Annotated in this window: 56 protein-coding genes (1 of these 56 running past the window's edge); 24 read left to right on the top strand and 32 right to left on the bottom strand. The window is 58.2% G+C overall.

What is annotated here, in order from left to right; translation table 11 throughout:
* Window positions 1-234, bottom strand: partial view of a DsbA family protein gene (locus tag G403_RS0115970; protein WP_027854881.1) — the beginning only. The gene continues 393 nt to the left of window position 1, outside the view; 234 of the gene's 627 nt are visible here — the first part of the coding sequence; it begins with the start codon at window positions 232-234; its stop codon lies off the left edge, out of view.
* 9 nt (window positions 235-243) lie between these two features.
* Window positions 244-834, bottom strand: coding sequence for a malonic semialdehyde reductase (locus G403_RS0115965; RefSeq protein WP_027854880.1), 591 nt, complete (start codon window positions 832-834; stop codon window positions 244-246).
* Between the two features lie 124 nt (window positions 835-958).
* On the opposite strand from G403_RS0115965, the gene G403_RS0115960 reads away from it, so the two are divergent.
* The 7 genes from G403_RS0115960 to G403_RS0115930 all read left to right on the top strand — a co-directional run bounded on the left by G403_RS0115960 (window position 959) and on the right by G403_RS0115930 (window position 8842).
* Complete coding sequence (locus G403_RS0115960) at window positions 959-1894, top strand: LysR family transcriptional regulator (RefSeq protein WP_027854879.1); 936 nt, start codon at window positions 959-961, stop codon at window positions 1892-1894.
* 95 nt (window positions 1895-1989) lie between these two features.
* Entirely contained in the window at window positions 1990-2412 is a 423-nt protein-coding gene (gene hpaR, locus G403_RS0115955; protein ID WP_027854878.1) for a homoprotocatechuate degradation operon regulator HpaR, read from the top strand.
* Between the two features lie 189 nt (window positions 2413-2601).
* A complete protein-coding gene (locus G403_RS0115950) occupies window positions 2602-4020 on the top strand; it encodes an aldehyde dehydrogenase family protein (RefSeq protein ID WP_027854877.1) in 1419 nt (472 codons plus the stop codon).
* 13 nt (window positions 4021-4033) lie between these two features.
* Window positions 4034-5239: a multidrug effflux MFS transporter gene (locus G403_RS0115945; RefSeq protein ID WP_027854876.1), complete on the top strand. Its 1206-nt coding sequence runs from the start codon at window positions 4034-4036 to the stop codon at window positions 5237-5239.
* 45 nt (window positions 5240-5284) lie between these two features.
* Window positions 5285-6211 (top strand): 3,4-dihydroxyphenylacetate 2,3-dioxygenase, encoded by a 927-nt coding sequence (gene hpaD, locus G403_RS0115940; protein ID WP_027854875.1) that lies wholly within the window; start codon window positions 5285-5287, stop codon window positions 6209-6211.
* A 94-nt stretch (window positions 6212-6305) separates the two neighbouring features.
* Complete coding sequence (locus G403_RS0115935) at window positions 6306-7484, top strand: Bcr/CflA family multidrug efflux MFS transporter (protein WP_027854874.1); 1179 nt, start codon at window positions 6306-6308, stop codon at window positions 7482-7484.
* A 32-nt stretch (window positions 7485-7516) separates the two neighbouring features.
* The gene (locus G403_RS0115930; RefSeq protein WP_036234154.1) at window positions 7517-8842 is read left to right on the top strand and encodes a hypothetical protein; all 1326 of its coding nucleotides are present in this window, start codon (window positions 7517-7519) and stop codon (window positions 8840-8842) included.
* A 107-nt stretch (window positions 8843-8949) separates the two neighbouring features.
* On the opposite strand, the gene G403_RS0115925 is transcribed toward G403_RS0115930, so the two are convergent.
* The 7 genes from G403_RS0115925 to G403_RS0115895 form a co-directional block, all read right to left on the bottom strand.
* Window positions 8950-9945, bottom strand: coding sequence for a porin (locus tag G403_RS0115925; RefSeq protein ID WP_027854872.1), 996 nt, complete (start codon window positions 9943-9945; stop codon window positions 8950-8952).
* 228 nt (window positions 9946-10173) lie between these two features.
* Window positions 10174-11919 (bottom strand): SulP family inorganic anion transporter, encoded by a 1746-nt coding sequence (locus G403_RS0115920; protein WP_027854871.1) that lies wholly within the window; start codon window positions 11917-11919, stop codon window positions 10174-10176.
* Window positions 11920-11944: 25 nt separating this feature from the next.
* Window positions 11945-12697: a helix-turn-helix domain-containing protein gene (locus G403_RS0115915; RefSeq protein ID WP_169719913.1), complete on the bottom strand. Its 753-nt coding sequence runs from the start codon at window positions 12695-12697 to the stop codon at window positions 11945-11947.
* Between the two features lie 270 nt (window positions 12698-12967).
* Window positions 12968-13423 (bottom strand): DUF3237 domain-containing protein, encoded by a 456-nt coding sequence (locus G403_RS0115910; protein ID WP_027854869.1) that lies wholly within the window; start codon window positions 13421-13423, stop codon window positions 12968-12970.
* 10 nt (window positions 13424-13433) lie between these two features.
* Window positions 13434-14780, bottom strand: a complete 1347-nt coding sequence (locus G403_RS0115905; RefSeq protein ID WP_245578362.1) for a sulfatase-like hydrolase/transferase — start codon at window positions 14778-14780, stop codon at window positions 13434-13436.
* The gene (locus G403_RS0115900) at window positions 14747-16690 is read right to left on the bottom strand and encodes a TRAP transporter permease (RefSeq protein WP_027854867.1); all 1944 of its coding nucleotides are present in this window, start codon (window positions 16688-16690) and stop codon (window positions 14747-14749) included. The genes G403_RS0115905 and G403_RS0115900 overlap by 34 nt, the downstream gene beginning before the upstream one ends.
* 59 nt (window positions 16691-16749) lie before the next feature.
* Window positions 16750-17742 (bottom strand): TAXI family TRAP transporter solute-binding subunit, encoded by a 993-nt coding sequence (locus G403_RS0115895; protein WP_027854866.1) that lies wholly within the window; start codon window positions 17740-17742, stop codon window positions 16750-16752.
* A gap of 128 nt (window positions 17743-17870) precedes the next feature.
* On the opposite strand from G403_RS0115895, the gene G403_RS0115890 reads away from it, so the two are divergent.
* The gene (locus G403_RS0115890) at window positions 17871-18800 is read left to right on the top strand and encodes a LysR family transcriptional regulator (RefSeq protein ID WP_027854865.1); all 930 of its coding nucleotides are present in this window, start codon (window positions 17871-17873) and stop codon (window positions 18798-18800) included.
* A gap of 91 nt (window positions 18801-18891) precedes the next feature.
* Here the strand turns inward: G403_RS0115890 and G403_RS0115885 are convergent, their stop codons facing one another.
* From G403_RS0115885 to G403_RS0115875, 3 genes are all read right to left on the bottom strand, one after another.
* Window positions 18892-19884, bottom strand: coding sequence for an MBL fold metallo-hydrolase (locus G403_RS0115885; protein WP_027854864.1), 993 nt, complete (start codon window positions 19882-19884; stop codon window positions 18892-18894).
* A gap of 310 nt (window positions 19885-20194) precedes the next feature.
* The gene (locus tag G403_RS0115880; protein WP_027854863.1) at window positions 20195-21214 is read right to left on the bottom strand and encodes a TRAP transporter substrate-binding protein; all 1020 of its coding nucleotides are present in this window, start codon (window positions 21212-21214) and stop codon (window positions 20195-20197) included.
* A 121-nt stretch (window positions 21215-21335) separates the two neighbouring features.
* Window positions 21336-22106: a class II aldolase/adducin family protein gene (locus G403_RS0115875; protein WP_156899725.1), complete on the bottom strand. Its 771-nt coding sequence runs from the start codon at window positions 22104-22106 to the stop codon at window positions 21336-21338.
* A gap of 114 nt (window positions 22107-22220) precedes the next feature.
* Between G403_RS0115875 and G403_RS23615 the strand changes: the two genes are divergently transcribed.
* The 4 genes from G403_RS23615 (at window position 22221) to G403_RS0115855 (ending at window position 26764) form a co-directional block, all read left to right on the top strand.
* On the top strand, window positions 22221-23177 hold the full coding sequence (locus G403_RS23615) for a LysR family transcriptional regulator (protein WP_051299140.1): 957 nt from the start codon (window positions 22221-22223) through the stop codon (window positions 23175-23177).
* A gap of 198 nt (window positions 23178-23375) precedes the next feature.
* Window positions 23376-24302 carry a 3,4-dihydroxyphenylacetate 2,3-dioxygenase gene (gene hpaD, locus G403_RS0115865; protein WP_027854861.1) on the top strand — a complete coding sequence of 309 codons (927 nt, stop codon included), beginning with the start codon at window positions 23376-23378 and terminating at the stop codon, window positions 24300-24302.
* A 239-nt stretch (window positions 24303-24541) separates the two neighbouring features.
* Window positions 24542-25708: a p-hydroxyphenylacetate 3-hydroxylase oxygenase component gene (locus G403_RS0115860; RefSeq protein WP_027854860.1), complete on the top strand. Its 1167-nt coding sequence runs from the start codon at window positions 24542-24544 to the stop codon at window positions 25706-25708.
* A gap of 126 nt (window positions 25709-25834) precedes the next feature.
* Window positions 25835-26764: a p-hydroxyphenylacetate 3-hydroxylase reductase component gene (locus G403_RS0115855; RefSeq protein WP_027854859.1), complete on the top strand. Its 930-nt coding sequence runs from the start codon at window positions 25835-25837 to the stop codon at window positions 26762-26764.
* Window positions 26765-26892: 128 nt separating this feature from the next.
* Here G403_RS0115855 and G403_RS0115850 read toward each other — a convergent pair whose 3' ends face one another.
* Complete coding sequence (locus tag G403_RS0115850) at window positions 26893-27153, bottom strand: hypothetical protein (RefSeq protein WP_036234149.1); 261 nt, start codon at window positions 27151-27153, stop codon at window positions 26893-26895.
* Between the two features lie 143 nt (window positions 27154-27296).
* Between G403_RS0115850 and G403_RS23610 the strand changes: the two genes are divergently transcribed.
* The 7 genes from G403_RS23610 to G403_RS23600 are packed head-to-tail and all read left to right on the top strand — an operon-like array spanning window position 27297 to window position 33554.
* A complete protein-coding gene (locus G403_RS23610; RefSeq protein ID WP_051299138.1) occupies window positions 27297-27971 on the top strand; it encodes a thermostable hemolysin in 675 nt (224 codons plus the stop codon).
* Complete coding sequence (locus G403_RS23605; protein WP_051299136.1) at window positions 27949-29412, top strand: AMP-binding protein; 1464 nt, start codon at window positions 27949-27951, stop codon at window positions 29410-29412. Before G403_RS23610 ends, G403_RS23605 begins: the two co-directional genes overlap by 23 nt.
* Window positions 29409-30059 carry an iron-containing redox enzyme family protein gene (locus tag G403_RS0115835; RefSeq protein WP_027854857.1) on the top strand — a complete coding sequence of 217 codons (651 nt, stop codon included), beginning with the start codon at window positions 29409-29411 and terminating at the stop codon, window positions 30057-30059. The genes G403_RS23605 and G403_RS0115835 overlap by 4 nt, the downstream gene beginning before the upstream one ends.
* A gap of 9 nt (window positions 30060-30068) precedes the next feature.
* Entirely contained in the window at window positions 30069-30896 is an 828-nt protein-coding gene (locus G403_RS0115830; RefSeq protein ID WP_027854856.1) for an SDR family oxidoreductase, read from the top strand.
* Window positions 30893-31531, top strand: coding sequence for a tetratricopeptide repeat protein (locus tag G403_RS0115825; protein WP_027854855.1), 639 nt, complete (start codon window positions 30893-30895; stop codon window positions 31529-31531). Before G403_RS0115830 ends, G403_RS0115825 begins: the two co-directional genes overlap by 4 nt.
* A gap of 8 nt (window positions 31532-31539) precedes the next feature.
* Window positions 31540-32205: a response regulator gene (locus tag G403_RS0115820; protein WP_027854854.1), complete on the top strand. Its 666-nt coding sequence runs from the start codon at window positions 31540-31542 to the stop codon at window positions 32203-32205.
* Window positions 32202-33554, top strand: coding sequence for an ATP-binding protein (locus tag G403_RS23600; protein WP_051299135.1), 1353 nt, complete (start codon window positions 32202-32204; stop codon window positions 33552-33554). The genes G403_RS0115820 and G403_RS23600 overlap by 4 nt, the downstream gene beginning before the upstream one ends.
* Here the strand turns inward: G403_RS23600 and G403_RS0115810 are convergent.
* From G403_RS0115810 to G403_RS0115725, 18 genes are all read right to left on the bottom strand, one after another.
* Entirely contained in the window at window positions 33551-34405 is an 855-nt protein-coding gene (locus G403_RS0115810; RefSeq protein ID WP_211232701.1) for an EamA family transporter, read from the bottom strand. The genes G403_RS23600 and G403_RS0115810 overlap by 4 nt on opposite strands.
* Entirely contained in the window at window positions 34395-35165 is a 771-nt protein-coding gene (phnP, locus tag G403_RS0115805; RefSeq protein ID WP_027854852.1) for a phosphonate metabolism protein PhnP, read from the bottom strand. Before phnP ends, G403_RS0115810 begins: the two co-directional genes overlap by 11 nt.
* Window positions 35158-35742 (bottom strand): ribose 1,5-bisphosphokinase, encoded by a 585-nt coding sequence (gene phnN, locus G403_RS0115800; protein WP_036234146.1) that lies wholly within the window; start codon window positions 35740-35742, stop codon window positions 35158-35160. The genes phnP and phnN overlap by 8 nt, the downstream gene beginning before the upstream one ends.
* Before the next feature lie 7 nt (window positions 35743-35749).
* Window positions 35750-36886, bottom strand: coding sequence for an alpha-D-ribose 1-methylphosphonate 5-triphosphate diphosphatase (gene phnM, locus G403_RS0115795; RefSeq protein ID WP_027854850.1), 1137 nt, complete (start codon window positions 36884-36886; stop codon window positions 35750-35752).
* Window positions 36883-37596: a phosphonate C-P lyase system protein PhnL gene (phnL, locus tag G403_RS0115790; protein WP_027854849.1), complete on the bottom strand. Its 714-nt coding sequence runs from the start codon at window positions 37594-37596 to the stop codon at window positions 36883-36885. Before phnL ends, phnM begins: the two co-directional genes overlap by 4 nt.
* 16 nt (window positions 37597-37612) lie before the next feature.
* Window positions 37613-38389 (bottom strand): phosphonate C-P lyase system protein PhnK, encoded by a 777-nt coding sequence (gene phnK, locus G403_RS0115785; protein ID WP_027854848.1) that lies wholly within the window; start codon window positions 38387-38389, stop codon window positions 37613-37615.
* A complete protein-coding gene (locus G403_RS0115780) occupies window positions 38386-39246 on the bottom strand; it encodes an alpha-D-ribose 1-methylphosphonate 5-phosphate C-P-lyase PhnJ (RefSeq protein ID WP_027854847.1) in 861 nt (286 codons plus the stop codon). The genes phnK and G403_RS0115780 overlap by 4 nt, the downstream gene beginning before the upstream one ends.
* Window positions 39243-40334 (bottom strand): carbon-phosphorus lyase complex subunit, encoded by a 1092-nt coding sequence (locus G403_RS0115775; protein ID WP_027854846.1) that lies wholly within the window; start codon window positions 40332-40334, stop codon window positions 39243-39245. The genes G403_RS0115780 and G403_RS0115775 overlap by 4 nt, the downstream gene beginning before the upstream one ends.
* Window positions 40334-40942 (bottom strand): phosphonate C-P lyase system protein PhnH, encoded by a 609-nt coding sequence (phnH, locus tag G403_RS0115770; protein ID WP_027854845.1) that lies wholly within the window; start codon window positions 40940-40942, stop codon window positions 40334-40336. Before phnH ends, G403_RS0115775 begins: the two co-directional genes overlap by 1 nt.
* Window position 40943: 1 nt before the next feature.
* Window positions 40944-41393 (bottom strand): phosphonate C-P lyase system protein PhnG, encoded by a 450-nt coding sequence (phnG, locus tag G403_RS0115765; protein ID WP_027854844.1) that lies wholly within the window; start codon window positions 41391-41393, stop codon window positions 40944-40946.
* Window positions 41390-42088, bottom strand: coding sequence for a phosphonate metabolism transcriptional regulator PhnF (phnF, locus tag G403_RS0115760; RefSeq protein ID WP_036234143.1), 699 nt, complete (start codon window positions 42086-42088; stop codon window positions 41390-41392). The genes phnG and phnF overlap by 4 nt, the downstream gene beginning before the upstream one ends.
* Before the next feature lie 35 nt (window positions 42089-42123).
* Window positions 42124-42918 carry a phosphonate ABC transporter, permease protein PhnE gene (gene phnE, locus G403_RS0115755; protein WP_027854842.1) on the bottom strand — a complete coding sequence of 265 codons (795 nt, stop codon included), beginning with the start codon at window positions 42916-42918 and terminating at the stop codon, window positions 42124-42126.
* 68 nt (window positions 42919-42986) lie between these two features.
* Window positions 42987-44003: a phosphonate ABC transporter substrate-binding protein gene (gene phnD, locus G403_RS0115750; RefSeq protein ID WP_036234140.1), complete on the bottom strand. Its 1017-nt coding sequence runs from the start codon at window positions 44001-44003 to the stop codon at window positions 42987-42989.
* Between the two features lie 22 nt (window positions 44004-44025).
* Window positions 44026-44853 (bottom strand): phosphonate ABC transporter ATP-binding protein, encoded by an 828-nt coding sequence (phnC, locus tag G403_RS0115745; protein WP_084404068.1) that lies wholly within the window; start codon window positions 44851-44853, stop codon window positions 44026-44028.
* Window positions 44854-44969: 116 nt separating this feature from the next.
* Window positions 44970-45581, bottom strand: coding sequence for a DapH/DapD/GlmU-related protein (locus G403_RS0115740; RefSeq protein WP_036234137.1), 612 nt, complete (start codon window positions 45579-45581; stop codon window positions 44970-44972).
* A gap of 94 nt (window positions 45582-45675) precedes the next feature.
* The gene (locus G403_RS0115735) at window positions 45676-50730 is read right to left on the bottom strand and encodes a diguanylate cyclase (RefSeq protein ID WP_027854838.1); all 5055 of its coding nucleotides are present in this window, start codon (window positions 50728-50730) and stop codon (window positions 45676-45678) included.
* A gap of 21 nt (window positions 50731-50751) precedes the next feature.
* Window positions 50752-51468 (bottom strand): hypothetical protein, encoded by a 717-nt coding sequence (locus G403_RS0115730; RefSeq protein ID WP_027854837.1) that lies wholly within the window; start codon window positions 51466-51468, stop codon window positions 50752-50754.
* 12 nt (window positions 51469-51480) lie between these two features.
* A complete protein-coding gene (locus G403_RS0115725) occupies window positions 51481-52275 on the bottom strand; it encodes a gamma-glutamylcyclotransferase family protein (RefSeq protein WP_027854836.1) in 795 nt (264 codons plus the stop codon).
* A 118-nt stretch (window positions 52276-52393) separates the two neighbouring features.
* Between G403_RS0115725 and G403_RS0115720 the strand changes: the two genes are divergently transcribed.
* The gene (locus tag G403_RS0115720; RefSeq protein ID WP_084404067.1) at window positions 52394-53095 is read left to right on the top strand and encodes a TraX family protein; all 702 of its coding nucleotides are present in this window, start codon (window positions 52394-52396) and stop codon (window positions 53093-53095) included.
* A 445-nt stretch (window positions 53096-53540) separates the two neighbouring features.
* Here the strand turns inward: G403_RS0115720 and G403_RS0115715 are convergent, their stop codons facing one another.
* Window positions 53541-54458, bottom strand: coding sequence for a LysR substrate-binding domain-containing protein (locus G403_RS0115715; RefSeq protein WP_027854834.1), 918 nt, complete (start codon window positions 54456-54458; stop codon window positions 53541-53543).
* Window positions 54459-54570: 112 nt separating this feature from the next.
* Here G403_RS0115715 and maiA point away from each other — a divergent pair, with 112 nt between their 5' ends.
* The 4 genes from maiA to G403_RS0115695 all read left to right on the top strand — a co-directional run.
* Window positions 54571-55212, top strand: a complete 642-nt coding sequence (maiA, locus tag G403_RS0115710; protein ID WP_027854833.1) for a maleylacetoacetate isomerase — start codon at window positions 54571-54573, stop codon at window positions 55210-55212.
* Window positions 55213-55285: 73 nt separating this feature from the next.
* Entirely contained in the window at window positions 55286-56317 is a 1032-nt protein-coding gene (locus G403_RS0115705) for a cupin domain-containing protein (RefSeq protein WP_027854832.1), read from the top strand.
* Between the two features lie 104 nt (window positions 56318-56421).
* The gene (locus G403_RS0115700; RefSeq protein WP_027854831.1) at window positions 56422-57120 is read left to right on the top strand and encodes a fumarylacetoacetate hydrolase family protein; all 699 of its coding nucleotides are present in this window, start codon (window positions 56422-56424) and stop codon (window positions 57118-57120) included.
* 284 nt (window positions 57121-57404) lie between these two features.
* Window positions 57405-57671: helix-turn-helix domain-containing protein (locus G403_RS0115695; RefSeq protein WP_027854830.1), on the top strand; the 267-nt coding region annotated here is incomplete at its 3' end.

The following is a 57671-nucleotide window of genomic DNA, read 5'->3' as shown; positions in this document are numbered from 1 at the left end:
ACCATTCAGATATCCCTCACCGAATGGCTGCCCTGTCAGTTGCTCGATACGGCGGTCGGCGCTGGCAATATGAGCACGCATGGCAGGCGCGATTCTCTGCCCGCGCATGAGCCAGCCACCGTGGAGAACCAGCTCGAAGGCCGAGTTGGCCTGAGCCACCGCCAGTAAAGGCTCCGCGGCATAGCACCAGCCGCATAGCGGATCGAATATGTAGTGCAGCTTAAATGGCTTCATGAACCTGCCTCAAAGTACCCGGGCGACCTGATCAAAGGCCAGCCGCTCACCCCGCGGGTGATGCCCACCGTCAACGCCGTAACCCAGGTTCACAATAAAATTAACCTTCCACCGCCCCTCAGGGAAAAATGTCGCATTCACTTTTTCCGGATCAAATCCACTCATGGCGCCACAGTCCAGACCCAGCGCCCGTGCTGCGATCATCAGGTAAGCCCCCTGCAACGATCCATTGCGGAAGGCCGTCGCCTTTGCAAGCTCTTTATTCTCGCGAAACATGGGCGCGGCATCGTAGGCCTTGAACTGCGTTGGCAGGTGCTCGTAAAACTCGCTGTCACTGGCGACGATAACCGTTAAGGGCGCATGCCGCGTTTTCTCCACATTGCTTGCCAGCATCGCAGGCAGCAGACGCTCTTTGGCCTCTGTGCTTTGTATGAACAGATACCGTGCAGGCTGCGTATTCATTGAGGTCGGACCCCATTTCAGGAGCTCGTACAACTGAACGATCTGCTCGTCACTGACCGGCTGGTCGGTGAACTGATTAAAACTGTGCGCCTGGTAAAAAAGCTGGTCCAGCGCATCCTGGCTGATAAGGGATTTCATGATTGACCTCCAAGAGCGTGTCGTGAGGGCTCGCCTCCAATGTAAGATTCGAGCACTCTACCCTCTTGATTAGATCGAAAAAATACCAGTAAATGTTACTTTTTGTTTCATAGACCGAACAAATATGGATCGACTCACAGCCATGCGGGTATTTGCTGAAGTGGCTAAGCGGGGGGGCTTTACGGCCGCTGCGGACCACCTCGATATTACCCGCGTCAAAGCAACCCGGTATGTCAGGGAACTGGAAACCTGGTTGGGTACACGGTTATTGCAGCGCTCCACACGCCGGGTCTCTTTGACGGCGGCCGGGGAAGCCTGTCTGCGCCAGTGTGAACAGGTACTGGCGATGACACAGGATCTGAAATCCACAGTGGGCGAGCGTGATACAGCCCCCCGCGGCCAACTCCGTATGACGACCAGCATCTCCTTTGGGCAGGCCCACCTGGCCGGGGCGGTGGCTGAATACCTGCGCCGCTACCCGGATGTGGCGGTTGACCTTATGGTCGCTGACCGTGCCGTCAATCTGATTGAAGAGCGGGTCGACCTGGCCATTCGGATTACCGGCGAACTCGATCCCAACCTGGTCGCTCGCCGGATCGCCCCCTGCCGCTCGGTGATTTGCGCATCACCGGCTTACCTGCAACACCACACCGCGCCGGCGGATCCATTGTCACTCAAGGCGCACAACTGCCTGACCTATACCAACTTTGGCAAGAGCGAATGGCGCTTCAACAACCAACAGGGAGAGGAGGTGACTGTGGCTGTCAGCGGCAACCTGACCGCTAATGAAGCCTCTATTTTGATGGAGTCGGCGCTTGCCGGCACCGGCATCGTTCAACTGCCGACCTATCTCGCCAACCCGAAAATAGATGACGGCAGTTTGATAGAGTTACTTCCTGAATGGAGCCCGCCTGAACTGGTTATTTGGGGTGTCTATCTGTCCAGACAGCACCTGCCGGCTTCGGTGCGCACCATGCTCGATTTTCTGGTGGAATGGTTTAGCGATGGACAGCCGTGGGAGCAGGACCAATACCGGCATGAAACGAAAGGACTTCAATAACGCTGGACATTAGTTAATACATTAATAAAATATAGGATTGCAGATTTGCAACGGATATCGCGTCCACTCACACACGCAGCAAGTAGTCCAAATATATGCGCAAGTTCGAAGACTCCATTCCCCTCAAGCTCCTGAAAGCACGTGAAGTCACCATGGGTTTTTTCCGGCCTATTCTTCAGGAAATCCCGATGACTGAGCAGCAATGGCGCGTAATTCGCGCGCTGAACGAGTATGAGGAGCTAGAGTCAAAGCAGCTGGCGGATCTGTGCTGTATTCTCAGCCCAAGCCTGACCGGCATCATCAGCCGCCTGGAGCAGAATGGTTACATCAAGCGCCGCAAGTCACCAGAAGACCAGCGACGCATACTGATCAGCCTGACGGATAAAGCCAAGGCGATGTTCTCCGAACTGAGCCCACGCCTGGAGCAGCGCTACCGTGACCTGACCGATAAGCTCTCCCCGGAAGACATGGATATGCTGCACGCGCTGCTGACCAAGGTCTGCAACATCAGACTGTAAGCGGCCTTCCTCGACTACACTGAACATTACGCATTGACTTTAGTTAACATGTTATCTAAAGTTATTAATTAATATATTAAGTAATTGTCGATTCCGGATGCCCACAGCGGTTGCTGGCTGTCTTTGCTGAAAAGGTCGCCCACGTTTATCGCCCTGCGGACCTCCCGAAGCGATTTGCCGGAGAGCCCTATGCTTAAGCAAACCTACCCCTATTTCCTGGCCAACGAGGCCCTGACTCCCAATCAGGATCTGGCGGTCCACGACAAGTACTCTGGTGAAGTAGCAACCCGCGTAGCCCTGGCCGATGCCGACGCCATCGACAAGGCGATTGCCGCCGCCAAGGACGCGGATGAGCCGATGCGCAAACTGCCCGCTCACAAGCGCCAGTCGATCCTGAACCACTGTGTTAAGCGCTTCGAAGAGTTGGCGGAGGCCTTGTGTATCGAAGCCGGTAAGCCGATCAAGGACGCCCGCGGCGAAGTCACCCGTCTGATTGATACCTTCCGCATTGCTGCTGAAGAAGCCGTGCGCATCGGCGGCGAAGTGATTCCGATGGACATCAGCCCTCGCGCCGAAGGTTATACCGGCATGTGGAAGCGGGTGCCGATCGGCCCCTGCTCGTTCATCTCGCCTTTCAACTTCCCGCTGAACCTGGCCGCACACAAAGTGGCGCCGGCAATTGCCGCCGGCTGCCCGTTCGTGCTGAAACCGGCGAGCCTGACCCCGATCGGTGCGCTGATCATCGGTGAGGTGCTGGCCGAAACCGACCTGCCCAAGGGCGCTTTCTCAATCCTGCCGTGCCGTCGCGACGGTGCTGACCTGTTCACCACCGATGATCGTCTGAAGCTGCTGAGCTTCACCGGCTCGCCGGAAGTGGGCTGGGACCTGAAGGCCCGCGCCGGCAAGAAACCGGTGGTACTGGAGTTAGGTGGTAATGCGGCCTGTATCGTTGACGAGGGCACCGATATCGAGGATGCAGTCCAGCGCATCGTCTTTGGCGCCTACTACCAGTCCGGTCAGAGCTGCATCAGCGTGCAGCGCATCATGGTTCATGAAAGCCTGTACGACACCGTGCGCGACAAACTGACGGCGGCGGTCAAAGCGCTCAAAAGCGGCGACCCGAAAGATGAAGAGACCTTTATCGGCCCGATGATCTCCGAGAAGGAAGCCACTCGCCTGCATAACTGGGTGCTGGAAGCCAAAGGCGCCGGTGCCACCGTACTGGCCGGCGGCGAGCGCGATGGTGCGATGCTGCAGGCCACCCTGCTTGAGAATGTGCCGGGCGATACTAACGTGAACTGCCAGGAGGCGTTCGGCCCGGTGGCGATCCTGTCGAAGTTCAGCGACTTCGATGCCGCGCTGAAAGAGGTCAACAACTCCGACTTCGGTCTGCAGGCCGGTATCTTTACCCGTGATATCTACAGGATTCAGAAAGCCTGGGATGAGCTTGAAGTGGGCGGCGTCGTTATCGGCGATGTGCCCTCCTGGCGTGTGGACCACATGCCGTACGGCGGCGTAAAGGACAGTGGTCTGGGCCGGGAAGGTGTACGTTACGCCATTGAAGATATGACCGAGTTGCGTCTGCTGGTTATTCGCGACCCGAACTAAGGTAAGGCCGCCGATGACTCCGATACCGCCAAGCAAAGCTCCATCCGTCGCGTTGATGACATTGATCGCCATGGCCAGCCCGCTGGCGCTCAACCTGTTTGTCCCGGCCATGCCGGATGCTGCACGGGAGCTGCAAACGGATGTCGGAGTCATCCAGCTTAGCTTTACCGCTTACCTGTTCACGCTGGCGTTTGGGCAGTTATTGTCCGGTCCCCTGGCCGATCATCTGGGTCGTCGTCCGATCCTGTTGGCCGGCCTTGCGCTGCACACGCTGGGCAGCCTGCTCGCCGCCCTGGCACCGGATGTGGTGATGCTGATCGCCGGGCGTGTACTCCAGGCGCTGGGGGGCAGCGCGGCGATGGTTCTGGCCCGTACCATTATCATCGACATCTACGGCCGCGAAGGTGCCGCCGGGCGCATGGGCTATATCGTGATGGCGATCGCCATCGCCCAGTCTATCGCACCAACGGTGGGAGGCTATCTGAACCTGTGGGCAGGCTGGAACGCCATCTTCTACGTCTCGCTCTGTATGGGAGCCGTGGCACTGTTGGTGGCCGCCTTGCAGCTGCCTGAAACCTGCCACGAGCGCTCCGAGAGTCTGCGGATCAAACCGGTGATTGAACGTTACGCGCAGGTCTTTCAGTCCGCCGGCTATCTGGGCTACGCCTTGTCCACCACATTTATCGCTGCGGCGTTTTACATGTTTGTGGGCTCCGCGCCCTACATTGTCGATCGTCTCGGAGGCAATTCGGCCCAGTTCGGCACCTGGTTCCTGGCGGTTTCCCTGGCATTCATGGCGGGCAGTTTTCTGTCCACTCGGCTGGCACGCCGGGCAAGCATCGATCAGGTCGTACTGGCAGGCAACCTGACATCGCTCACCGGCGCAGTGTGTCTGTTGCTGTTCGCGCTGGGCGGCGCTCTCAATTTCATGACGCTGTTTCTGCCGATGGCACTGGTCACCTTCGGCCGGGGGCTCAGCCAGCCCAATGCACAATCAGCGGCCATTAGTTGTTCAACCACGTCGGCAGCAACCGCTTCCGGCCTGATGGGCTTTATTCAACTGCTTACCGGGGCACTGATCGCTCAGCTCATGCCCCTGTTGTTAGGTGAAGGTGTGCTGCCGATCGCGGTCTGCATCTGCCTGGCGCCCTTGGCAGCTCTGGGATCTCATGCGTTCGCGGTTAATCGTCAGCGACAACAGCTGGCCGAGACCCGCTAAGCGATCTCAGTCTCACACACATTTTAAGAATCAGAGGAAATTGACATGGGTAAACTGGCACTGGTTGCAAAAATCACACACGTTCCGTCCATGTACCTGTCGGAGCTGGACGGCCCGCAGAAAGGGTTCCGTCAAGCGGCTATTGACGGCCACAAAGAGATCGGACGCCGCTGCCGTGAGATGGGTGTCGATACCATCGTCGTATTCGATACCCACTGGCTGGTCAACGCCAACTACCACATTAACTGTGCGCCGCACTACAAGGGTAATTACACCAGCAACGAGCTGCCGCACTTCATCTCCAATATGGAGTTCGAACTGGACGGCAACCCGGAACTGGGCCGTATTCTGGCCGAAGAGTGCAACAAGCAGGGCGTTGAAACGCTGGCCCATGATAACACCACCCTGGACCCCGAATACGGCACCCTGGTCCCCATGCGCTATATGAATGAAGACCGCCACTTCAAGGTGGTCTCGGTCTCGGCCATGTGCACGGTGCACTACCTCAATGACTCCGCTCGTCTGGGCTGGGCCATGCGTAAGGCGGTCGAGGAGCATTACGACGGCACGGTCGCTTTCTTTGCCAGCGGTTCCCTGTCTCACCGCTTCGCTCAGAACGGCCAGGCCCCGGACTTCTCGACCCGGGTCTGGAGCCCGTTCCTCGAGACACTGGATAACGAAGTGGTCGAGATGTGGAAGCGCGGTGACTGGAAAACCTTCTGCGAGATGCTGCCCGAATACGCCGCCAAAGGTCACGGCGAAGGTTTTATGCATGATACTGCCATGATGCTCGGCGCTCTGGGCTGGTCCGACTATGACCAGTCGGCCGAAATTATCACCCCCTACTTCGGCAGCTCGGGTACCGGTCAGATCAATGCGGTCTTCCCGGTATCGGAGCAGTCTGGAGAGTCGGTCCCGGGGCCCCAGGCCTCGGTCACCGACACGTTCGCCCCCGGCGCAAGCCGGCTGTAAGCGGGCAAAGGGAAAGAGCCTCCGGCTACTTTTCCCAGTTGCATATGGTGCTTTGGGCCCGCGCTTGCGGGCCCGTTTTTTCAGGGTGTAAGCCATGACAGCAATCGCTCGTCCGCAACGACTCATCGTGCTGCTCGCCGCCATGCAGGCGTTCGGCGCCCTCTCGATCGATCTCTACCTGCCGGGCCTGCCGGCGATCGCCCAGGATCTGGGCAGCCCCGAGTCCGATATCCAGCTGACGATCAGTGTGTTTCTGGTCGGCTTCTTCGTCGGCATGCTGTTTTATGGGCCGCTGTCGGACAAGTTTGGCCGCCGTCCGCTGCTGCTTGGCGGCATGGCACTGTATGTGATTGCAAGCCTGGGCTGCGTATTTGCCGACAGTTCAGCCCAGTTGATCGGCCTGCGGCTGGTTCAGGCGCTCGGCGGGGCCGCCGCCGCAGTGCTGGGGCGCACCATCGTGCGCGACCTGTTCCCGGTCAACGAGGCCGCACGGGTACTGTCGCTGATGCATCTGGTGACAATGATCGCGACCCTGATCGCGCCGCTGCTTGGCGGTTATCTGCTGCTGTTACTGGGCTGGCGCTCGCTGTTCGTCACGCTGATGCTGTTTGCCGCCACGACGCTGGCGTTCACGGCCTGGAAGATCCCGGAAACCCACCCCAATCCGACCCGCGAGGCCAGCGTGCTGTCGGTCTTCGCCGCCTATCTGCGCATGGCCCGCCAGCGGGTCGCGATCGGCTACGTGCTCTGCATGGCGCTGGTGTTCGCCGGCATGTTCACCTATATCACCGCCTCGCCGTTCGTTTACGTCAGCTACTTCGGCCTCGAACCCCAGCTCTATGCCTGGCTGTTCAGCCTCAATATCGGCGGCGTGATCCTGTTCGTCACACTCAACGCACGCTTCGTCAAACGGGTCGGCACCCAACCGTTGCTCTATGCCGGTGCCGCCTGCGCCGCGCTGTCCGGCATCCTGCTGATGATCGGAGGCATTTTCGAGGTCGGCGGACTGCCGCTAATCGTTATCGGCCTGTTCGGCTTCGTCGGCGTCACCGGTGTACTGGGCTCCAACTGCATGGCCAGCCTGTTGTCGCATTACCCGCAACAGGCCGGCGCCGCGGCGGGCCTGGGCGTTGCCGCCCAGTTCGGCCTCGGCGCGCTGGCCAGCACCCTGGCCAGTGCTCTGCACGACGGCACGCCGTTGCCGATGACCCTGATGATCGGGCTATGCGGACTGGGCTCGTTCGCCGCTCTGCTGCTGACCCGAAACCGCTAGTCTGTTCTTATCTATCCCGGAGCCACCTGACGATGCTATCCGCGAAATCACTTCCGCTACGCTTGCTCGAACCGCTGGGTGCGGTGTCGGGCCTGATGATCTTCTCGGCCATGGCTCTGGCGCTGGGCGATACATTCGGCCTGATCCAGGCCGAGGGGTTCGCCACTGCGCTGGCCTGGGGCTTTGTACTCGCCGAACTGCCTCGCCTGGCACCGCGCCAGATCCGCCTGCTGGCGATCCTGTGTGGGGCAGGCCTGCTGTTTGCCGCCTGGGCCTGGCTGCAGGGCGGCACACCGGATCCTGTTGCGCTGCTCAGCGAACACCTGAAGCTGGCGATGTTGCTGGCTGCGGTCAATTTCATCCGTCTGGTGTCGAAGCTTGAACCGGCGCCCGACAGACGCGGGCTGCGCAGCTTCCTGACCACGCTCGGCGGCATGCATTTTTTCTCGTCCGTGGCCAATTTCTCGTCCGTGGTGATGGTGGGTGAGCAGCTCTATCGTGGTGAAAAGCTGGCCCGTCTGTCACAGATCATACTGGCGCGTGGGTTCAGTCTTGCCGTGCTCTGGTCGCCGTTTCTGAGCATCCTGCCGATGACGCTGGATAAGGTCCCCGGCAGCGATATCTACAGCATCTATCCGTTCACGATCACGCTGGCGCTGCTGGGTCTGATGCTGACCGCATTCGAGGCGCGCCTGCTCTGCCCGCGCGATCTGGCGGACTATGCCGGTTACCCGATAAAGCGGTCGACGCTGACGCTGCCGGCACTGCTGATCGCCAGTGTGCTGCTGATCTCATGGCAGGCACCTGATCTGCCCACTATCGGCGTCGTCGCCTCGATGGCACTGGCGGCACCTTTGGCACTGCTGATCCTGCGCAGCGGCGTTGTCAGCTCGCTTAAGGCTGCCAAAAGCCACACGGTGGAGCGGCTGCCGGATGCACGCGGCGAGATCGGGCTATTTCTCAGTGCAGGGCTGCTCGCCGCCGGGGTCAAGGCCTGCATCGCCCAGGGACTCATCGAACTGCCGTTCGAACAGACCGATGCCACGGTTGCCTCATTGGTGCTGGTCTGCATCGTCGGCGGGGCCTATCTGGGGATTCACCAGTTCGCGTTGGTCGCGATCTTCCTCGGCCTGCTGGCCGACATCACGACGACTCCGACACTGATGGCGATCGCCTACATCATGGGCACGTCACTATCAATGTCCGGCAGCGCCTTCAGCGGCCTGAACTTCATCCTGCAGGCACGCTTTCGCTGCTCGGCCCGCGGGCTGATTCGCCAGAACGCGTTTTATACCCTGCTAATGCTCGGTGCCACCATCGCCCTGCTCTACCTGTTGCAGATTTGGGGCGTGCGCTGATCACCGGGCCCACCATAAAAAACGCCGCGTCTGATCAGACGCGGCGAAGCTCACTACTCTAGCAAAAATATCGGAAGGGGTGTCCCGCCGGAGCGGGACGGGTTGGATCAGAACTTAATATTTACACCCACAGCGACGTTGTCAGCCGTTTTATCGTACTGCCCAGTCTCGGCCCAGGCGACGATATTTTTACTGAAGGCTTTCTTTGCCTGGAATACCATGCCATCGTTGTCATTGGCATCCACATCTGAATCCTTCTCATAGTACCCGGCGGCGACCGAGTAGCCGTTACCAAAGTGATAGCGCCCGGTAACACCGTAGGAATCATAGTCACCGTTGGGGCCGAAAGTGTCCTCGTTGATCTCGTAGGTGGCACCGATATCGAAGCGCTCGAAACTGTACCCCGCCGTAAATGCCATACGCTTGTAGTCGTCATCGGCACCTGCCAAGCTCTGATCAGCCACCACGATGCCCGCCCCAAGGTTCAGCTTCTTGTCGTCGTAAACCACACGGAATGCCTTGACATCGATATCGTTGCCGTTGGTCTCGTTGATCGACAGCATTGCCATAGTGGCCTTGATATTGTTGAACGTCGGCGTGACATAGGCAACCACATCCTGGCCTTCGTCACCCTGCCCGAAGATCCCTTTCATCCCGGTCGGCGACACGGCGCCGGAGTGCGTTTCGTTGTACTCGAAGAGGTCTACATTGGAGTAGAGTTCACGTAACTGACCACTTGGGGTGCGCGGTGCCAGCACAAAGGCCCCATAGCGAGTCGGGAACACCACTTTGGCATCACGGATATGGATATCCGATTCACCATCCGCGCCGCCGGTGTCCTTGCTGTTGGCAGCATCGGCTACGTCGGCCGCGAGACTGTATACCATTTTGAATTCATCGAGCTTCACCAGCCCCTTCAGACCCAGTTCCAGTTCGAATACCTCAGGGTCATAATCGGCGTCTTCGCGGTCCAGAACACCGAGACTCGCAAACATCGTGAAATTCGGCTTCTCGAATTCTAATTCCGACGCTTGCGCGGAATTCGCAGCAGCCACAGCTACACCCAAAGTTGTCAGCACAAAGCCCAAAGCTGTCTTTTTCATTATTACACCTTATTTTTTTAATGAACCATCATCGCACCTAGATAATAAACTTAATATGTTTATAAAATAGCTTTCGTTCCATCGAGTGAAACGCTTAAATAAAATATTTCTTTATTAAATAGGATAATTTATTACACACATGGTTAACCGGAATGGCATTAAATAAGAACCCGGAAACCTGGTTTTACTCAATCAAAGAAAAAAAGGACTAAAAAAGGAATAATCAGCTCAGCAGGGGCACTCTCTATATACCCGATGGCTGCAGTCTTCACAGGGGCTTCGATCCATCTTGTCGGCACAGAATGTGATCGCCTCTTCGGTGGTCTCAAACAGATGTGGACGATCGATACGGTCGCTATAACCACACTGCTCAAGCTCATCCCGTACTGTGCCCTTCAGCGAACTGATGACAAGGGTGATCCCCCGCTGCGCCATGTAGTCAGATTCCTGACAGAGGAACTCCATACCGGCCAGGTCGATGAAGTTAACCCCCTTACCGTTGACGATCAGATGGCTCAGGCCGTCGGATTCAGCGACCAGCTGCCTGAGTGTTGTCTGCACATGATTGATCGAGCCGTAATAGAGCGAACCGTCGAGTCGCGCGATACGCAGACGCGGGCACTGGGGTAGCTGGTAACGGGCCACGTTGCGCACCCGTCGGCGTTCGCCCTGTCCGAGCGGGGCGACGGCAATGACCCGCGGCTGCGATGTACGCATCAGATAACTGACCAGTGACGTCAGCACGCCGATGTAAATGGCAAACTCCAGCTCGACCAGAAGCGTTGCCAACAGGGTCACGACGAGGATCACCGTCTCGCTGCGACTGGCGCGGACGATCCCGCCAATATGTTTGAAGTCAATCAGATTCCAGGCGATCAGCAGTATCGCGCCGGCCATCGCCGGCAGCGGCAGCCAGGCGGTGAGCCCCGGCAGCACAACGATGATCACAGCGAGGATGATCGCCGCGAAAATCGCCGCCATCGGCGTTCTGGCACCTGCATCGTAGTTGGCGCCCGAACGGGTAAACGAGCCGGAGCCCGCGTAGCAGGAAAAGAAGCTGCCGACGATATTGGACAACCCCTGGCCGATGAACTCCTGGTTGCCGTCGATCTGCTGGCGGGAGCGCAGGGCGATCGCCCGCGCAATCGACACCGCCTCGATCAGCCCCAGCATCGCCACGGCGAAAGCACCGGAGGTGAGCACCTGCATCCGCTCAAGCGACAGCTGCGGCACCGAGAAACCGGGCAGCGTGCCAGGCAGCGCACCCACGAGTGCAATGCCTTTGTCGGCCCCGTCGATCCAGTAGCAGACCAGACTCGCAGCCAGCATGCCGAGCAGCAGATGGGGCAGTCCGCGATGCAGCAATCGAACCGTTATAGCGACGACCAGCGTCGTCAGACCCACCCCAACCGACCAGAGATTGAGCTGACCGATACCATCGACCAGCGACACTAAACCAGCGATGAACGAGTTTCCGCTTCCGACGGGTATGCCGGACAGATGTTTAAGCTGGCTGGCGGCGATCAGTATAGCAGCGCCGGCGGTGAAGCCGATCACAACGGTGTGGGAGATAAAGTTGATCAGCCTGCCAAGCCGCAATAACCCCAGGGCCAGCTGGATCAGACCGGCCAGCAGCGTGATCAAAAGCACGGTGGCGATATAGTGCTCCGACCCCAGGCCGTTCGACTGGGCGCTGGCAACGCTCATAACGACGATCGAGATGGCCGCTGCCGGCCCCGAAATCAGGTGATGCGATGAACCGAACAGCGCGGCGACGATAGCCGTCACGATCGCCGTGTAGAGCCCGTACTCCGGTGGCAGTCCAGCGATAAACGCGTAAGCGACCCCCTGCGGCAACACCAGGACGGCACCGGTGATACCAGCGATCAGATCGGCGCGCAGAGTATCGCGGGTTACCCCCTTCATCCAGGCGAAAAACGGCGTCCAGGCGGCCGGTTTGTTGAATACTTTCATCGATTTCCTCTTGTTGCGCACTGCCTCAGGCGGGAATTCTGCTGGCGATATCACCGGCAGCGCGCTGAACGACCGTATACAGGTCCGGCTGTAGAGATCGGGCCTGACGCCGTCCCGGAATCCGGCATACGGACAAGCTGGCCACCAGACGTCCCTGTTTCAGTACCGGCACTGCCAGTACCTCCTGTCCGCTAGCGGTATCCGGGACGCTGTAGCGGATATACCCCTGCTGACGCGCTGTTTCGAGCATCTGATAGAGCCAGACTCGATCACGGGTCAGCAGCAACTCTTCCCGCCCCCCTGCGGCCTTCAGCACGCTGATGATCCGCTCCCGCTCGTTGTCGCTACAGAAAGCGAGATAGCACTGCCCTTCGGCTGAAAACAGCAGGGGCCGATCCTGCTGGAGCGCCCCCACCCCCTTATCTGCGGGCAGCGCACACAACACGGACATCTGTAATTCGTTGCGAACGTATACCGCCGCCGACAGATAATTTTGATCCAGCAGTTCTTGAAAGGTCCGGCCCGCCGCCTGCTGTATCGAATCGAAATGCGCACCCTGCGCTCCCTGCAAACCTTTCGCACGCGCCAGGTTATAGCCGGCTCCGCTGTCTGCCCGATCCACCCAACCCGCGTGTTCCAGTGTTTTAAGGATCCGCAGCAGTGTCGCTTTACTGATCGCAGTAGCCTGATGCAGTTCGGCCAGCGTGGCCGGACTTCGTTTTCTGAGTTCATCCAGAACCAGCATCCCCCGGGCTAGGGCATCGATTGTTTTTGTCATTGTTTGGGCCGATAAATGAACAAAGGGATTCATGGCCGTTTTACTGCACCAATTTCGATGCAGACTTTAAACAGCGAAGAACTCTCTATTTAATGAAATGATCTCTATCGGAAACGCCGGATTATGAAAATCCTTATATTAAGAATTTAAAAAGGTCGACCCGGTCATGCTATGCATGAGATTAAATCAGTGACTTGAAATAATTCGCCGGGGTCGACAACCGGTGCCGAGGACCAACTTTTAAATTATCGCGCAGGGAACAGGCGACAATTACAATACTTCAAACAGCTGCAGCTCCACCGCATCAGGCCGACGGATACCGGTACCGATAAACAACCGCTCGGTGATCCAGGACAGCGCCGGCGATTCCGTCTCGAACGACGGACAGCAGCGAAAGTAGATTTCGGCAGGATTCACCGGCTCGCCCCGGATCAGGCGCTGCGTTACTTCGGGCGTCGCAACACGGATCGCCCGGTTATGCACATAGATATGATCGCCGGCATCGGTCTCGATGACATAGCGGGCATCCAGATCGGCCATGCGCGGGGTCAGGATCAGCTGATGATCCGCCCCCCCGGCCAACACCCGGCCGGACCAGTCGCGCGCCTTAACGGTTCCACCCAGGATCGGGATCAGCCGGCGCTGGCCATGCTGCGCCTGGCCGATCTCCTGAGGACGGTCCACCTCAATCTTCAGTTCTGCGTAGTGTTCAAGTTCAGGATACATCTCGGACTCCTTAACGCTGCGGCATGTTGGCCGTGCTGTAGACCAGGCTCACGGTGGCATCGCTTGGGATCGGTGGCATCGTCTCGTTCCACGCCAGCCACTGGTTGCGCATCGCCTCCAGGCGTTGAGGCTGCACCCGGGCCTGGTTGGCGCGTTCACGGGCATCGTTGACGATGTTGAACAGATATTCGTGCTCATCGACCTTGAGGTACTTCCAGTCTCCCAGGCGCAGTGCGCGCTGGTCACGATGCTTCATGCGCCAGTAGAGCGGGCGCTCGAAGCGGTCGGTTTCGCCGGTCAACACCGGCATCAGAGAAACACCGTCGACCGGGTATTCCGGGTCGATCTCGCCGTTGCCGGCTTCGAGCAACGTGCGCGACCAGTCCATCGTCATGCAATGCTGCAGGCTGACGCTGCCGGGCTTGACCACTTTTGGCCAGCGAACGATCCAGGGCACACGAATGCCGCCCTCGGTCAGGTCCATCTTGCCGCCGACCAGCGGCCAGTTGTCGGAGAAGCGCTCACCGCCGTTGTCACTGGTGAAGACGATCAGCGTGTCCTCGGTCAGACCGTGCTCCTCAAGCGCCGCCATGATGCGCCCGATCCCCTCGTCCATGTGATGGATCATACGGCGGTAGGTGTGGATATTGCCGCCTTCGAGGTGGTACAGGGTGGTGATCTTCTCGGCCAGCGCCTCATCGTCACGGGTCTCCCACGGCCAGTGCGGCGCGGTATAATGCAGGCTCAGGAAGAACGGCTTGTCGTCCGCCGCACCGGCGCGACGGTGCACAAACTCGACGGCGCGGTCCGACAGCAGGTCGGTCAGATAGCCGATCTCTTCATGCTCCTCCTCGTTGATCCAGAGGTCATGATCACCCATGCCGCTGCGATGGCTGAAGTAATCCACACCGCCGGCCATAATGCCGTAGAACTCGTCGTAACCGGAGCGGCGCGGGCCAAAATGGGGTGGATAGCCCAGATGCCACTTTCCGATCAGGCTGGTGTAGTAGCCGGCCTTCTGCAGCTGCGACGGCAGCGTCGGGATGTGCGGTGGTAGCCCCAGGGTATCGCTGCCTTTGCTGCGGCTGTTGATCGGTTCTTCCAGCGCACCGCGCAGGCGGTACTGGTAGGCCATACTCATGAGAGCGAAACGGGTCGGCGAGCAGACCGGCGAGTTGGAATAGCCATCGAGGAACAGCATCCCCTCTGCGGCCAGCTGGTCGATGTTCGGTGACACTTGACCGAACTGGGCTTCACGGCCGCCATAGCAGCCCAAGTCCGCATAGCCCAGGTCATCCGCAACGATATAAATGATATTGGTCATCAGCCTGTTACCTTCATACAGTACATTTTGCAATCAGCGCGTCGGTGCCAGAGCACGGCAGCCACTGCCAGAGCGACACCGATCTGGTCCATGAACATGCCCGGCGCAAACAGGAAGCCGGCGGCCACCAGACGGACCAGAATTTCAGGGATTTTCAGCACCCGCTTGTCGAATCCGGTCAACGCCGTCGCCACCAACAGGATCCCGACCAGCAGCTTGGCCAGCAGCCACAGCCACGACAGCAGGACAAACTCCGCCCCGGCCTGTTCCACGGTCAGCAGCAGCGGGTTGAACGCGAACGTAAATGGAATCGCGAATATCATCACGCCCACCTTCGATGCCTGTACCGAGGTACCGATCGGACCACCACCGGAGATACTGGCGGCGGCAAAGGCTGCAATCGCCACCGGCGGTGTGATTGCCGATGCCACGGCAATGAAGAACACGAACATGTGCGCCGTCAGCGGCTCGAGACCCAACTGCTGCATCGCCGGAATCGCGATGGTCGCCACCGTGACGTAAGCCGGCAGCGTCGGCATACCCATGCCCAGCACGACACAACAGAACGCGGCGATCACCAGCGACAGCATCAGCGAATCGGTCACCAGACTGCTCAGCAGAATGCCGAATTTCAGCGGCACGCCCGTCACCGACAGTGCCGAGATCACGATGCTCACGGCGGCGATCGCCATCAGCAGTTGCGAGAAAGTCCTGCCGCCGGCACAGAGACTCTGGACCAGCTTGATCGGTTTCTCACGAACAGCCGGGTTGATGAAGCTGAGCGGGAACAGCAGCGCCAGTGCCGAAATTGATGCGCCCGACGGCGACAGTCCTGTGATCAGCAGCACGACGATCAGACCCAGCGGTACGAAAATCAGCAGCAGGTTCAGGTAATCCTGCCGGGTCGGCCGCTCGACACCGTTATCGCCTTCGTCACCGGTACGGATACCCAGACGACGGGATTCAAACACGATCATCGCGAACAGGCTGGCGTAGTAGGCGATTGCCGGCACCAGCACGGCGATGATAACGGTCAGGTAGCTGACGCCGACGAAGTCCGCCATCACCAGCGCGGCGGCACCCATGATCGGCGGCATGATCTGCCCCCCGGTGGAAGCGGCGGCCTCGACAGCGCCGGCAAAGTTGGGCGTGAAGCCACGGCGCTTGATCATCGGGATCGTCACGACGCCGGTGCCGACCACGTTACCAACGGCACTGCCGGAGACGGTGCCGAACAGGCCGGATGAGAGTACCGCAGCATGGGCCGGGCCGCCGGCCGTTCTACGCATCCACGAGAACGCAATGCGGATCATCGAATCACCGGCCCCGACACCCTCAAGCACGGCACCGAGAATGATGAACGGGAACACCGTGGTGATAACGATCGAGAAGGTACTCCCCAGGATGCCTGAGTCGAGACTGTATAGCAGGTTCTGCGCCAGCGTCTCGGTGACGCCGGTATTGATCGTCTGCAGCATGCCGGGCCAATGGTGTCCGGTCGCCATGTAGGCAATACCGAAGAGTCCGAGCAGCGCCACCGGTACGCCCCAGATACGCCAGCAGAAGAACAACGCCCCGGCCGATGCGATCAGCGCAATCCACATCTCGCGGGCACCGAACAGGAACATCGCCTCGTCGAGCTTGCTGCTGATTTGGTAGAACGACCACGCAGACCAGAGCATGCCGAGGGTAAAGATCGCCGCCATTGCCGACACCACCCGATGCGCGAGCGAGCCATCCGACTTGCGGAAAATGCCAAGCATCACGACAAGAGCGCAGAGCGCAAAGAAGGTGGCGCGGAAAAACACCATCTCGAACGGCCCGATACGGAAGTCACCGATCGCCGGCATCACGTTGGCCAGACCGTACAGGGTCACAGCCAGACTCAGGATCGCCATAAGCCAATAGAGAATGCGGTTGGAAACAACAGATAAGGAACTCATATCAACTCCCCCACACCGGAGGCCCAGAGGCCCCCGGCCGGTTCAGATGCACCGTGCGTTTATTCGCTCGGCGGCAACAGCTCTTCGGGAATCTCGATACCGACTTCCTTGTAGTAACGCACGGCACCGGGGTGCAGCGGTGCATTCACCTCTTCGAACGGTTCTGTGGTGACCAGTAGCGACAGCACCGGATTGGATTTCGACACCGCTTCGCGCTGTTCCATATAGGTTTTGGTGAGCTGATAGGCGACATCATCGGACAGTCCCTTACGGGCTGCCATCATCATCACCGTGCCCCAGCTGGTCACCGCCTCTTCGTTGGTCTGACCAGCGTAGGTGCCCGCCGGAATAACCACCTTGCGCAGCCCCCAGCCTTTCGGCGGCACCGAATCTTCCGGCAGCGAGAGCAGGAACATATCCCTCGACAGGCTGAGCTCCGTCAGCACCTGCGACCCCAAACCAAAGGCACCGATGTAGACGTCATACTGACCATCCTGAAAGCCCTGAGTAGCAGCACCCCAGGGGGCCTTGATAGGCAGGTACTGGTTCTCTTCCAGCCCCCCCTCTTTGATCAGCGCAGCCAGCTGTCGGTTTGCAGCGCCTGCCGGAGGACCGATGTAGATACGCTTTTGTTCTGCGTCAGCCCAGGTCTTGATGCCGGAATCGGCCCAGACGATCGGGTGGAACGGGCTACCGGGAATCGCGAACAGCGCCCGTACGTTTTTCGAGGAGGCGACCGCCTTATCCCCAAGGCCGGCATAGGGTCCAGCCCCGTTCGAGAGGGCATTGTAGGCCAGCGGCGGAACCAACGCCGTGTCAAGCGTGCCCTGTCCGATCTTTAGAAGGGACTTGGTCAGCGTCTGGTCCGTGATCAGCTGCAGGTCAATCCCGTCACGCGCCCAATGCGGCGCCATCGCCTGTGGGATCACGCCGAGCACACTGGAGGCGCCGGACGTTTCCATCGCTACCGGCGCTGCCTGAGCGATGTTAGCGGCAAGGGTTGCCGCGACGGCACAGACACTTTTACGCACCCATTTGGAAGAAATTTTCATATTGTCTCCGGTCTGTTTATTTTTTGTTATCGACAGTTTGCAATCTACGCACACCGTAATCATGTGTAAAATGAAGTTTTGTAAGCCCAAACGATCAAAAATGAATAAGTTGGTTTAGGGGGCCATCGATGGAAGCAAAACACCTGATGTACCTGGCAACGATTCTGGAAAAAGGCTCGATCAGCGCCGCCGCCGAGAATCTGGCCATCGCGCAGCCGACGCTGACGAGGGCCATGGCAACACTGGAGATGCAGGCCGGCGCACAGCTGTTTACCCGCAGCCGTTACGGCGTGAGCGCTACGCCGATCGGCGAGATCCTGGCACGGGAGGGTAAAGCGATCATTCGCACCCTGGAAATAGCCCGTGACCAGCTCTCTCGCTACCAATTCGGTTTGAATAAAGAGTTGCGCGTCGCCGCCGGACCACTCATCGGCCTGGCTGTGATCAGCGATATCATCGAACGGGTCATCGAAGAGTCGCCTAACACCGCCGTAACAATTCGCAGTGCGCGTCCAACGGTCGCGCTGGATGAACTGATGGATGACCAACACGATGTCGTCATCGCACCAGCACCCCACGACCGACCGATCAACGGTATTCTGCGCCAGCAGATCGCCGAGGATGTGATCGGCGTCTACTGCAGCCGCAACCACCCGCTGGCACAGAAGGAAAAGCTCAGTATCAGTGACTTCGAATCGGCCGACTGGCTCAGTCTGGGCCTGGCCAGCCCGTTCGAGCGTCAGGTATTGCAACTGTTGCAGTCAGGCGGTATCAAACGGGTCCGCACCAAAGTGGTGTTTAAAAACGATGCCGCGATGCTGATCAAGCTGCTGTCCCGGGGCCGACACCTGTCGGTGCTGCCTCGACTGCCATTGTCGGCGATCGGCCCCGACTATGGGTTGGTTGAGCTGAAAGTGGATCTGGGCGCCGTCGTACACCGCAATCTGTACCTGTGGGCCCGGGAGGAAGTCGTCGATCATCCAGCCTACAAGGTGTTTATTGACGTGGTCGCCAGGGTGTTCGCCGAACTGCATAGCGGAAAGAGGTTATCAGCCTGAGATAGAATCGACGAACAGATACGGAAAACGCCTTGAAGAGGCAGCTCACTGCAACAGCGCTGCCTCTTGGCACGAAATCCAAAATTTCACATCACTGCTTCAGGGTGGATAGCCGCTGCTGCGCATTACTGCGAAGCCTTTCGAGCTGCTCCAACAATGAGCTCTCTTTCAACAACGGATGTGGCTCCCCCGGCTTGCGATTCTGAATAGACTCAACCTGCTCGGTCAAGCCAGACGCAAATGAGTGAGCAGGGACGTGCACTCGAACGGGATTGTTCGTCGACTCCACCATCGCGTCGATACGATTCACGCTATCAATATAACTTTCAAGTTGCTTCGTATCATTAACGCCATTCAGACCCAAACCCCCAATGGTAATGGCGCGTATCTCCCGATCCCCATCCTTGACATCGTACACATAGGATGCGGTACCCCAAGTATGCCCAGGAGTCTCGTAGACCCTGAACTTAGTATCGCCGACCGTAAAGATGTCGCCATCTTTCGCGACTATATCGTGCTCATCCGGGACCGCTTTCATCTCCTCCATAAAGGGGATCTTCTTCGAGTGTTCCAGCGCCTCATCCCAGCCGGCCTGCGTCATGACGAACGGAGCGTTGGTCAAGGCTTTCAATCTATCGGCCCCTCCAACATGATCGAAATGACCATGCGTCATCAGCACCAGCTTCAGATCAGCCGGATCAACACCTATTTGCTGCATATTGCTGATCATAAGATCAAAGAAGGGTCCGTATGTTGTATCAATTAACACCGGACCGTCGCTGGTCTTGATGACCCAGGCATTAACCCAACAGATCCCCACATTATAAACATTATCGAATAGTTTATAAGGCTCTATCTGCTGCGCCTCAACACTGTTTAACCATTTACCGAAAGCCGGCGGCATCTTGCCGGTTTTCGCAAACTCTACAAAATTCTTCAGAATGACCGGCGAGGGACATCCCTCTATTTTGTCGGCTGAAGATGCACCCCCCCCAGACACAACGTCACCTGCAATAGCGGTGCCTGACATCACAGAGCACATCGAAAATGCCGCTATAAATTTGCTAATATTTTTTATTTTCATGGATTTTCTCTCTATTGAATGAAGTTGACCACGCAATACAGTAAATAAAATATTATTAATATAAAAAGTATCGTTTCACTGTGCGAATCAAAAAACTTTTAAAAATTTGTATATTATGAACAAGAGATATAAATCTAAGCCCGCTTTGAAATTCACGCGCACAAACAATCATCCTTTCACAGCATCAGCCAATCTTTTTAGTCATATCCGGCCTCCTGCTGATGTTACAGGTCGGGAATAGAGAGGGTTGGATTGAGGAAAGTAGATGGGGCGGGTGCATAGCCTGTATACACCCGCCGGGATGTGTCATTTACTGTCCGGAAACGAGCTCCCTGTACTTGTTAAGCGCCGCACGCGCATCGATACCGCGGTCTGCTACGGACTCGATCCACGCCTCATCCATGCCTTCGATCGCGTCATTGAACTGATCGACAAGCGGATCATTGGCGGTCAGGCGGACGATGGTTTTGCCCGAGTCCTGCGCTTCCTTGTAACCGGCCAGGTCCGCTGCCCCCCAGGCCTGTCCTGCCAGCTGGGAAAGCTTCGCCCCGGATACGCTCATGATCGCGTCCTGATCCTCCTTGCTCAGATCGTCGAACACATCGGGATTCATGAAGATGGTAAACGCCGTCGTGTACATCCCCTTGGGGAACATCGTCACATGGCTTGTTACTTCGCTTAAGCGCAGGAATTTTTGTTCCTGTAACGGCAGGAACACCCCTTCGACGATCCCCTGCTGCATCATCTCGTAGACCTTGGTCGCCGGTGCAGCCACCGGTGTCACGTGCAGGCGCTCGGCCAGTTCATTAACGACTCCGCCACCGACGCGAATCTTACGGTCCTTCAGGTCATCCAGGGAGTTGACCGGAAACTGCGTATGCAACTGACCCGGGCCGTGCACGAACATCCCCAGCACCTTCAGACCGACGAACTCATCCGCCGGTTCGAAGTACTCCTTGTAGACCTTCCACAGCGCGACGGAGCCCAACTCGGCATCGCCGGTTTCACCGGGAATCTCGGCGACACCCGGTAGCTGGAAGCGGCCAGGCAGGTAGCCGTTGACGCTGAAGCTGACATCGGTTACACCATCCTCGACCAGATTGAACAGAGTTTTCGGGTGGCCCGAGCCCTGCTCGATCTCCACCTTGACCCGCCCTTCGGTCGCCTCCTCAACCCACTTGGCCCAGGTCGGCCAGACCACCACATTCTGCGGATTGGTCGGCGGCAGCCAGGTGGTGACACGCAGTGTCGTTTCTGCCATCGCGGATGTGCACAGCAGGGTACCGGCTAAAGCACAGGCCCACTTCGATGCAGTTCTTATTGTTTTCATAGGTCCTCTCTTTTCTTATGGTTTGCTCTGTTCGGGTTTTATGTTCGGATTATGTATGTCGATGTCGCGCTACGGATGACACAGCGCCACAACCACATACCCTTATCATCACCACCTCATGTCATCGTTTGAATGACGGATCCTGACGTTCGACAAGCCGTTTCATCGCCGCAAACACATCTTCCCCGGCCCCAAACTTGGGATCGAAGTTCAATGAGTCTGCGGTACATTTCTTCAAGATTTCCTCTGGAATTTCACGCACTGCCCCCATCGCCATAGACGCCACCTGCACTTCGCAGGCACGCGTCACAAGCCACATCAACGCCAGTGCCTGCGACAGGTTGGCTCCGATCACCACCGGTCCGTGGTTGCGCAGCATCAGTACCGGTTTGTCACCCGCACTGTCGAGAATCCGTTGCCCCTCATCCATATGTACCGTGATCCCTTCGAACTCGTGGTAGGCAACCTTGTCGTAGAGCTGCGCGGCGTAGAAATTGCTGTAGGAGAGTCCCTCCTCCAGGCAGCACACCGCCAACGTCGGTGTGCTATGCACGTGCATCACGCAGTGCCCGTCGGGCACCCTGGCGTGGATAGCGCTATGGAAAGTGAACCCGGCCGGATTGATCGGCCAGTCGGAGTGACCAATGATGTTGCCATCGATGTCAATCTTGACCAGATTGGAGGCGGTCACCTCGCTGTAGTGCAGCCCGAACGGGTTTATCAGGAAATGTCCCGGTTCGCCGGGTACACGCAGGGAGATATGGTTGTAGATCGATTCGTCCCATTTCAGATAGGCGAAAATCCGATACATCGCCGCCAGATCGACCCGCGCACTCCACTCCGCTTCGCCGAATCTCGACGGACGTTCAAAGTAACGGTCTAAGTTTTCCATCATCGTCCTCGTTTGGTTTCGTTGCAGGTTAGTTAACATATTAAATACGTGCCGGCGCAACAAAAACCAAAATGATTATTGCCCCCTTCAATATATTTCCTATACCCTCAGAGGATGAATACCAAGCAGCTGATCTACTTCCTCAAAACCGCTGAACTGTGTAGCATTGCAGGGGCCGCCCGTGATCTCGGGGTGGCGCAACCGAGCATCAGTCTGCAGCTGGACAATCTGGAACATGAACTCGGCACGCAGCTGTTCGAGCGCGATTATCGCGGTGTAACGCTGACGGAGAGTGGGCAGCTGTTCCACACCCATGCCCAGTCGATCCTGCGTCAGGTCGAACAGGCCAAGCTGGATATCCGCCAGTCGGAAGAGGAGCCCAGCGGCCGCCTGGTGATCGGTATGACTCAGCCGATCGGCAATGTGGTTTCGGTACCACTGCTGACCCAGGTCGAACAGCACTACCCCAAGATCCAGCTCGACCTCTTCGCGGGTCTCTCCTACAGCCTGTCGCAGCAGCTGCTGGCCGGCGAGATCGATCTGGCAATCTCTTCACCGGATGGTAGTGACATGTCACGCCTGAGACGAGAAAAGCTGTTCCGTGAGCGGCTCTATCTGGCCATGGGTGCGGATCCCAAGCCGGACTGGCAACTGCCGCTACGATCACGCACGTGCCTGCGTTTTGCGGAGCTGGCCGATCATGAGGTGATCGTCACCGGCCGCCAGGATTCCCTCGGCTACCTGCTGCACCAGTACGAGCTGCAAACCGGCGTCAGCATCCGGCACAAACCCGCGTTTGGCCAGCTAATGACCACGCTACGATACGTTGCCGACGGTTACGGCCTGCTGCTCAGCCCCTCCTCCTCCTTCTATCACCTGGAAGGAGCCGGGCAAATTCATGCACTGGAGATTACCGATCCACCGCTCTGGCGTGACGTGTACATCACCACCGCGGCCGAGCGGCCAAAAACTGCCTTGATGCGGTCCGTTATCCCGCTGATTCACAAGGTGACTCGGGAGGAGTACCTGGCCGGACATTGGCGCGGACAGTTAACAACCGACGACGCGTGAAACTGCAGATTGCCCCGGGCCAATACATGCTGACACCCAACCGACAAAACCCCACCATTGAAAAGTACAATAGATAAACGTCTTTTTACATTTTCAACTGATACGACCGGTTTAATAATAATCCCAACTTGTGATCGCGCCCTGTTCACCGGGGCCAACGGTTGAGCGTTTGAGAATAAGTAGAAAGAGGTCACTATCATGGGAAAACTGGCACTGGTCGCGAAAATCACGCACGTCCCCTCCATGTACCTGTCGGAACTGGATGGCCCCCAGAAGGGCTGCCGTCAGGCCGCCATCGACGGCCACAAGGAGATCGGCCGCCGCTGCCGCGAGATGGGTGTGGATACCATCGTTGTCTTTGATACTCACTGGCTGGTTAACGCCAACTACCATATAAACTGCGCGCCCCACTGGGCCGGTAACTACACCAGTAACGAGCTGCCCCACTTCATTTCCAATATGGAGTTTGAATACGACGGTAACCCCGAGCTGGGTCGCATCCTGGCTGAGGAGTGCAACAGGCAGGGCGTCGAGACGCTGGCCCATGACAACACCACTCTGGATCCGGAGTACGGCACCCTGGTGCCCATGCGCTATATGAACGAAGACCGCCACTTCAAGGTAATCTCCGTATCGGCCATGTGCACCGTACACTACCTGAACGACTCTGCCCGGCTGGGCTGGGCCATGCGCAAGGCGGTGGAAGAGCACTACGACGGTACCGTGGCCTTCTTTGCCAGTGGTTCCCTGTCTCACCGCTTTGCACAGAACGGCCAGGCACCGGAATTTGCCAACAAAGTCTGGAGCCCGTTCCTGGAAACGCTGGATAACGAAGTAGTCGAGATGTGGAAACGGGGTGACTGGAAAACCTTCTGCGACATGCTGCCCGAGTACGCGGCCAAAGGCCACGGAGAGGGCTTTATGCACGATACCGCGATGATGCTGGGCGCGCTGGGGTGGTCTGACTACGACCAACCGGCTGAGATCGTCACCCCCTACTTCGGCAGCTCCGGCACCGGACAGATCAACGCTATCTTCCCGGTATCCGAGCAATCTGGTGCATCGGTACCTGGGCCCCAGGCTTCTGTTACCGATGAGTTTGCGCCAGGCTCAAGCCGCCTCTGAGTGTTCATCCCTATCATCTGTTGTCTACCTATTCGGCCCGCTGTATGCGGGCCGTTTTTTATCTGCAAGAGATACAAATAATACAGAAAAGTACAATAATTGAGATGATAATTACATTTCCTGCACACCCATCTCACGCAATACTTTCATCATTCAGAACGGACTCAGCTGCTGTCCAGCCCCCCCTGACTATCCGGCGGACGGACGACCAAAATAACGAGACGAAAGAGAGAATAACGATGACACAGCAAAACCCTATGCTGGAACGCCTCAAAGAGATTCTGCCTGCAATCCGCGCCAACGCCTCCAAGGCTGAAGAGCTGCGCATGGTTCCGCAGGAAAACATCGATATGCTCCATGGTATTCAGCTGAACCGCGCATTCCTGCCCAAGGCATACGGCGGTTTTGAGATGTCCCTGCCGGAGTTCACTGATTGCATCGCCGCGCTGGCCGGTGCCTGCTGCTCTACCGCCTGGGCTTACAGCCTGCTGTGCACGCACAACCACCAGATGGCCATGTTCAGTAAGGAAGCTCAGGAGGAGTTCTGGGGTGAAAACCCGGACGCCGTCGCCTCCAGCTCCATCGCCCCGTTCGGTAAGTACGAAGAGACTGAAGGCGGCATCATCTTCACCGGTGATATGAAGTGGAGCTCCGGCGTTGACCATGCAGACTGGATTATTGTCGGTCTGAACCGAATCGTTAACGATGAGAAGGTCTATAGCTTCGCAGTTATCCCCAAGAGCGAGTTCACCATCATCGATGACTGGTACTCTGTAGCGATGCAGGGCTCCGGCACCAAGACTGCTCATATCAAAGGCGTGTTTGTACCGGAGCATCGTATCCAGGCGGCCAAGGATATGATGGAAGGCCGCCATGCCGGTCGCCCGCTCTACCCGGACAGCAAGATCTTCCACACCCCCTACCGCCCCTACTTCGCCTGTGGTTTCGCCGCCATGAGCCTGGGTGTTGCCGAGCGCATGATCGAGGTCTACAAAGACCTGACCAAGAACCGCGTACGTGCCTATACCGGTGCCAAGGTTGACGGTTCTATTCCGCCGATCCTGCGCATTGCCGAGTCCTACCAGCAGGTCAGCGCGGCCCGTGCCTACCTGGAAAAAACCTGGCAGGAGCATAAAGAGTACGGTGAGCGTCATGAATACCCGGACCGTTACACCCTGGCGCACTGGCGCACCAACCAGGCCTACGCCATCAAGATGTGTGTTGAAGCGGTTAACCGTCTATGGGCAGTGATGGGGGCATCTAACTGGTATGTGGATCGCGAAGGCCAGCGCCTGTGGCGCGAGTCCAATATGACCGCGGCTCACGCTTACACCGACTACGACGTCTGTGCTCAGATTATCGGTCGCGAACTGCTGGGCCTGGAGCCGGATCCGTCCCTGCTCTAAGGCAACCATCCATCAAGGGGCCGTACCGTACTGGTGCTGTGCCCCTCTGCTCTTTTCTGCAAACCGATAACAACAGGCTTGACGCCGATCGAGCGTCGCCACCGTACCCAACACCCAGGAGCTGTCATGACGACCCAAACCGAATTTGACCCTAAAGCATTTCGCCGTGCGCTGGGCAACTTTGCGACTGGCATCACCGTAATAACCGCCACCGCCCCCAATGGCGAGCGCGTGGGCGTAACCGCCAACAGCTTTAATTCAGTCTCCCTTGATCCACCTTTGATTCTCTGGAGCATCGACAAGCGCTCCGGCAGCTTTAAAGTCTTCGAACAGGCCAGCCACTTTGCCGTGAATATCCTGGCCGCCGACCAGATCGACCTGTCCAACCACTTCGCCAAGCCCAGCGATGACAAGTTCGCCGGTATCGAGTTTGACGAGGGAGCCGGAGGTGCCGCGGTTTTGCGTGACTGCGCAGCCGTCTTTCAGTGCGAGAAATACGAAGTTGTCGAGGGTGGTGATCACTGGATCCTGATCGGCAAAGTGGTCGGCTTTGAGGATATCGGCCGTGCGCCGCTGCTGTATCATCAGGGCAGCTACTCTGCCGTGATCCCGCACCAGCGTTTCCCGGCCAAGGCTGAAGAGGAAGCCCCCGGTATCAAGGCGCTGGAAGGCCGCCTGAACAATAACTTTTATTACCTGATGACTCAGGCCGTTCGCGCCTATCAGGCCAACTACCAGCCGCTTCAGCTCTCCACCGGACTGCGTACCAGCGAAGCGCGCATGCTGATGGTGCTGGAACAGGATCGTCAGCTCTGCATCGACGACCTGCTTAAAGAGGTCAACATGCCCCGCGAGGAGATCCAGAACGCCGCCGAAATTCTGGAACGCAAAGGACTCGTCGCCCTGACCGATAACTGTTATCGCATTACTGCTAAAGGGATGGAGCAAGCCGCCAGCCTGTGGGAGCTCGCCGCCGAGGAGCAGGAAAAGGTATTCAGCCAGTTCTCTGACGATGAGCTTAACGCCTTTAGAAAGGTGCTGATGTCGATCATCTGAAGCCGATACGGCTCCGTACTTTCAGGGCGCGCTGTTGAAGCAGGTTGATATCGCCCCCTGACGAAAAAGGCCGCCCCTTCCCAGGAAGGATGGCGGCCTTCTGCTAACCCAGCCGGAGTGCCGGTGTCTTACATCGCGGTGGCATTCAACAGCATGCGCATCGCCTCTGCCAGCTTGCTCTCAGCTGCGCCATGATTCCCCGCCTTATGGGCGGCCAGCCCCTCTTCATGCAACTTCATAATTGTGGAGCGCTCTTGGTCACTAACCTCAATATTGGCCAGACCGTTTTCAATCGCCTTGGCATCCATCGGACAATGCGCCGCAAAAGCCGGTGCCGACAGCAGTATGCCGACTAATACGGTACTTGTTGCCGTTTTTAATCCGAACATAATCGACCTCCCAATTCGGGTAGATATGTTAACGGCTTGAGTATAGCCCAGAGAATTGAGGGCGCTCCGAAAAATACTTTTTCTCTTAAGGGTTCTTTAAGTTTCTCCCCTTAGCCTGCACGGGTATGAAAAGGAGCCCGTGCATGAACCGACCTTCAGTACTATCCGATACTTTCAGCGCCCTGGCGCTGCATGATGGCGATGCCCCGACCCGCCCGGGTATAGAACGTTTCATTCAAGAACGATTCGCCGCTGTACACGCGGCCCGGGTCCGTGACTTTCTGCCGACTCTGGTCAGCACCCACACCGCAAACCGGGAACTGCTGGCCGCCGCCGGTTTTCAGAAGGCAAGCGATGGGACACTGTTTTTGGAAAGCTACCTCAAGCGGCCCGTAGAGAACTGTGTCAGCACCGTTGCCGGGACGCCGGTCTCCCGCCGCCAGATCGTGGAGATTGGCAACCTGGCCACCGCCCGGACCGGTTCTACCCGCAAACTGATTATCCTGCTCGCTTTTTACTTCGCCCACCTCGAGCTGGACTGGGCGGTTCTGACCCTGACCCCGACATTGATCAACAGCTTTGCGCGTCTGGGGATCGAGTTGCATACGCTGGCAAAAGCCGAGGCCTCCAAGCTTTATCACAGCGGTAGCGACTGGGGACGTTACTACGACTGTAAACCGATGGTGGTCGCCGCCAATATCCCTCTCAGTACCGAACATTTACTGCAACGGGGACAATGCTCAACCTTGCTGCCCACACCTGTCACTACCATCCCTTCCGCTGGAACAAAGCATCATGACCCACTCTTTTTTCACTGACCTGCGGTGTCATGCCGAGAAGCACCCCGATCAGGCTGCCCTGATTGATTCCAACGGGGAGCTGAGCTGGAGCGAGATGCTTCAGCAGATTGATCGACTGGCTGATCGCCTGTCCGTTGAAGCGGGGCAACGGATCGCCCTGATGGCCGATAACAGTATCCATTGGATTCTCACCGATCTGGCAGTAGCGAAGCTGGGTCGGGTACTGGTGCCGCTTCCACTGTTCTTTTCCGACGCTCAGACCCGACACGTACTAGCCAGCGCGGGCATCGATACATTGATCACCGTGGAGTGCTCGGGCCCGGTCATATCGAGAATCAAACCGGCGAGCCAGCCGGCGCTGCACCCGGGTACGGCCAAAATCACATTTACATCCGGCACCACCGGCAGCCCCAAAGGCGTGTGCCTGAGTGTCGATAATCAGTTTAATCTGGCCTATGCCCTGCGTGACCGCCTTGCCGGCCTGAAGCTCAAATCCCATCTATGCGCGCTTCCCCTGGCCACGCTGTTGGAAAATGTGGCAGGGGTATACAGCGCCCTGCTGATGGGCGCCTGTGTTTACCTGCCCGAACTGGCATCACTGGGTTTCGGCGGATCCAGCCGACTGGATGTGGAGCCCTATTTTTCGACACTGCAAAGGCTGCAACCCGATTCGTTCATCACCCTGCCCCAGGTCCTGTCGCTGCTGACAGACCATATGGAGGCGAGCAGCCACTCACTGTCCAGCCTACGTTTTGTGGCTGTGGGCGGCGCGCGGGTCGGCACCAGTCTGCTGCGTCGGGCTCACGCCTGCGGACTTCCCGCCTACGAAGGCTATGGTCTATCCGAAGCAGGCTCCGTCGTCAGCCTGAACACCCCGGACCAACAGCGCCTGGGTAGTGCCGGTTATCCGCTGAGCCATGTCGGTATCGAAACCGATGGCAGCGGGGAGCTGATAATCCGCGGCAACACGATGCTCGGCTATCTGGGTAGTGAGCCGTGCGGCGAGCTGTTTCATACCGGCGATATCGGTTCCATCGGGCTCGATGGTCAGATCCAGATCTCCGGACGCTCCCGCAACGTGATTATCAACAGCTTTGGCCGCAACCTGTCGCCGGAGTGGATCGAGTCAGACTGGCTGGCCCGGCCCGGCGTGGAGCAGGCAGTTCTGTTTGGCGAAGCCCGCCCCTACAACGCACTGTTGATTCATGCCCCCACATTGACGGACACAGAGATTGAAAACTACCGAGACACGCTCAACCGTGACTTGCCCGACTATGCACAGGTTGGCGCCTGGTACCGTTTACCTGAACCACTAACCCCGGAGCAAGGGTTCTACACCCTGAATGGCCGCCCCCGCCGTGACCGGATTGCACAGCAGTTTGAGGCCGAAATCGACTCACTCTACCCCCCCCTTCTATCTACCCCTTTGAAATCTCTGTCGGGAGCTAACCGATCATGAACTTTTACCAGCATCTGCAACATGAAACCGAGGCTGCACGCCAGTACCTGCTGGACGCGCCGATCATCCAAGGCTGTCAGCTCGGTGAGATCACCCTCAACCAGTACACCGCCTTTCTGCATCAGGCCTATCATCACGTTAAACACACGCTGCCCCTGCTGATGGCCTGCGGTAGCCGGCTGCCACCCAGCCACGAATGGCTGCGCGAAGCGGTGGCGGAGTACATCGAAGAGGAAACCGGGCATCAGGAGTGGATTCTCGATGACCTGGTGGCCTGCGGTATAGACCGGGAAGCAGCCCGAAACAGCCAGCCGTCGATAGAAACCGAGCTGATGGTGGCCTACGCCTACGACATGATCCAGCGGGTCAACCCGGTGGGATTTTTCGGCATGGTCCAGGTGCTGGAAGGAACCAGCGTCAAGCTGGCTACACCGCTGTCACACATCATTCAGGACAAGCTTGGCCTGCCTGATAGCGCCTTCAGCTACCTGCGCTCCCACGGCTCCCTGGACCAGGACCATATCCAGTTTTTTGAAGGCTTGATGAACCGGATCGAGTCGAAACAGGAGCAGGCTCAGATTATCCACTGCGCGCGGGTGTTCTATCGGCTCTACGCCGATATCTTCCGTGCCCTGCCGACTGAGTAAGGAGTGACTATGGACTTTCAACATCGGTATGTTCTTATCACCGGGGCCTCCGGCGGTATCGGCACCGCTTTGGCGCTGGCCCTGGCTCAGGAAGGCGCCAACCTGCTGCTCCATGGGCGCAGCGAAACCAGGCTACCAGACCTTGCCGCTCGCTGCCTGCAAAACGGTGCATCCAGCGTAAAGACCTGCAGCGCGGATCTGAGCGAACAAGGGGACCGCATGAAACTGGTGAACTTCATTCACCGGGAGTTCAGCGCGTTCGATACCCTGATCAACAACGCCGGTATCAGCCGTTTTGAGCTGTTCGAACAGCAGTCGGCCGAGATGATCGAGCAACTGATCACCACCAATATCACGGCACCGATCCTGCTGACCCGTGCGCTGATGCCGCTGCTGATGGAGAACCGGGAACGCGCACCACGCATTCTCAATATCGGGTCCGCCTTCGGCGCCATCGGGTTCCCCGGCTACACCACCTACTGCGCCAGCAAGGGCGCACTGCGCCTGTTCAGTGAAGCCCTGGCCCGGGAGCTGAGTGATACTCCACTGAAAGTACAGTATCTCGCTCCCCGCGCCACTCGCACCTCTATCAACTCCACCCGAGCCCAGGCGATGCTGGAAGCCACCGGCTCGCAAAGCGACACGCCCGAGCGGGTGGCTCAAGCCGCCCTGGCCCAGCTTCGCTCCGGAAAGTCTCAGTCCGCCATCGGCTGGCCCGAACGGCTGCTGGTGCGGCTCAACGGCCTCAGGCCGGAGCTGATCAGTGCCGTATTGCGCAAACAACTCAGCAAGATTAAACCCCTGGCCAACACCGAGAGTACAGGAGCCGAATCATGAGTAAAGTTACTTCTTTGCTGACCCTGCTCATCCTAGCGCTACCGTTATTTACCGGTGTAACCCAAGCGGCATCCACCGATGAACTGCTGAGCGTTCAGCGTCAGTGGGCACAGATCCAGTACGATAGGCCGGAGAAGCAGCGCGAAGACGCATTCGCAAAGCTGGTCTCGACAATCGACGAAAAGCTCGATAAGAGCAATGATCAGGTGCAGTGGCTGATCTGGAAAGGGATCGTGCTAAGCTCTCAGGCGGGTGCCAGCGGGGGCTTGGGCGGCCTTAAACTGGCCAAACAGGCGCGTGAAGTTTTCGAGCAGGCGATCGCCATTGATCCGGCCGCGCTTGAGGGTTCCGCACTGACCAGTCTGGCAACGCTCTATCATGAGGTACCGGGCTGGCCGATCGGATTCGGTGATGAAGAAAAGGCTCAGGCACTGTTCAAGCAGGCTTTGGAGATCGCACCTGACAGCATGGATAACAACTATTTTTACGGCCGCTACCTGCTCGACCAGGGCGAGAATAAAAAGGGGCTGGAAGCCCTGCACCATGCCCTGCAGGCACCCGCCCGCGAATTGCGTCCCAGGGCAGACAGTGGCCGCCGTCAGGAGATTCAATCGTTGATCGAGCAGGCGGGTTAAGGAGTCCCATGCGTATCCTGATTGTGGAAGATGACACTCTGCTTGGCGAAGGTATCGCGGCGGCGCTCAACAAGGCGGGCGATACCGCCGACTGGGTCACCAATGCGGAAGATGCCTGGCATACCCTGAATCTGGAGCATTTCGACTGTGTACTACTGGATCTGGGCCTGCCCGGCATGGATGGGATAGAACTGCTCAGTACCCTGCGTAAAGCAGGAAAGGAGCTGCCCGTACTGATCCTCACCGCCCGGGATGCAGTGGAGGATCGTATCGCCGGTCTCGACGCCGGTGCCGATGATTACCTGCTCAAACCGTTCGATCTGGCCGAACTACGGGCTCGCTTGCGGGCCGTCACCCGCCGTTACAAGGGCTTCAGCGATACCCTGCTGAAGGTGGGCGGACTGTCTATCGATACCACAGGCCAGCAGGTGAGTTACTGTGGCCAAGGCGTTACGCTGTCCCGTCGTGAATATGGGCTGCTGCTGACCCTGGCCGAAAATGCCGGTCGTATTCTAGAACGGGGACGGCTGGAGGAGTCACTCTACGGCTGGGGCGCCGAGATCGAAAGCAACACCTTGGAGGTTCATATTCACCATCTACGTAAAAAGCTGGCCCCGGAACTGATCCGCACCGTGCGCGGGGTCGGTTACATGATCGCCAAGGCCCCCGCATGACCTCAATCAGCCGGGCACTGACGCTCAGCCTGCTGACGATTGGTCTGCTCTCCGGCCTCACGACCGCTTACCTGGCCTATGACTCTGCCATGGATGAAGCGGAGGAGTTGTTCGACGCTCAGATGGCACAGATGGCCCGGCTGATCCAGCAGTTGGCACCGCACGATACCAGTCTGGCCGCCGTGGTCGACCGGGAGCGCCACTGGGCTTTGGCTCACCCCTACGAAGAACAACTGGCCTACCGCATTCTGGATAACAACAGCCGCCCGTTGATCGCCTCCCCCAGCTTTCCACAATGGATAGAGCCCACTGCGACGCTGGGTTATCAAGACATGATCCACGGCACGGAGCGGTGGCGCATGTTTACGCTGGAGGGCCGGGAGGGACGCAACCATATCCAGGTGATTCAAAGCGACAATATGCGCGGTGAATTGGCCACTAAAATTGCCGCCACCAACACCCTGCCGATACTGATCTTCCTTCCCCTGCTCGGATTGGCGATCTGGTGGCAGGTCAAAAAGCACCTCAAACCGTTGGTCACGATCAGTGAGGAAGTCTCTGAGCGGGGATCGGGTCACCTGGAGCCATTACAGCTAAAGCAGGTGCCGAGGGAGATTAAAGGGCTGGTTGTCGCACTCAACGAGATGCTGCGTCGTTTAAAGCAGAGTTTCGAACGGGAGCGTCGGTTCACGGCTGATGCAGCTCATGAGCTGAGGACACCGCTGGCCGCGTTACAGATTCACTGTGAAAACCTGTGCCAGGAGCTTAGTGAACAGGGTGGTAGCAGCAGTGGTGATCAGATCCTGCGCGGACTCAAGCGGATGAACCGTGTGGTCGAGCAACTGCTCGAACTGAGCCGCCTGGACCCCCAGGATAAACTGCCGCAAACCGAAACGCTCAACCTTACCGCCCTGTGCCGTGAAACCATTGGTGAGCAGATCTACTTTGCGCTGGAGCGCAATATCGATCTGGGACTTAATGCCCCGGCGACCGATCTACAGGTTTCAGGCCACCCCCTCTACCTGAGTCTGCTGCTACGCAACCTGATCGACAACGCGATTCGCTACACCCCGGCCGGTGGTGAAGTGACCGTTGACCTCGACACCTGCGAAGCGGGAGTACGGATCAGCGTCATCGACAGCGGCCCGGGCCTGTCTGACGAAGAGAAAGCCCGCGTCTTCGAGCGCTTCTATCGCCAGTCCAACGCCGGTGATGGCAGCGGCCTGGGGCTCTCCATAGTGCGTCAAATCGCAGAATTGCATGGCAGCGATGTAGAGCTTCTGGACCGGGATGATGGTCAGTCCGGACTTAAAGTATCTGTTGTGCTAACCACACCCCACAGCGGCTAACCAAGCTTCAAACAAAGAATCCCCGCCAGAATAACCACCGCACCGATCAGTCTGCTTTTCCAGGCGGTGCGCTCATGAAAATAGAAGATAGAGATCAGGGCCGCGATTACGATACCGGCGTTGGAGTACGCCACCACCACCGCCGAAGGCAGGCTGCGCATGGCATAGACCACCAACGCATAGGCCAGACCCACACAAAGCCCGCCAATGGCCATGGGCCAGAGTCCAATCCGGGCCTCGGGCCACCAACGCCCCTCCTCCCTCCGATGCAGCAGCGTCAATGTAATCCAGGAGAGGAGATACCCCACCGAGACAAAGCCTATCACCGCACCCATATCCGGGAGCTGCTGAACGGCGGCTTTATCGCTCATGGAGTAGATACTGGTGCCGAACATGGCCAGGAATGCCCAGGGTAGAGCGCCCCGATCACCGCCGCCATCGGCGCTTCGTGCCATCACCAGAAGGCCCGCCACACTGATGGCGATACCCGCCCAGGCCGCCGTGGAGAGGCGCTCATCCAACAGAAGCAGGCTCCAGATCGCGATCAACAGCGGTGAGCTGCGCACCAGTGGATACACCAGTGCAGCCGGAGCCTGTCGATAGGCCTGACGCAGCCCGAGGAAATACACACTGTTCGCCACCGCTGAGGTACACAGCAACGCAACAAATTCCCCACTCCACTGAACCCGGGTAGCCAGCGACCAGAACCCCCAGGGGGCCAGCAGCACCAGGTGCGCCAGCAACACCCACCAGAGCGGCACTGCATGGGCTGGCTGATGCCGTGCGATCAGATTCCAGGTGACATGCATCGCCACCGAGAGGAGGATCGCCAGCTGGGCATCAAGCATCATGGCCAGGGCTCAACGTCAATCCGTCATGGGCGACAAACACGCCCTCCGGCAAGCTACCTCCCTGCTGCAGCCAGGTGTCCAGGCGGTGGCTGATATGGGTCAGCCATAATCGTCTGGGACCTGTTTCGTGCCAGATCGACAGGGCTGAATTCAGGTCATTGTGATTGCGGGGCGGCGTATCACGGGGCGGTTCACTGCAGTCCAGCACCAGCTCATCGGGCTGGTTCGCTTGCAGATACGCAAGTGTCCGATCCGGCAACCCAACGGTATCGGTCAGGTAGGCCAGACGCCAGTTACCTTTTCGTATCAAAAATCCCTGAGTAACCCGGGAATGGATCAGCGGCAGCGGGGTGACGCAAAAATCACCGAAGTCGATCTCGCGGAAGGGATCGCAAGGGGGCAGAAACTCGAACACACCCGGGTGCTTGTAAAGGTCATCCGCCCCCACCGGATCATCCGGTCGGTATACCGGGATTTTCCGCTCACATTCAGCCCAACGCAGCGGGAAAAGCCCCTGTACATGGTCCATGTGGAAATGGGTCAACAGCACACGCTCCATCTCTTCAAAGGAAAAGTGATCTGCCAGCTCGGTGATGCCTGCGTCAAGCAACGACACGCCATCGTTGGTACGGATCACTGCAGAAGCACTCTGCCTGCGCTGTGTGGGATCGCGCCGAGCCAGATCACACGCAGGACAATGGCAACCCCAAAGCGGCACCCCCCCGGCATTTCCCGTTCCCATAAACTGGAACTCAAGCATCCACCCGCGCTCCACTCTTTACCGGGCCAGTGTAACGCTGCACCAGTTGAGTCAGCTGCAGGACGCTCTGCTCCAGATCACCACTGTTATCGAGCAGCTCGGCCACCCCTGCCAGCTGTTGGCGGAACAGCCGGTTACGTTCCAGGCGCTCTTCGATCTGCTCTGCACTTTCCCGCCCCCGGGCGATCAGACGTGTCCTGAGCTGCTCCGGCTCAACGCAGATCAGTACAGGCACCAGCGCCGGACCAAAGCATTCTAGAGCCTCGTCGAGGTGCCCGCGCGATCCATTCACCAGCACCGAATGACCGGTTTGCAGCCAGTGTTCCACCTCACGCCCCACCGCATAACGGCAATCATTGGCACTCCAGTGCATCAGGAACAAACCGGATCTCAGGCGCTGATCGAACTCTTTCTCGGACAGCTCCACATGGTTCTCCCCCCCGGACTGCCAACAGCGGGTGATATACCGGTGGGCGAAGAGCAGCGGGCTGTGTCCGCCCAACCGCTCCCGAAGCCCTGTTATCAGAGAGTCCTTACCACTGCCCGAGGGCCCCATCAGGTAGAACAGGTGCGCCATGTTTGCCTCAGAATACCCGGTTGCCATCTTTCCAGACATGGAGGATATGGGCGTGATCATCCAGTCCTTCACACCAGACCAGATCGGCCCTTTTACCAACGGCTATTTCCCCCCTATCCTCCAGCCCTGCCGCCTGGGCCGGGCGCTGACTGACCAGTCGCGTGGCGGATGGCAGATCGTATTGGTTACGCTCATCCGCCACCAGCTTGAATGCGGCATCCAGCAGGCTGGCCGGATAGTAATCACTGGAGAGCACATCCAGCAGCCCTTCACTGGCCAGAGCGTGAGCCGCCACATTGCCGGAGTGGGAACCGCCGCGAACCACGTTGGGGGCGCCCATCAACACGGCCATACCCTGACGATGCGCCTCCCGCGCCGCCACTTCCGTGGTGGGGAACTCGGCGATCACCATACCGTGGTCCAGCGACTCTGCCACATGCTCCAATGTAGCATCATCATGGCTGGCCAGCGGGATACCCAGATCCAGACAGATGTCCGCAATCGCGCGACGATAGTCAGTACTGTATAACCGACTGGCTTCCGTCTGCCGCACAATAAATGCTTCCATTTCGCTATCGGACATCTTGTACTTGCCCTGATAGTACTGGCGGTACTTGTCGATATTGGCGAACTGACGCTGTCCCGGCGCGTGGTCCATGATCGAGACCAGTTGCGGCGGGTGCGACTCCAGCAGGTGCCGGAAGTTGTGCAGGGTATCCTGGTGACTCACTTCACAGCGCAGGTGCAACAGGTGGTCGGCACGGGTCAGCCCCCTTTCGCCACTTTCCTTCAGCGCGTTTGCCATGCGGTTGAGGTTATTCAGGCGCTCACTGCCCTCCACCACATCGCCCACGGAGATGGCATCAAACACGGTGGTAATACCGGCACTGATCATCTGCGCATCATGCACCTTGAACGCCTGCATACCGGGCCAGGCCACACCGGGCCGTGGCGTGAAATGCTTCTCCATATTATCGGTGTGAAGCTCCACCATACCGGGCATCAGGTAGCCGCCCTCGCAATCCACCGCACCGGGCAGGCTCACAACGCCGGTGTCTACCGCCTCAATGCGCCCCTGGTTGATGTGCAGCGTACCCTTGATGACTTCATCAGCTAAAACGATCTGGGCGTTGGTAAGAATCATGATGCAGCCCTGCTTTCAGATTTCTGGGTGGGGTCAATTTCGAAGATGTGATCGGCAACCGCCTCTCGCACGTCGGCATCATGAAAAATACCGACAATGGCGCTGCCCCGTTGACGCGCTTCCCGGATCAGCTCGACCACGACGCTGGCGTTGCGCTGATCCAGCGATGCGGTGGGCTCATCGAGCAGCAGGATCGGGTAATCGACGATAAAGCCGCGGGCGATATTCACGCGCTGCTGCTCACCACCGGAGAAGGTGCCGGGCGGCAACGACCAAAGCCGCTCCGGGATATGCAGGCGTTCGAGCAGCTCGCCGGCACACTGGTGCGCCCTGTCCTGATCCACACCGCGCTCGCGCAGAGGCTGGGCGACCACATCCAGTGTGGAGACACGGGGAATGACGCGCAGGAACTGGCTCACATAGCCGATGGTCTCGCGGCGGATATCCAGCAGGGTCTGGCTCGGTGCGCCGGTCAGCTCCACCATCTCACCCCGGTGGAATACCCGGATGCTGCCGCTGGTGGGCAGGTAGTTGGCGTAGAGCGAGCGCAGCAGGGTGCTTTTACCGGAGCCGCTTTCACCAAACAGGACGGTACACTCCCTCTGACGTGCGCGGAAATCGATCCCGCTGAAAACGGGCAGCTGGATACCACCCTGGTTGTGCAGGGTGAACACCTTGGTGAGCCCCTCGACTTCAATCATGGTTTGCATCTTTCTCGCTCCAAAATCAGGGGGTCAATACCGAGGAGACCAGCAGCTGGGTGTAGGCGTGTTGAGGATCATCCAGTACCTGATCGGTCAGGCCCGTTTCCACCACCTCACCCCGGCGCATGACGATCAACCGCTGAGCCAGCAGACGGGCTACCGCCAGATCGTGGGTGACGATCACCACCGCCAGGTTCAACTCGGTCACCAATCGACGCAGCAGATCCAACAGGCGCGCCTGCACCGAAACATCCAGGCCGCCGGTGGGCTCGTCCATAAACACCAGACGCGGATGAGTCACCAGATTGCGGGCGATCTGCAGGCGTTGCTGCATCCCGCCGGAATAGGTGGTGGGCTTGTCGTCGATGCGGTCAATATCCAGCTCCACATCGGACATCCACTGCTCGGCCGTCCCGCGCAGGTTGCCGTAGTGACGCTCTCCGGTGGCCATCAGGCGTTCGCCGATATTGGCGCCACCGGAGACGCCCATACGCAGACCGTCGCGAGCATGCTGATGCACAATGCCCCACTCGGTGCGCTGTAGCTGGCGCTGACGGGACTCGCTCAGGCTATACAGATCAAGACTCTCACCGGCCCGGTTGTGATAGTGGATGGAGCCGCTATCCGGAGCCAGTCGTGCCGACAGACAGCTCAACAGCGTGGATTTGCCGGAACCGGATTCACCAACAATGCCCAATACTTCGCCGGGATAGAGATCGAAGCTGACATCGGCACACCCCTTGTTCGCGGCATAGAGTTTGGTGATCTCCCTCACCTGCAACAAAGGTTGGGTACTCATGCGCTCTCCTCCTGTTGGGCCAGGCGCGTCCGGCAGTAATCGGTATCGGAACAGATAAACTCGTGGTGGCCCTGGTCATCCATCACCACCTCATCCAGGAAGCTCTCTTCAGAACCACAGATGGCGCAGCTGGCTTCCCAGCGCTGCACCTCGAACGGGTGATCCTCAAAATCCAGGCTGCGCACATCGGTGTAGGGCGGCACGGCGTAGATACGCTTTTCGCGCCCCGCCCCGAACAGCTGCAGGGCCGGCGAGTTGTCCATTTTCGGGTTGTCGAACTTGGGGATCGGCGAGGGATCCATCACAAAGCGGCCGTTAACCTGCACCGGGTAGGCGTAAGCGGTGGCGATATGACCGAACTGGGCGATATCCTCATACAGTTTGATATGCATAACGCCGTAATCCTCCAGCGCGTGCATCTTGCGGGTTTCCACCTCGCTGGGTTCGATAAAGCGCAACGGCTCCGGAATCGGCACCTGGTAAATCAGAATTTGATCCTCCCGCAAAGGCTTCTCCGGAATCCGGTGGCGGGTCTGGATCAGGGTCGCCTCTTCAGTCTGCTCGGTGGTTTCGACACCGGTCAGATCACGGAAGAATGCGCGAATACTCACGGCGTTGGTGGTGTCATCCGCGCCCTGGTCGATCACTTTGAGGCAGTCGTCGTGACCGATCACCGCCGCCGTCACCTGCATACCACCGGTGCCCCAGCCATAGGGCATGGGCATCTCACGGCCGCCGAAAGGCACCTGATAACCGGGGATGGCAACGGCTTTAAGCAGTGCCCGACGGATCATCCGTTTGGTCTGCTCATCGAGATAGGCGAAGTTATAGCCCGCTCTGATGGGGGAACTGCTCATGATTGGTCCTCCTCTTGCGCGGCCGCCTCGGCCTTGCGAATGCGGCGTATCAACTCCAGCTCCGACTGGAAATCCACGTAATGGGGCAGCTTCAGATGGGATACGAAGCCGGCCGCTTCCACGTTGTCGCAGTGGGAGAGCACAAACTCCTCCTGTTGAGCCGGAGACTTGATCTCCTCGTCATACTTGTCGGCTTGTAGCGCCCGATCGACCAGAGCCATCGACATCACCTTGCGCTCACACTGGCCAAACCCGAGGCCATAACCCCGGGTGAACTTGACCTCGCCATCCTCCAGCCGGGTAAAACCGTTGACCATCTCGCACTCACTGACCTGGATAGAGCCGATCTCCACTTCAAAACCCAGCTCCTCCGGTACGATGCTCACATCCACCTCGCCGATGCGGATCTCACCGGCAAAGGGGTGGTTGCGGCCGTAACCGCGCTGGGTGGAGTAACCCAGTGCCAGCAGGAAGCCCTCATCGCCACGTACCAGCGCCTGCATCCGGGCACTGCGATCACTTGGGTAGGTGGGCGGATCGCGGGTGATATCGGCAGGCTCGGACTCCGTGTCCGTCTCATGAACCATCAGCCCCTCCTGCTCCAGCAGTTGGGAGACACGGACCATGGACTCCTCCACCCGTTCTTCCACCTCCTCGGTGTTGGACTCTGCTGCCTCGCCTTCGGCCAGGAGTGCGAAGTCGAGCAGACGATGGGTGTAATCGAACGTGGAACCCAATACCTGTCCACCGGGCAGATCCTTGTAGGTAGCGGAAATACGGCGCTCCACCTGCATGGCATCGGTGTCGATCGGCTCGCTGCTGTAAAAGCGGTTCAACGTGGTGCGATAGGCACGCAGCAGAAAGATAGCCTCGACCAGATCCCCGGCCGCCTGTTTGATCGCCAGCGCCGCCAGCTCCGGATCGTAAACCGAGCCTTCGGTCATCACCCGGTCCACCGCCAGCGACAGCTGCTCTTCAATCTGGGCGACCGCCAGTTCAGGCTGTTCCTCGCTGCCGCGACGACGTCGCGCCAGTAGCTCATGGGCGGCGCGGATCGCCTTTTCGCCCCCTTTGACTGCGACGTACATCAGATCACCTCCACTTGAGTCGTGCGGGGAATGGCGGCTACCCGGGTACCACTCACCAGAATCAGATCCAGCCCCTGCGGGAAAGGGTCAGGCCGCTCCAACAGATAAGCCAGTAGCGCTTCACCCGGGTGGCTCAGAGAGAGCATCCGCTGTCCCGGTATTCCGGGTCCGCTCAGTTTCAGGGTCAGCAAATCGGGTTGATCATCGCCCGCCTCGAGCTGGTCGAGCTGAATCACCAGGGTGCAGCTGCGATCCGGGTATTCGGGTTCACCAATCTTGAGCCCATCGAGTGACGTCAGCTCTCCGGCCTTGGCCATCACGAAATCGGCATCGGCGGGTTGATCCACTCGGGGTGCGCCGGCGTGAAAATTGAGATTGGTGCGGATCAGCTCGGTATCCAGCGAGGGGCTGAGCCATAACGACGTGGTCTGATCCATCAGTGACAGGAGCGTGGTTAATGCCGCCGGTGAAAGCTCGGCCAGCGCATCAGCATGATCCAGCGTACGGATCACCCCCGGCTCGCTCATAACTTTGAGTAGCTGTCTGAACGCTTGTTGAGCATCACGGACCGGCTCATCAAACCCTTTTTGCAGTTGGGTATCGGCCATTTCAGTCCTCCCCCCTTACAAGCGTGAAGAAGTCGACACGGGTGGCGTCGGTCTCGCGACGTTTTTTCGCTTCCGCTTCCAGGAGCAGGGTTTCAATCGGGCGGACCACTCGGTCCATAATCACCTCTCCCATCTGCGGGTCCTGTAACAGCGCATCAAGCTGGGCCGCACGCAGAGCGTGGTCTTTATGACGGCCGGCAATATAGCTGTATCCCAGGGTGTCCAGTGACGAGCGCACGACACAGCGGGTCAGTGTCATATCGCCCAGGTTGAAACGCTCCCCTTTATTGCCCATCCGGGCACGAACCTGGGTTAGCCCAACCTCGGGCGCCCGGATCACATCAAAGCTCACCTCCTTGATGGCGTCTTCGGACAGGCCGAGCAGTTCATCAACAGGCGCCTTGGCCAGCACCGACATCCAGTGCTGACGCTGTTCAATAGCGGTATTCATGGTTTGGGTTCCACGCTGTATTCAAATAGATCACTGCGGCTGCGAGCGATGGAGTACTCACGCAGCTCATCGGTACCACGGCAGTGGTTGCGGGTATGGACCTCCATCACGGGCACACCCCGGGTAATCGACAACTGGCCACACTCTTCGAATGTGGGCATTCGCGCACGCAGGCGGGTGGTGCCACGACGCAGATCGATACCCCAGTTCTCCCGTAGAAACTGGTGAAGGGAGCCGCCCTCAAAAGCGCTCAGAGCATCCTCCGGCAGACCAAACAGGTAGTGCCGGATCAGGCAGACCGGTTCCCCCTCGATCAGGCGGCGAGTCTTCAGCTCGTGAATACGGGTATCTGGTGACACATCCAGCTGCTGTGCCAGCGTTGCCGGCAAAGTGGTGACCACAGAACGCAACACCTCGGTCTCCAGCCCCAGCCCGATCTGGTTCAGGTTGTGGGAGAACGCGGCACGGTCATGCAGTGCATAATCGATGGGGGTTTGGACGATCTTGCAACCCAACCCCTGGTAACGACGCACCAGTCCATCCTGGACCAGTTCGTCAATGGCTCGCCGAACCGTATGCCGGTTCACGGAAAAGCGGTCGGCAAGACGGCTCTCCGGCGGCAGCAGGTCGCCAGCGCTATACTGGGAAATAATCTCATCACGCAACTGGGTTGCGATTTTCCGATATAAAGCCATTTGTCTATACAAGTCCCTAAGTGAGTGCATTCATCTCAGATGAATGCCTTGCGCAACCGCTGAGACAGCAGGTCGGTAAGCGTCACGCTGATGATGATTACGATCATCACGGCGCAGGTTTGCTGAAACTGAAAACCGCGGATGCTTTCCCAGAGAATCACGCCGATGCCACCGGCACCGACCATGCCCACCACTGTTGCGGAGCGGACATTGGATTCGAACCGGTAGAGTGAGTAGGAGATCCACAACGGGAGGACCTGAGGGATAACGCCATACAGAATCTCTTCCAGCATATTGGCGCCCGTGGCACGCACCCCTTCCACTGGACGTGGGTCGATCGCCTCCACCGCTTCCGAGAACAGTTTGGCCAAGACACCTGTGGTGTGAACAAACAGCGCCAACACCCCGGCAAAGGGCCCTAACCCCACCGCGACCACAAACAGCATTGCGAACACCATTTCGTTGATCGCACGGGTGGCATCCATCAGACGTCGCACCGGCTGATACACCCATACCGGCATCAGGTTCTCTGAACTAAGAATTCCGAACGGCACTGAGAGGATGATGGAGAGTACCGTCCCCCAAAGCGCGATATGGATGGTGATCACCATCTCTTCCAGGTAAAACCCGATATCACCGAAATCCGGCGGAAAAAAATCGGACGCAAACTCGGCCATGTTGCCGCTTTCGGTGATCAGCACCAGCGGATTGATCTCTGCCGCGTCCCAACCCCAGCCCAACAGGGTAAACAGGACCATCCAGCTGATCGCCGCGATCCAGTTGAACGGTTTGCGTTCCAGGGTCAGATTGTGAGCACTAGACTCGATCATGGAATGAACTCGACTAACAATAAGCGGGAGTAACCGGCACCACAGCGGGTGCCGGTTAAGCAGGTCGATCAGTTAGCGGAAGCCGCTTCCAGGGCATCCATACGACGGTTCAGAGCCGCCAGCTTGTCATCGATTTCGCGCAGCTGAGACTCTTTGTCCTCGGCGGACAGCCCGTCATCATTGGCGATGGAAGCGCGCTGTTTGAACAGGGCCAGCTGGCGGATCGGCAGCAGCTGATCGTTGCTGGACGCTTTGAACGGAGCCCACTGCAGTGCTTCCAGTACGGCCAGCTCCTGCGCATCACCGGTGGTGCCATAGCTCATGAAGAAGTCATAGATTTTGGATTTGGCGCTTTCCGGCAGGTTGGTGCGCCAGACGATCGGGTCGGACGGGATCAGCGGTGATTTCCAGATCACCTTAACCTGGTCGTATTTATCAGGATGGGTCACCTTAATACGGGCCAGATTTTCGGTGTTGTTGGTCGCAACATCCACCTGACCGTTAGCCACCGCCAGGAAGTTGGATTCGTGACTGGCGTTGGTCATCCGTTTGAACGCTTTTTTGGCATCAACCCCATTCTTGGCGAACACGTAGTAACCCGGCACCAGGAAGCCGGAGGTGGAGTTCGGGTCACCGTTACCGAAAGCCAGCTTGTCGGCCTGAGCCAGCATGTCGTCCACGTTATTGATCGCATCGTTATCCTTGTGCGCGATCAGCAGGCTCCAGTAACCCGGGTTACCCGATACGTCGACGGTCTGCGCGAAGATTTCGCCACCGGCGCGATCCACCGCTTCCATGGCGGATTTGTTGCCGTACCAGGCCACGTCGACTTTGTCGAAACGCATCGCCTGGATGATGCCAGCGTAGTCGGAGGCGAAGAACGGCTTCACTTCCATACCCAGATCTTCAGACATATCGGCCAGGAACGGCTCCCAGACAGTACGCAGGTTCTGTGAGGATTCGGTGGAGATGATGCCGAAGTTCAGCGCTTTCATCTCGTCAGCCTGAGCAACCTGAGCACCGGTCAGTGCCGCGGTCATCGCAAGGCCGGCGGTGATGCCGGAAAACAGCTTTTTGAGTTTCATTAAAGACTCCTAAACTGGAATATTAAGCAGGATTAAGTTCATACGCGGGGCGTGCAGAGGAAACCGCGACCGGTTCAGGTGCTGGCTCCGAGCCCATCTGAGTGCCATAAAGGCGACTGAGCATCTGCCCGTCCAGGGCAGTAATCGGTCCATCGAAAAAGATCTCGCCGCCCTGCAACGCAACAGCACGGCGGCAGTATTTCTGTGCGTAATCCACCTGATGCAGAGTCACAACGACGGTGATGCCCAGCTCCCGGTTTATTCGTTCCAGGGTTTCCATCACCAGCCGGGAGGATTCCGGGTCGAGCGACGCGATGGGCTCGTCGGCCAGAATCACCTCCGCCTTCTGCATCAGCGCCCGGGCGATGGCAACACGCTGCTGCTGACCACCGGAAAGCTCGGAGGCACGTTTGAGGGCATGTTCCCGCAGCCCCACCAGCTCCAGCGCCTGCAGTGCTTCCAGCTTTTCTTCACGGGTAAACCAGCCCAGCATACTGCGCCATACCGGCACGCGGCTGAGCCCGCCGATCAGGACGTTGGTCAGAACACTGAGCCGATTAACGAGATTGAACTGCTGGAAGATGTTGCCCACCCGGGCCCGGGTACGGCGGATATCCTTGCTGGCCCGGCCCTTGTGCTGAACCGGTACACCGAGTACTTCGATCTGAGAACGGCTGCCTTTATCGGCCAACGTCAGACAGGACAGGTGGCGCATCAGCGTCGATTTGCCGGAACCGGACGAACCGATGAGGGCGACCATCTCTCCCTCTTCAACGTTCAGAGAAATCGACTTGAGAACCCGAGCAGAACCAAAGGATTTCTGCAGGTCGGTAATCTGGATGGCTGGCATGATTTGCCCCTCTTGTGATCGCATGGAGACCATCCTAGAGGGGCTTTGTGACACTGAGGTTGTCTAGATATGTTCGTTTGATTGCGAGTTGATTGCTTTTTTTTGACTGCCCGATGTCAATCCAGATACTTGGCCAGAAAGGCCTCTCCGGTCAGCGCACGAAAGTCCGGCAGCCGTTCGGCCAGCTGTTCGTGGGACCAATCCCACCAGGCCAGACGTTCAAAGCCGTCGATCACTTCACTGCTGAAACGCTTGCGAATCGGCTTGGCGGGCACACCGCCAACAATGGTATAGGGCGCCACATCCTTGGAGACCACGGCACCGGCCGCGATAACAGCGCCATTACCGACAGTGACCCCGGCCAGCACCACAGCCCCGTGTCCAATCCAGACATCATGCCCGATCGACACTGGCTGATCGCGACGCCACTGAAAGAAACTCTCATCGTCGTCACCAAAGCCATAGAGCGAGCTGCGGTAGGTAAAGTGGTGCATGGCGGCCTTCTCCACCGGATGATTACCGGGATTAAGGCGAGTGTGGGCAGCGATGGAGCAGAAGCGACCGATCTCGGTGTTGATCACGTCGGAGTCGTCGCTGATATAGGAGTAATCGCCCAAGCGGCTGTTGACCACTTTACAGCGGGCGCCGATCTCGTTGTATCGGCCGAACTCCACGTCACGGATCTCAACCCCGGCGGCGAGACAGGGTTCAAAGGATAAATGTTTCATCAGGCTGTTCCCGGCTTCAGATTATTAAACCGGCAACAGATTAGGGGTTAATGGTGAAGGCGCGATGACATCTAGACAACCGGACAGCCGCCCGTCAGCCCACCTGAACCCGGTTGCGGCCCATCCGCTTGGCGCGATAGAGCGCGATATCCGCTTCACGCAGCAAGAGCTCAGGACCGCCGTCGGAACCCGGAACCAGCGTAGCGCCCCCGGCACTGACCGTGACCCGGTTTCCAGCCGATGAGAAAGCATGTTCAATGGCACGAGACTCCAGGGCCTCACGTACCTGCTCGGCCAACCGCTGCGCACCCTCTTTATCGGTGTCGGGCAGAATCACCATAAACTCCTCCCCGCCGTAGCGCGCGACCATGTCAGCCGGACGTTTGAGCTGATCATTGATCACGCTGGCAACCACGGTGAGACAATCATCGCCGGCCTGATGCCCATAGTTATCGTTAAACGCCTTGAAGTGATCCACATCGAGCATGATCAGCGAGAGTGGACGCCGCTCCCGGCGCAGACGTTTCCAGACCTCCTTCAGGTAGGCATCTCCACGTCGGCGGTTGGCAACACCGGTCAAACCGTCGCGGTCCACCAAGCCCTGCAGTTCCTGATTCAGTTGCTTCAGCCGGGTGGTGCGTTCGGCGACTTTCTGCTCCAGCGTGCGGGAGTACTCCTGGACCTGCTCATAGAGCCCGGCGTTTTCAATGGCAACGGCAGCCTGGGCCGTTAGCAGACGAATCAATTCCACTCGCGCTTCGGTAAAAACATTAGAGGCGAGGTTGTTTTCCATATAGATAACGCCTTCAAACCGCTCCCGCTGGATTGGTGCACAGAACAGGGAAACCGGCTGGCAGTTGCGGATATAGGGGTCTGCTACGAAATCGCCCTGGTGATAGGCCTCCCCCAGCACCACCGCCTCGCCGCTGTGCAAAACCTGACTGATAACGGTCATTGGCAAGGGTACCCGGTTTCCGTCTGAGTCGGTCACCAAGGAGTGCTCGGGGACATCAATATACGCCAATCCCTCCTGAGGCCAGCGGATCGCCTCCACCGTTAACTGGCCTTCATGACGTGCCAGTAAACACCCCCACTGCCCCCCTGCACTTTCCAGTAAGATGTCTATGGAGGTTTTCAGCAGGCGCTCCAGTACAATTTCACCGGAAATCTCCCGGGACGCCTTCATGATGGAAGCCAAATCAAGATCTGCCGTGCTGTTTGCGGCGGAGGATGGCGGCTGCAGAAGTTCTATAAGGATCGGGAACTGGCGGGTCATGTGCGCCACCTTGCGGTGTGCCCCCCAGCGTTCATACAGCCGGCAGGCCCCCCGCAGATAGCCTTCGGCGGCCCGTTTCCGACCCTGCCCCAACAGGTGCTGCGCAGCCCGTTCGCAGGCAGTGGCTTCATCCCGAATAAATCCACTTTCGCCAGCAGCATCGATAGCTGCTTCGAATAACTCCAGCGCCTGCTCAGACTGCCCCTGCAACCGCGCCAGCTCCGCCTGCATCAGATACTGGTGATGACGGAAATTCTCCGGGCAATTATCAGCCCATCGGGTCATTCGAGCCAGGTCACGCTCCAGTCGAGTTTGCGTTTCCCGCTGTTGGGCCGGTGTCATCGACGGATATTGGCTCGCCAACGTCAGGAAAGCCACAATATAGAAACGCACCAGCTGCGGCAGCGACATCGCCGATTTAATCAGTCTGTCCTGGGCATAAACATGCTCCTGTGCGCGATCATAATCGCCATATAGAAGCGCTATTTCGGCACTGTAGATATGGTAGTTGGCGATGCCGGTCATGAACTGGCGCTCTCGCATCCCCGCCAGACAGCGCTGCTCATCGAAGCTTTCATCACTGAGGCTGAACAGGCCATCGGTCAGGCCCATCAGATTGCGTTGCAACTGAAGAAAGAGCGTGCCCGAGTCGAGTGAGTCCTGATAGGCACACTCGCGCACAATTTCCAGGTTCTCGGCATGTAACCGGTGGGCCGTTTCCAGGTCCAGGGTCGGATCCCAGATCACGCAGTCCTGGGCACTGTATGCCAGGTAAAGCAGATCACCGGACTGGTAACCCGCCTCGATTCCCTGGCGAAATAGAGGGGTCAGGCTCGACCAGTGGTTGTTCCAGTGATTAACGAACATGGCAAACACATAAACAACCCGGGAACGCAGGGGCAGATCATCGAGCCGTTCGTTGATCGCCAATCCCACTTTCGCGTATTCATAACCCAAGCGCGGCTCATCGAGTTCGCCGCACAGCAACATGCCGTAGGCCGCATAGGAAAAGGCCGACTCCGGGGCGTTTCCGTGACGCAACGATAAGTTGACCGATTTGAGCACCAGGTAGGGAAACAGGTTGCCACTCCCCGACAGAAAAGCTGCAGCAAAGATCTCCATCAACAGCCGCATGGCGATCAGGGTTGCCGGGGCGTTGACCTCCGGCGCATCCACCAAGTCAGGGATACGTCGATCACCCAGGTATTCCACCACCCGCTGCCGCTCACGCTCAATATCTGCGGAGTCCGGCTCAGCCGAAAACTCGACGCCGAGCAGCGTCAGCCCCTGAATGGCGGACTGAATCGACTCCTCCATCCGCCCCAGAGTGGCATACTGACGGGTACGCACGGCCAGGATATCCCCCCGCTCCAGGTCCGATTCGGCATGCTCCAGCAACACGTCAATCCAGTGATCTGCAGCCTCAGTACGCCCGGTCAGGTAGGCGCACTGTTGAACCTCTGTCGCCCAGCTGCGGATGAGCTCCGGCTCGGCTGACCAGGCATGTCCAGGCATCAACTCACCGGCAACCTGCAGATAGGTCCAGGCGGCTTCATAGGCGGTCGCGTCATGGGCCCGAACCGCCGCCCTGAGATTCAAGCGACAGAGCTGGATGCGTTCACGCTCACTATCCACCAGCGAACGCCCCAAATTGAGGTGATCGACAATTTCGATGACTCGATTATCCGATACGCTATTTTCACGACTGGCCAGAATCAGCCGGCCCACCGATAGATGAACAGCGGCCAGCGCACCGCGATCGATCAGCGCGTAGGCCGCTTGCTGCACACGGTCATGCTGGAACCGGTAAACCGGGTTGAACGGTGCTTCGCCAGATTCATCCGCACGCTCGTTAACCAGCCGGTAATGGCTGTGCAGTGGCAATACCGCATGCAGTTTGAGCGCTGGCAACAGCGCACGGGCCGTATCGGTAGCACTGCGTTGATAGATGACCGATAACGTATTGAGATCAAAGCTAGCACCAATACAGGCCGCCAGCTGCAACACCTGTTGCGTCTCGGGTGGCAGACGTCGCAGGCTCTCCAGCATGAATTCCACCACGTCGGAGCTCATCTGCGCCCAGCGCGCCTGATCCAGGTCCCAGCTCCAGCGTCCGGTTCCCGCTTCCGGAGTAATTGCCCCTTCCAGGTACAGGCCGCGAATCAGCTCGTTGGTGAAAAACGGATTCCCCTGCGCCTTCTCGTAAAGCAGCTCTCCCAATTCACGCGTTTCATTTTCCGTCCGACTCAATGCATCGGCTACCAGATGATTCACGGAGCCGGGATCGAGCGGCCCAATCGGGATCTCTTTAACCGTGCGATGCGTTTTCAGGTCATCGAGCATCAACAGCAACGGATGCCCCACCGCCACTTCGTTACTGCGGTAGGCACCCACCAGAAACAGATGGGATGTCTCGTGAGAGAGCATGACCCGTCGTAGCAGCTCGAGGGTCGGTGCATCGCTCCACTGCAGGTCATCCAAAAACAGCACCACTGGGTGACCGGCTCCGGCGAATACGTGTAGAAATGCCGTCAGCACAATGTTGAGTCGGTTACGGGCCTCGGCGGGCGGCAGCGGTGCCACCGCCGGTTGCGAGCCAATAATCAGCTCAAGCTCCGGCACCAGCTCAACCACCAGCCGGGCATTGGGTGCCAGTGCTTCGTTCAAACGCTCGCGCCATATCGCCAACTGCGCCGACGGCAGGGCCAACACCTGATGTACCAGACCACGAAAAGCTGACGCCAGCGCTTTGCAGGGCGCGCCCTGCTGAAACTGATCAAACTTGCCCTGAACAAGGAAGCCCCGTTCCCGCACCAGCGGCCGGTCCAGCTCATTCACCAGCGCCGATTTACCCACCCCGGAATAACCGTGCACCAAACAGAACTCGGTCTGTCCGGCTGCTGCACTTTCAAACAGCGTAAGCAGCTGGTCTATCTCTCGATCCCGACCATAGAGTTTTTGCGGCAGGAGAAACTTGTGACTCCGGTCCTTCTCGCCGGGCTGGAAAGGCTCGATCAGTCTCCCGGCAGCCAGGCGGTTGGCACACAGCTCCAGGTCATGGGTTATCCCCTCAGCACTTTGATAACGAGCCTCCGGATTCTTACTCAACAGTTTGAGAACGATGGCCGAAACAGCTTCCGGAACGGCTGCGTTCAGTTCATGGGGTGCCGGGGGGCGCTGACTGAGATGACTGTGTACCCATTCCAGTGCATTGTCCGCCTGAAAAGGTCGCTGTCCGGTGAGAAGCTCGAACAGCAGGACTCCCAGGGAGTAATAATCGGAGCGGTAGTCAAGATCCCGGTTCATACGACCGGTCTGCTCGGGGGAGATATAGGGCAAAGGGCCCTCGACCCGACGCGACATCTGTACGGCCTGGCGCTCCTGATCCAGCTCCGAGGCGATGCCAAAGCCAGCCAGGGCAATATCACCACTGGCCGGATCAAGCAGTATATGCTCCGGAGCCAATGCCTTGTGGATGATTTCGTTGGCGTGGATCGCGCCCAGCGTACGCACCAGGCTCAACGCCACTTCCAGCACTTCGTTCAGCGGTAAACCCTGTCCTCCATTCTGTTCCAGACGATGCGCCATTGAGCTTTCGAATAGCTCGCACACCAGCGCCAGATTGCCTCCGCCATGAGGGACAACGGCATCCACCTCACGGACTCCGTTAATACCGGACAGGCGTTGCGCGATGCTGGCTTCACGCCGGATCTCCGCAACCTGCTGACGTTCGGGATACTCGGCGTCCCATGTTTCAATTGCCACTGCGGCGCCATCGGCAAGACGCCGAGCCCGATAGGTCACGCGGCCGCTGCCACGGGACAGGACCGCCTCGATCTCATAGCCGGGTAACTGCAGATCCGACGGATTCATCTTGTCCTCTCAGCGGGCCCGTCAGATACCGAACATACGCTTGAATGTTTCGGAATAAGCCGGATAAGCGCTATCGCGCAGCGGGGCTCCGTGGCCGCACAGAGCGTGCTTGAAAACGAGCTCCTTAAGGCGAACAAAATCTTCAGCCTGCGGAGCTGCCATCTGTACCCAGACCGGGCCCAGGTTGGCCGGCGCAAAGAAGCCCATCTCCTGCATCAATGCTTTGGAGTCCTCCGAAAAATATTCATCGGGCGCCAGCCAGTTCTGAAGCGCATCACAGGCGATCACGACACCGCCCTCACGCGCCAGATGGAGGATCGCTTCCGGGATTTTGGTGGTACGAAACTCAAACAGGGAAGCATCAGCAACGGGCAGAGGGCCATCGGGTCTCAGCCGTTGAGTGACCGGCAGACCTGATTCAGGTTCAACCCCGGGCAGTGCCCAGTATTCAGCGCCGTAACGCTCCACATAGAACGGATCATCCCGGCCATGCAATGCGCCAAGACACACCACATCGGTCACCCGCCCCAGTTTATCGAGTTCGGCCAACCCCGCGTCATCCAGCCGAACACTGTTGACGATGATCAGGCGCTCGCCCTCGCGAATCACGACCATGTTGCGACTGAACTGCCAATCCATCCCCTGCAGAACCGTCTCCATGGAACCGGTCACCCAGAACAGGTCCGGAAAAATCTCTTCAATACCACCGTGTTTCAATGCCGGGGAAAACTGATCCATGCTGTGCGCTCCTCACGTCTCGTCGTAATCGAAGCGGCCCACATAGCGATACTCCCGCGCATATTCGTTCAGATAAGCGTTGAGATATCTCCGCTGAGCCTCATTGAGACGTCCGTGCCGAATCGCTTCCATAGTTTCAGTGCCATCGCTCGTGTCCAAACGCTTCAAATGGAACAGCGTCATATCACGACCGCCAAAAAAACCCTTCAAATACTCATGCCGGGGCCTCGCCACCGACATATCGAACACTTCACCGTATAGCGCCGTATATAGAGGACGGCCGGCCAGCGAACGGGCACTGAACCAGGGGTGGTCGCCCTCCGGCCTGACAAACGGCGGATACTCCTCAACCTGATGAACCGGGTGCTCCATCAGGTATTTTACATAGGCGCTGTCGATGCCGCTTTCGTGTGCCCCCTGAACCAGGATATTGCGATAGCGAGGGCTGGGCAGGCAATTGTTATTGAGAAAACCGGGCATACCCACATAAACCAGTGCCGGTATCCGCTCCCCTTCCGATTCGACGTCGATCATGACACGATCATAGCCGTGACCGTATGCTTCAGTGGCATCCAGTGGCGCCAACGCGGCGTCGGGACAATCGTGCAGCACGCCCAGCACCCGGTCGCCAGGCGCATCGGTGCGTTCGATATTGGCTACACCGCCTTCGTGACGGAAGAAGTGTTCCACGTTAAAGCGCAACCGCCAACCGTGCAAAACAGCCCGCCGCGATGCCAGAGGCTCAACACCCTTGGCCCGCAACGCGGTAATATTCATGTTTGAACCGAAACCGAAATAACGAAACATCACAGGTTCTGTTAGCTGAAAGAATAACGATCTATAAGGAAACAGAAGCCGGTGGGGTAAATCAAGGCTGAACTTTATCCCGGCAGCCCGATACTCAAGCGGTGATAACATCGACCCCATGCAAACTGATCACTCGAAAACACCCGCGCCCCACAACACCTGGATTAGTTATGCCCATTGGCTCGCCATTATCGCCATGACGCTGGAGCATATGTTTCGGTTCATATGGCCGGAGTCAGCACTAACCCCTTGGGCACAAGCGATGGGAAGAATCGCTTTTCCACTGTTTGCGGCCATCATCGCCTGGCATCTGGTGCATAACAGCCGGAAACCCGCCCTGTATGGTCTGCGAGTACTGGTGATCGGGGCCGTTAGCCAGATTCCCTACGCTACCGTGATTTCAGCGGAGAAGTTGAATATCTGCTTTACCCTGGGATTCAGTATGCTGGCGTTGATCGCCGTGGAAAGAATAAAGACGCAGAGCCTTCAAGTACTCGCTGCGGCGGTGGTTCTGATCCTGGCCGCTGCCGCCCGCCCCTATATCGAATACGGTCTCTGGGGCCTGTTGCTCGTGCCTGCGTTCGCGATAGCGTTTCGGCATAGAGACCGGCTGATCAGCACGGTTCCCGCTTTAACCATGTGCGCCCTGATTAACCGCGCGCCATCGTCTGTGGTGATCAGCGTTCTGACTGGCTGCGGGATTTTCTATGCAGCTCACTTCAGTTCGAGTCAGCTGCCTCGCCCGCCTCTTCCCCGCTGGTTGCGCCTTGCCTGGTATCCACTGCACCTGGGGGCTATTGCGGGCATCATGTCACTCTGACGTTATCAGAACTTCATTATCAGAGGCCGAATAGCCCGGCGCAGTTTCTGTCCGGGTCAGTGCCTCGTGGTAAAGTTCAAAGGTATCTATAGCCCCCTTTACCGCTTCCTGCTGCTGAGACTCTGGCTAATAAAACTATTAGAACCGTCTATGCGATGTTGCGGGATAGTACCGAGTACCCAGCTCAGCCGATTCGGGCTCGAATGTACTATCAATCAAAGAATGCGACCGATTAGATGAACATTCAGCAACCTGAGTCAGTGCAGTCACGAGAGTATATAACTCGTTAACAAGGGATGACCGGGTTGTCCACGGAACTATCTTTTAGCCTACCTTTCGAGAGCTCGCACAAGAGGCCGCGTGACTTTGTAATTAGCAGTATTCTTTGTTGACCAGGTAGGGTCCACATAAGACCTCTGAGGGATAGCGTCTTCTGATGACCTCTTCAGATAAATCGGGCGGACTCCCTCATGCAGTCAAGCAGATCCATCATGGTGGGCTCCTCCTGTACATCTTCACGCCAGCACATACCGACCCAACCCTCGTCACTGTCGATATCGATATCCAGCGACTCCATCAGGCCACGGTCGTTGAAGTGATGGGCGACCCGTTCCGAGGCGACTGAGATCATATCGGTATATTGCAGCAGCCAGAGGTTGCCCACCTGTGAGGTGGATTCCACACGGTAATTAGGCGGTTTGCGGCCAGCGCGGGTCAGTGCGGCATCGAGCTTGGCGCGGATGGGGGTACGATCCGGCCAGACGATCCAGTCATAGTCGTAAAGATCATCCCAGCTTACCTTGCCGCGTTGGGCCAGCGGATGGCTAAGGCGAGACACTACCCGGATACGTTCACTATAAAGCTGCTCACTGCGAAACTCCGGCGAAGGGCGGTAGTTGTCTAAACGGCCGACGACCACATCCAGCTCACCCAGTTTTAGCTTCGCCAACAGGGTATTCATGGTGCTCTCCTGCACCTGAACCCTGGAGCGAGGGTGCCGTTCCAGAAAGCGCGTGATGGCGGATGGAACAAAACTCGGTGCCGACGCAGGAGAAGTGCCAATAGCCACGCTCTCCGCCGCCCCTTCATGGACTGCCTCGATATTTTTCTGCGCTCGCTCCACCTCGGTCTGAATGCGGCGCGCGTGGGCAATCAGCATCTGCCCCAGCGCCGTGGGACGCAGGCCCCGGGCGTGACGTTCAAACAGCTCGCCCCCCACATCTTCCTCCAGCTCTTTCAGCCAGCGTGAGAGCGACGGCTGGGTGGTATAGGTCAGCCGGGCGGTCTCGCTGAGGCTACCGGTTTCGCCGAGAGTGATCAGCAGCGGCAGATGTTTCAGGCGCGTATGCCGTGTCCAATCCATGATGTTACCTATTTCAAAACTGGTATGGGAGCATGCTTATATATCATTAGTCGATATAGGTTGGCTCGACGATAATGCCTCCATCGCTACAAAGCAACGACAGGTAACGCAGATGCAGCTTTACAGTTTCTTCAATAGCTCCACCTCATACCGCGTCCGTATCGCGATGGCGCTCAAGGGGTTGAGCTACAACTATCAGGGAATCAACCTGCGCGCCGGTGATCAGCACAGTGAGGACTACCAGCAGGTCAACCCGGCTAAGGGCGTACCGGTACTGGTGGACGATGATGGCGTTTCCCTGAGCCAGTCCATGGCGATCATCCAATATCTGGATGACGCTTATGAGGGCCATCGCCTGATTCCGCAGGACGCACTGGCCAAGGCTCGGGTGCTGGAGTTCTCCAACCTGATCGCCTGCGACATGCACCCGGTCAATAACCTGCGCATTCTGGGGTACCTGGTAAAGAACCTGGGGGCCGACGACGCTCAGAAACAAGCCTGGTATGGCCATTGGATTGCTGAAGGTTTCGTCGCGGCGGAAAAGCTGCTGGAGCGTTACGGTAGCGGCCCTTACTGTTTCGGCGACCAGCCGACCCTGGCGGACTGCTGTCTGGTGCCTCAGGTCGCCAATGCCTCCCGTTTTGGCTGTGACCTGAGCCCCTACACGCGTGTGATGGCGGTCTACGAACACTGCTTGCAGCACCCGGCTTTCAAAGAGGCCGCGCCGGAAAGTCAGCCGGATTACATCGACTGAGAACCGTGTTAACGAGTATCCCCAATACAGTTTCCAAAATAACGACGACTAACCCAAGGCGAGGAAAATAACGATGCAGTCTCTGGGCACACTGGAAGAACTTCCGCAGGAATACCGCGACGACCTCACCGACCTGAATCTCGTGCCGCTCTGGCCGAGCATGCGTGCGGTGCTGCCCTACGGAGTTCCGACCCGTAACACGCAGACGCTCAACTGGCGCTACGAGCAGGTACGTCCGCTGCTGATTCAGGCCGGTGAGCTGACGCCGATGGAAAAAGCCGAACGTCGCGTGCTGGTGCTGGCCAACCCCGGTCATGGCCTGACCAATATGCAGGCGACGCCAAGCATCTACCTGGGCCTGCAGCTGATTCTGCCGGGTGAGACCGCGCCGAACCATCGTCACACACCCAACGCGGTGCGCATTATCGTCGAGGGCGAGGGAGCCTACACCACCGTGGATGGTGAGCCCTGCCGCATGGACCGTGGCGACCTGATTCTGACACCGGCCGGTAAATGGCACGAACACCACCACGAGGGCGACGGCCCCATCGTCTGGCTGGATGTGCTCGATCTGCCGTTGATCTACTCGCTGGAAGGTTCCTGGGCGATGGAAGGCCAGCCGCAGCAGGACGTTAAAGCACGGGACAAGTCCTTTGCCGATTACAGTGCCGCCGGCGTGGTGCCGAACCTGAACTTTGAGCGCGAGAAGAAAGGCGCACCGATGCTGCGTTACCCCTGGAGCAAGACCCGCGCCTGCCTCACAGAGATGGCTGCGGACCATGCGCAAGGGTTGCTGCGCATCAGCTACGTGAACCCGGAGACCGGCACCAGCCTGTTCCCCAGCATCGGCTTCGGCGCCATCATGCTGCGCCCGGGCGAGACCATCAAACTACCCAAACGCACCACCGCCTGCATTTTCCACGCGGTAGAAGGCGCCGGCACCCTGCAGGTCGATGACGGGGACGCGCTCGCCTGGGTCGAGAAAGACACCCTGAGTGCACCCGGCTACAGCGATATCACCCTGAGCAACGCCTCGGGCACTGAACCTGCGTTCTTTATCACCGCCGACGAGGCGCCGCTGCATCAGTATCTCGGCATTTTCTGATCGCCGCCCCGGCTCGACCCGGGGCCGTCGCATGCGGATTCAACAACTCAAGTTAGACCGCTCAATTTAGACAGCCCAACGTTAAAATTTAAGAGAGACTCACCATGGCGAACACCGTATTCCCCGTACCCGCTCCGGTTCTGGCCCCGATCCAGGGTTCCGACGAGACCTTCCCGGTTAATCGCATCTTTTGCGTCGGCCGCAACTATCTGGCTCACGCCACCGAAATGGGCGTGGCTGTGGATAAGAGCAAGCAGGAACCGTTCTACTTCAACAAGCATCCGTCCTACCTGGTGGAGTCCGGCGCTGAGATCGATTATCCGCCGCAGACTACTAACTACCACTACGAGATGGAGTTTGTGGTTGCGATCGGTAAAGAGGGTTTTGAAGTCTCCCAGGACGATGCGGACGATCTGATCTGGGGCTACGCCTGTGGCCTGGATATGACCCGCCGCGATCTGCAGTTAAAAGCGCGCGAACAGGGACGCCCCTGGGATCTGGGCAAGGATTTCGAGCAGTCTGCCATCCTGTCGCCGATCGTACCTGTCGCTCAGACCGGCATTATCAACGAAGGCAAAATCGAACTGGCGGTAAACGGTGAAACCCGTCAGTCCTCCGACCTGAACCTGCTGATCTGGAATGTGCGCGAAATCATCGAGCACCTGTCCAGGTTCTACCATCTGCAGCCGGGCGACATCATCTACACCGGCACCCCGGAAGGCGTCGGTCCCGTCGTTGCCGGTGACAAAATCACCGGCAGTATCGAAGGCGTTGGCGAGATTCAACTGACCATCAATAAGTAGCCGCCTGACCGGAGCCGCGCTGCGCTCTGCCCCGTCAGCAGCGCGGTATACACAGTCGGTGCTTAAACGCAAAAGAAACAAAAGATAACAACTAGAGGCTTTTGTGATGACAAACGTAAAGAAACTAATCTCCTGTATCGCGCTGGGTGGAGCCCTTCTGGCCGGTGCTACCTCGGCCCAGGCGGAAAAACTGCGTCTTGGTCATGTACTAATGGGTTCGAAAGTAAGCGAACATCATTTATAATGTAGGCTCCGTTCGCCAAGCTTATCGGATATTTACACACATGCGCCACGATGACGGTCGTAAACTTGATCACAAAACATTAGAAGCCATTCGCGTTCGCGCCGTTCAACGGGTCATGGATGGCGAGAGTCCAGAAGTCGTCATCAAAGCGCTGGGGATGAGCCGAGCACGAATCTATGAATGGCTGGCTGCCTACCGCGAGGGTGGCTTTGACGCGCTCAAGGCCAAGCAGATTTCCGGTCGTCCCAAGAAACTGAGCGGTGCTCAGATCCGGGAGCTGTATATCTGGATAACGACCTTTACGCCG

The organism is Marinobacterium litorale DSM 23545, from assembly GCF_000428985.1.
GTDB lineage: Bacteria > Pseudomonadota > Gammaproteobacteria > Pseudomonadales > Balneatricaceae > Marinobacterium_D > Marinobacterium_D litorale.
Note: the sequence above shows the minus strand (reverse complement) of the source record. Positions and strands in the feature narration are given on the sequence as shown.

Bases quoted from the DNA above. Each gene is read 5' to 3' on its own strand.
- G403_RS0115965 (WP_027854880.1), bottom strand. From the start codon at position 834: ATGAAATCCCTTATCAGCCAGGATGCGCTGGACCAGCTTTTTTACCAG.
- G403_RS0115960 (WP_027854879.1), top strand. From the start codon at position 959: ATGGATCGACTCACAGCCATGCGGGTATTTGCTGAAGTGGCTAAGCGG.
- hpaR (WP_027854878.1), top strand. From the start codon at position 1,990: ATGCGCAAGTTCGAAGACTCCATTCCCCTCAAGCTCCTGAAAGCACGT.
- G403_RS0115950 (WP_027854877.1), top strand. From the start codon at position 2,602: ATGCTTAAGCAAACCTACCCCTATTTCCTGGCCAACGAGGCCCTGACT.
- G403_RS0115945 (WP_027854876.1), top strand. From the start codon at position 4,034: ATGACTCCGATACCGCCAAGCAAAGCTCCATCCGTCGCGTTGATGACA.
- hpaD (WP_027854875.1), top strand. From the start codon at position 5,285: ATGGGTAAACTGGCACTGGTTGCAAAAATCACACACGTTCCGTCCATG.
- G403_RS0115935 (WP_027854874.1), top strand. From the start codon at position 6,306: ATGACAGCAATCGCTCGTCCGCAACGACTCATCGTGCTGCTCGCCGCC.
- G403_RS0115930 (WP_036234154.1), top strand. From the start codon at position 7,517: ATGCTATCCGCGAAATCACTTCCGCTACGCTTGCTCGAACCGCTGGGT.
- G403_RS0115925 (WP_027854872.1), bottom strand. From the start codon at position 9,945: ATGAAAAAGACAGCTTTGGGCTTTGTGCTGACAACTTTGGGTGTAGCT.
- G403_RS0115920 (WP_027854871.1), bottom strand. From the start codon at position 11,919: ATGAAAGTATTCAACAAACCGGCCGCCTGGACGCCGTTTTTCGCCTGG.
- G403_RS0115915 (WP_169719913.1), bottom strand. From the start codon at position 12,697: ATGACAAAAACAATCGATGCCCTAGCCCGGGGGATGCTGGTTCTGGAT.
- G403_RS0115910 (WP_027854869.1), bottom strand. From the start codon at position 13,423: ATGTATCCTGAACTTGAACACTACGCAGAACTGAAGATTGAGGTGGAC.
- G403_RS0115900 (WP_027854867.1), bottom strand. From the start codon at position 16,690: ATGAGTTCCTTATCTGTTGTTTCCAACCGCATTCTCTATTGGCTTATG.
- G403_RS0115895 (WP_027854866.1), bottom strand. From the start codon at position 17,742: ATGAAAATTTCTTCCAAATGGGTGCGTAAAAGTGTCTGTGCCGTCGCG.
- G403_RS0115890 (WP_027854865.1), top strand. From the start codon at position 17,871: ATGGAAGCAAAACACCTGATGTACCTGGCAACGATTCTGGAAAAAGGC.
- G403_RS0115885 (WP_027854864.1), bottom strand. From the start codon at position 19,884: ATGAAAATAAAAAATATTAGCAAATTTATAGCGGCATTTTCGATGTGC.
- G403_RS0115880 (WP_027854863.1), bottom strand. From the start codon at position 21,214: ATGAAAACAATAAGAACTGCATCGAAGTGGGCCTGTGCTTTAGCCGGT.
- G403_RS0115875 (WP_156899725.1), bottom strand. From the start codon at position 22,106: ATGGAAAACTTAGACCGTTACTTTGAACGTCCGTCGAGATTCGGCGAA.
- G403_RS23615 (WP_051299140.1), top strand. From the start codon at position 22,221: ATGAATACCAAGCAGCTGATCTACTTCCTCAAAACCGCTGAACTGTGT.
- hpaD (WP_027854861.1), top strand. From the start codon at position 23,376: ATGGGAAAACTGGCACTGGTCGCGAAAATCACGCACGTCCCCTCCATG.
- G403_RS0115860 (WP_027854860.1), top strand. From the start codon at position 24,542: ATGACACAGCAAAACCCTATGCTGGAACGCCTCAAAGAGATTCTGCCT.
- G403_RS0115855 (WP_027854859.1), top strand. From the start codon at position 25,835: ATGACGACCCAAACCGAATTTGACCCTAAAGCATTTCGCCGTGCGCTG.
- G403_RS0115850 (WP_036234149.1), bottom strand. From the start codon at position 27,153: ATGTTCGGATTAAAAACGGCAACAAGTACCGTATTAGTCGGCATACTG.
- G403_RS23610 (WP_051299138.1), top strand. From the start codon at position 27,297: ATGAACCGACCTTCAGTACTATCCGATACTTTCAGCGCCCTGGCGCTG.
- G403_RS23605 (WP_051299136.1), top strand. From the start codon at position 27,949: ATGACCCACTCTTTTTTCACTGACCTGCGGTGTCATGCCGAGAAGCAC.
- G403_RS0115835 (WP_027854857.1), top strand. From the start codon at position 29,409: ATGAACTTTTACCAGCATCTGCAACATGAAACCGAGGCTGCACGCCAG.
- G403_RS0115830 (WP_027854856.1), top strand. From the start codon at position 30,069: ATGGACTTTCAACATCGGTATGTTCTTATCACCGGGGCCTCCGGCGGT.
- G403_RS0115825 (WP_027854855.1), top strand. From the start codon at position 30,893: ATGAGTAAAGTTACTTCTTTGCTGACCCTGCTCATCCTAGCGCTACCG.
- G403_RS0115820 (WP_027854854.1), top strand. From the start codon at position 31,540: ATGCGTATCCTGATTGTGGAAGATGACACTCTGCTTGGCGAAGGTATC.
- G403_RS23600 (WP_051299135.1), top strand. From the start codon at position 32,202: ATGACCTCAATCAGCCGGGCACTGACGCTCAGCCTGCTGACGATTGGT.
- G403_RS0115810 (WP_211232701.1), bottom strand. From the start codon at position 34,405: ATGATGCTTGATGCCCAGCTGGCGATCCTCCTCTCGGTGGCGATGCAT.
- phnP (WP_027854852.1), bottom strand. From the start codon at position 35,165: ATGCTTGAGTTCCAGTTTATGGGAACGGGAAATGCCGGGGGGGTGCCG.
- phnN (WP_036234146.1), bottom strand. From the start codon at position 35,742: ATGGCGCACCTGTTCTACCTGATGGGGCCCTCGGGCAGTGGTAAGGAC.
- phnM (WP_027854850.1), bottom strand. From the start codon at position 36,886: ATGATTCTTACCAACGCCCAGATCGTTTTAGCTGATGAAGTCATCAAG.
- phnL (WP_027854849.1), bottom strand. From the start codon at position 37,596: ATGCAAACCATGATTGAAGTCGAGGGGCTCACCAAGGTGTTCACCCTG.
- phnK (WP_027854848.1), bottom strand. From the start codon at position 38,389: ATGAGTACCCAACCTTTGTTGCAGGTGAGGGAGATCACCAAACTCTAT.
- G403_RS0115780 (WP_027854847.1), bottom strand. From the start codon at position 39,246: ATGAGCAGTTCCCCCATCAGAGCGGGCTATAACTTCGCCTATCTCGAT.
- G403_RS0115775 (WP_027854846.1), bottom strand. From the start codon at position 40,334: ATGTACGTCGCAGTCAAAGGGGGCGAAAAGGCGATCCGCGCCGCCCAT.
- phnH (WP_027854845.1), bottom strand. From the start codon at position 40,942: ATGGCCGATACCCAACTGCAAAAAGGGTTTGATGAGCCGGTCCGTGAT.
- phnG (WP_027854844.1), bottom strand. From the start codon at position 41,393: ATGAATACCGCTATTGAACAGCGTCAGCACTGGATGTCGGTGCTGGCC.
- phnF (WP_036234143.1), bottom strand. From the start codon at position 42,088: ATGGCTTTATATCGGAAAATCGCAACCCAGTTGCGTGATGAGATTATT.
- phnE (WP_027854842.1), bottom strand. From the start codon at position 42,918: ATGATCGAGTCTAGTGCTCACAATCTGACCCTGGAACGCAAACCGTTC.
- phnD (WP_036234140.1), bottom strand. From the start codon at position 44,003: ATGAAACTCAAAAAGCTGTTTTCCGGCATCACCGCCGGCCTTGCGATG.
- phnC (WP_084404068.1), bottom strand. From the start codon at position 44,853: ATGCCAGCCATCCAGATTACCGACCTGCAGAAATCCTTTGGTTCTGCT.
- G403_RS0115740 (WP_036234137.1), bottom strand. From the start codon at position 45,581: ATGAAACATTTATCCTTTGAACCCTGTCTCGCCGCCGGGGTTGAGATC.
- G403_RS0115735 (WP_027854838.1), bottom strand. From the start codon at position 50,730: ATGAATCCGTCGGATCTGCAGTTACCCGGCTATGAGATCGAGGCGGTC.
- G403_RS0115730 (WP_027854837.1), bottom strand. From the start codon at position 51,468: ATGGATCAGTTTTCCCCGGCATTGAAACACGGTGGTATTGAAGAGATT.
- G403_RS0115725 (WP_027854836.1), bottom strand. From the start codon at position 52,275: ATGTTTCGTTATTTCGGTTTCGGTTCAAACATGAATATTACCGCGTTG.
- G403_RS0115720 (WP_084404067.1), top strand. From the start codon at position 52,394: ATGCAAACTGATCACTCGAAAACACCCGCGCCCCACAACACCTGGATT.
- G403_RS0115715 (WP_027854834.1), bottom strand. From the start codon at position 54,458: ATGGATTGGACACGGCATACGCGCCTGAAACATCTGCCGCTGCTGATC.
- maiA (WP_027854833.1), top strand. From the start codon at position 54,571: ATGCAGCTTTACAGTTTCTTCAATAGCTCCACCTCATACCGCGTCCGT.
- G403_RS0115705 (WP_027854832.1), top strand. From the start codon at position 55,286: ATGCAGTCTCTGGGCACACTGGAAGAACTTCCGCAGGAATACCGCGAC.
- G403_RS0115700 (WP_027854831.1), top strand. From the start codon at position 56,422: ATGGCGAACACCGTATTCCCCGTACCCGCTCCGGTTCTGGCCCCGATC.